The sequence below is a fragment of the Catenulispora pinisilvae genome (genome assembly GCF_015356865.1).
GTDB lineage: Bacteria > Actinomycetota > Actinomycetes > Streptomycetales > Catenulisporaceae > Catenulispora > Catenulispora pinisilvae.
In genome coordinates, this window is record NZ_JAAFZA010000003.1 from 1 (window position 1) to 56,809 (window position 56,809).

Genomic DNA, 56,809 nt, shown 5'->3' on the forward strand with positions numbered 1-56,809 from the left:
GAATCCCGCCCCACCCCGGAATCAATCGGCGGACACGACCGCCAGAGACGGATGACGCATCATGATCTCGACTCGACGTTCGGTACTCAAGCTGGGACTGGCCGGTGGACTGGCCGGTGTCTTCCTCGCCCAGGGCTCCGTGGCATTCGCCGGCACGGGCCAGAGCCAGACGTTCGATCAGTGGCTGTCCGAGTTCGAGGCGGGTATGCCGGCGCGGCTGGCGGCCGCGCACGTCGCGGGAGTCGAAGTCGCGATCGTGTCCAAGAACGCCGCGACACCGTACGCGGGGGCCTTCGGCTACGCCGACATCGCCGCGAACCGCGTGCTCACCCCGGCCACGCCCATGCACCTGGCGTCGGTCAGCAAGCTGTTCACCGCCTCGGCCCTGGTCCAGCTGTTCGAGCGCTGCGGCCTCGATCTGCACGGCGACGTCAACGATTTCATCGACTTCCCGGTGCGCAATCCTGCTTACCCGGACGTGCCGATCACCCCGCAGCAGTTGGTCACTCACACCTCCAGCGTCTCCGACGACAACTACGAGGGCTTCGACACCGTCGGGGATCCGAAGGAGACCCTGTCGGACTTCCTGCGCAACTACCTGGTTCCCGGCGGAGATCACTATTCGCCGAAGAAGTCGTATCTCCCCAAGCACAAGCCGGCCACGTATTTCAGCTACTCCGACGTGGGCATGGCCCTGGTCGGCTATGTCGTCGAGTGCGTCAGCGGACAGGACTTCGCCGCCTACACGAAGGCGAATCTGTTTGAGCCGCTCGGTATCACCGACGCGCACTGGTACCTGCGGGAGTTCGCGCCGGGCGTACTGGCCGTGCCGTATGAGTTCAAGAACGGCGCTTTGGCCGCGCTGCCCCAGATGAGCTATCCGGACGTCCCCGCCGGTGCCCTGCGCTGTTCGGTGACCGATCTGGCGACAAGCCTGCGCGCCATGATCGGCGGGGCGATCGGCACGCCGCCGATCCTGTCGGCGGCCGAGGTCGCCGAGATGCTGCGTCCCCAGGTCAGCCCGAAGATCGTGCCCTACCAGGGGCTCGGCTGGGTCCAAGAGGTCGTCGACGGGCACCCGTACGTCGGCCACTCCGGCTCTGACATCGGGTTCGCCAACATGGTGGTCCTGACGGAAGACCAGAACCACGCCGTCGCCGTGCTGATCAACACCGACGAGGGCGACGGGTCGGCGGTCACCGACTTCAGGGCCTCGGTCACGACGGATCTCGTCCATGGGGCGCAACTCCTGGGATGAAGGCCCGTGCGTCGCGGAAGGACTCCCCGCTGGCCACTTTGAGGAAGCGACACGATGACGACGATTCTGGAACCGGGCTCGGCGCCGGCGGCCGAGCCGGAAGCCGCGGCGCCGCCCGGCGAAGCCATCGAGGGCCGCTCCCCGGGCCGGATCGCCCTGGGCCGGCTGAAGAAGGACAAGGTCGCGATGGCCGGCGGGGTGACCGTCGTCCTGCTCATCCTGATAGCGATATTCGCGCCACAGCTGTGCTCGCTCACCGGTAACGATCCGTACACCACGCACACGAAGCTGATCGATCCGAACCTGCAGATCCCCAGCGGCGGCTTCGGCGGGATGAGTTCGCGGCACATCCTCGGCGTGGACGTGCCGACCGGCCGCGACCTGTTCGCCCGGGTCGTCTACGGCGCCCGGACCTCGCTGGGCATCGCCGGACTGGCCACCGTCATCGCCATCCTGATCGGGGTCGGCCTCGGGATGGTCGCCGGCTATTTCGGCGGCCTGATCGACTCGGTGATCAGCCGGACCATGGACGTGATGCTCGCGTTCCCGCTGTTCCTGTTCGCGATCTCGCTGTCCGGAGTGCTCGGCTACTCGGCCTTCGGGCTGACCGGCAACGCGCTGCGGATCGTGCTGCTGATCTTCATCATCGGCTTCTTCTCCTGGCCGTATATCGGCCGCATCGTGCGCGGGCAGACCATGGCGCTGCGCGAACGCGAGTTCGTGGAGGCGGCGCGCGCCCTGGGCGCCACCGACACGCGGATCATCCTCCGGGAGATCCTGCCCAACCTGACGGCGCCGATCCTGGTCTACGCGACGCTGCTCATCCCGTCGAACATCCTGTTCGAGGCGTCACTGTCCTACCTGGGGGTCGGCATCCGCTCGCCCATGCCGTCCTGGGGCGAGATGGTCAACGAGGCGATCGCCCTGTACCAGGTCGACCCGGAGTTCCTGATCGTCCCCGGCTCGGCCATCTTCCTCACCGTGCTCGCCTTCAACCTGCTCGGCGACGGACTGCGCGACGCCTTCGATCCCAAGGCCGGTCGCTGATCGGGCCAGACCCGAACGACAAGACAAGGGGTTCACCCAGACCATGCACAAGCCACGAATCGCCGCCTACGCGGCGGCCGCAGCGTTGGCGCTCGGCGCCGCGGCCTGCGGCGGCGGGTCCAGCGGCAACACCGGAGCCCATGGCTCGGCGGCATACAACGTCGGCCTGAGCGGGATCGTGAACAAATCCCCGGCCACCGGCCACGGAACGCTCCGGCTGGAGCAGTCCTCGGACCTGCAATCCACCGACCCCGGCAACAGTTACTTCGGGGCCGACTGGGACGTGATGCGGCTCTACACCCGCTCGCTGGTCACCTTCGCCGAGAGTCCGGGCCCGGTGAAGCTGGTCCCGGACCTGGCCACCGATCTGGGCACCATGAGCGCGGACGGCCTGACCTGGACCTTCCACCTGGTCAAGGGTGCGACGTACACGGACGGCTCCCCGATCACCGCGCAGGACGTCGCCTACGGCATCGAGCGCTCGAACTGGGGCCAGGAGGTCCTGCCGAACGGCCCGACCTACTTCAAGCAGCTGCTCACGGACACCACGAACTATCAGGGCCCGTACACGGACAAGAACCCGGCCGACCATCCCTCGGGCATCGAGACGCCGGACAGCGACACCATCGTCTTCCATCTGGTCAAGCCGTTCGCGGACTTCGACGACGTGCTGACGCTGCCGTCGACCGTGCCGGTCCCGCGAGCCAAGGACACCGGCGCCACCTACTACGAGCACGTACTGTCCTCCGGGGCGTACACGTTCGACTCCTACGCCGTGGGCAAGGAACTCGACCTGTCGGCGTCCCCGAACTTCAACGCCGCCTCGGACCCGCTGCGCCTGCACGTCGCGCACGCCGCCAGGATCGTCGACAAGGTCGACGTCAGTGCGCAGACGGTGGATCAGGATCTGCTGCACGGCACCACCGACGTGGACCAGAGCGGCGCCGGCGTCCAGACCGCGACGCAGTCGCAGGTGCTGGGCAACCCCAGGCTCAAGGCCGAGGCCGACGACCCGATCACCGGGTTGCTGACCTACCTGACGATCAACACGACGATCAAGCCCTTCGACAACATCGACTGTCGCAAGGCCGTGGAATGGGCGATCGACAAGTCCGCGGTGCAGACCGCGTTCGGCGGCGGCATCGGCGGCGGCGACATCGCCACAACAGTGCTGCCCCCGACCGTCCCGGGCTACGTCCAGCAGGACCTGTACCAAACGCCGGGCCACACCGGCGACTTAGCCAAGGCCAAAGCCGAGATCGCGACGTGCAAGGCCGCCGAGCACATCACCGACATCACCACCCAGGTGGGCTACTACATCGATCAGCCGAAGGACAAGCCGGTCGCCGACGTCGTCCAGCAGAACCTGGCCGCCATCGGCATCACAGCGACCGAGGACGGCTTCAAGTACAGCCAGCTCTCGATAAAGGCCGGCAGCCAGTCCTACGTCAAGCAGAACAACGAGGCGCTGTTCATCACCGCGTGGGCCGCCGACTTCCCGTCAGGGTACGGATTCCTGGACCAGATCCTCACCCCGGACGGCATCAAGCCGACCGGGGAGAGCAACTACTCCGAACTCGACGACCCGGCCGTCGATTCCCTGATGGCCACCGCGCTCAAGACCACCGACCCGGACGCCCGCAACGCGCTGTACGCCCAGATCGACCAGCAGGCGCTGAAGGACGCGGCCCTGGTGCCGATGATCGACTCCCGGGCCCTGATGCTGCGCCCGTCGAACGTCACGAACGCCTACATCGAGCAGGCGTACGGCATGTACGACTACCAGGCCCTCGGCGTCCAGTGAGGGTCCTGACACCATGCTGACTTTCATCGTTCGGCGCTTGTTCGCCGTGGTCGGGCTGCTGCTCGTCGTCGCGCTCGTGACGATGGTCATCTTCTACGAGATGCCGCAGTGGGGAGGGCAGACACCGGCCACCATGGCCGTCCAGTACGTGGGCAAACAGCCCTCGCCCGCGGCGATCCAGGGGGTGATCCACCGTTTCGGCTTCGACCGGTCGTTCCCGGTTCAGTACATCGACTACATACGCACCATCGTCACCGGCACCACTTTCAGCGACGGCACCCAGGACATCGCCTGCCACGCCCCATGCCTGGGCTACTCGTTCCGGAACTACCAGCAGGTCTGGCCCACGATTCTGAGCGACCTGCCGGTCACCCTCTCCATCGCGGTGGGGGCCGGCGTCCTGTGGCTGTTCTTCGGCGTCGCCTCGGGGCTGGCCTCGGCCGTGCGCAAGGGATCGCTGCTGGATCGGGCGTCGATGGTCACCGCCCTGCTCGGCATCTCGCTGCCGGTCTACTTCCTCGCGCCGCTGCTGTCCTTGCCGCTGGCCTACCGGTGGTCGATCCTGCCGGCCCCGGGCAGCTACGTCGGCATCCTGTCCGACCCCGGCCAGTGGTTCCTGGACATGATCCTGCCCTGGACCTGTCTGGCCTTCGGCCTGGCCGCCCTCTACACCCGTCTGACCCGGGCCGGAATGCTCGACGTACTGAGCGAGGATTTCGTGCGCACCGCGCGGGCGAAGGGCCTGTCCGAGCGCCGGGTGATCTTCAAGCACGCGCTGCGGGCCGCGCTCACCCCGATCATCACGATCTTCGGCATGGACTTCGCCACCGTGCTCGGCGGCGCGGTGCTGGTCGAGATCACCTTCTCCATGAAGGGGATCGGCTTCCTGGCCATCACCTCGATCCAGAACGGCGACTTCCCGATGATGATGGGAGTCACCTTGTTCGCCGCCGCGTTCATCGTGCTGGCCAACCTGTTGGTCGACGTCCTGTACGCGGTGGCGGACCCGCGGGTGCGGCTGTGACGGCCGATCGGCGCGGCCCGACGTCCGCGAACGGCTCGGGCGAGCGTCCGTTCCTGGACGTGAGCGACCTGCGGGTGCAGTTCCCGACCGACGACGGCGTGGTGAAGTCGGTGGACGGGATCAGCTTCGCGCTGGAGCGCGGCAAGACGCTGGGGATCGTCGGCGAGTCCGGCTCCGGCAAGTCGGTCACCTCGCTGTCCCTGCTCGGCCTGCACCGCAGAGCTGACCGCAAGGGCCGTGGCGGGGCCCGGATCTCCGGTGAGATCTGGTTGGACGGCCAGGACCTGGTGACCGCCTCCCCGGAGGAGGTCCGGCGGCTGCGCGGCGAGAAGATGGCGATGATCTTCCAGGATCCGCTGTCCGCGATGCACCCCTTCTACACGGTCGGCGCGCAGATCATCGAGGCCTACCGGGTGCACAACAAGGTCTCCAAGTCGGTCGCCCGCAAGCGCGCGATCGAGTTGCTGGAACTGGTCGGCATCCCGCAGCCGAACACCCGGGTGGACGACTTCCCGCACCAGTTCTCCGGCGGTATGCGCCAGCGCGCGATGATCGCCATGGCGCTGGTGTGCAACCCCCGGCTGCTGATCGCGGACGAGCCGACCACGGCTTTGGACGTGACCGTGCAGGCCCAGATCCTGGACCTGATGCGGGATCTTCAGCGCGAGTTCGACAGTGCCCTGATCCTCATCACCCACGACCTCGGCGTGGTGGCCGAACTCGCCGACGACATCATGGTGATGTACGGCGGCAAGGCGGTCGAGTACGGCACCGCCGAGACCGTCTTCCGTCAGCCGGAACACCCCTACACCTGGGGCCTGCTCGGGTCGATGCCGCGGATCGACCGGGAGGTCCAGGAGCGGCTCTCGCCCATCCGGGGCAACCCGCCGTCGCTGATCAACGTGCCCTCCGGCTGCGCCTTCCACCCGCGCTGCCCGTATACGGCCGAGACCGGCGGGCGCAGCGATACCGAGATCCCGCTGCTGGCCGCGACCTCACCGGGGCATCTGGTGCGCTGCCACCTGGGCCCGGCCCGGCGGCAGGAGATCTTCGCCGAGCAGATTCGGGAGACCCTGTGAGCGCCGAGACCATTCGCGAGAACCAGGCAGTGGCCGACACCGAGGCGCTGCTGACCGTCACCGGTCTACAGAAGCACTTCCCCATCCGGCGCGGGCTGCTCCAGCGCACGGTCGGCGCGGTCAAGGCCGTGGACGGCATCGACCTGTCCATCAAGCCGGGGGAGACCCTGGGGCTGGTGGGGGAGTCCGGCTGTGGCAAGTCCACCGCAGGCCGGGTGCTGACCAAGTTGCAGGAGCCGACCGGCGGGCAGATGGTCTTCGAGGGCCGGGACATCACCAGTCTGTCCCAGGGCGCCTTCCGCCCGCTGCGCAGCGACATCCAGATGGTGTTCCAGGACCCGCAGTCTTCGCTCAACCCGCGGCATACCGTCGGCACGATCGTCGGTGCGCCGTTCCGCATCCAGGACCTCAACCCGCCGCAGGGCGTCAAGCGCGCGGTACAGGATCTGCTGGAGCTGGTCGGCCTGTCACCCGAGCACTACAACCGCTACCCGCACGAGTTCTCCGGCGGCCAGCGCCAGCGCATCGGCATCGCCCGCGCACTGGCCCTCAAGCCCAAGCTGATCGTCGCCGACGAACCGGTCTCCGCCCTGGACGTGTCCATCCAGGCGCAAGTGGTGAACCTGTTCGAGGACCTGCAAGCCGAACTCGGCCTGGCCTACGTGTTCATCGCGCACGACCTGTCCGTGGTCCGGCACATCTCCGATCGGGTCGCGGTGATGTACCTGGGGAAGATCGTCGAGATCGCCCCACGGGACGACCTTTACGGGCGCCCGCTACACCCGTATACCAATGCACTGATGTCCGCCGTGCCGATCCCCGACCCGGGCCGCAGGAACGTCGAAAGCCGCATGGGCCGCGAGCGCATCCGCCTGACCGGCGACGTGCCCTCGCCGATCGACCCGCCGTCCGGCTGCCGGTTCCGTACCCGCTGCTGGAAGGCACAGGACATTTGCACCACCCAGGAGCCGCCGCTGCTGCGGATCGCGACGGCCGGACCGGGACACCAGGTGGCCTGCCACTTCCCGGTAGAGCGATGAGCGCCGATGGCAGGGGGCTGTGGTGGCGGCTGCGGCGACGACCGTGGCGGCGATCGTGGTGGCGGCCTCAGCGACCCTGTGTCACTTCATCCGACTCGACGAGAGCCACGCTCGGAATTGATCCGTCCGCACCAAGACGGCTACCGGCGTGCGCGGGCAAGCTGATCGGCATGGCAACGAACCCGTGGGCGGATCACTTCTGCCGCAGGTCCCGCACGTTCCCTATGCGTTATGGGGCTTCACAATGACCATGCCCGCGTTCGGCACACCCGATCACCTCGATCCGGCGACGCTGGAGCTGCACCAGCGCGCGGTGGTCGCCGACACCCACAACGACCTGCTCTGCTCGGTCGTCCTGCGGCCGGTTTCGCAGTGGCCTGACTACTTCCGCGCGCAGTGGCTGCCGCAGCTGCGCGCCGGCGGCGTGGACATCCAAGTGCTTCCGGTCTACATCGACGACGCCTACCGGCCCGAAGGCGCGCTGCGCGAGACGCTGCGCATGATCGAGGCCGCGCACCGGATCGCCGAGGGCAACGCCGAGGAGGTCAGCCTGTGCCTGGACGGCGCCGACATCGACCGCGCGCTGGCCGCCGGCCGGATCGCGCTGGTCCTGGCGCTGGAAGGCGCCCCGGGTATCGACGCCGACACCGAACTGTTCGCCACGCTGTACCGGCTCGGCGTGCGCATCGCGTCGCTGACCCACCTCGGCCGCACGGCGCTCGCCGACGGCTCGGCGCAGGACGCCGCGGGCAGCAGGCTGACCGCCGCCGGGATCGAGGCGCTGGCGGAGATGGAGTGCCTGGGCATGCTGTTCGACGTCTCCCACCTCGGCGCGGCCGGCGTCGACCACGTGCTCGAACTCGCGACCCGGCCGGTGCTGGCCACCCACTCTTCCGCCCGGGCGCTGTGCGATCACCATCGCAACCTCACCGACGCGCGCCTGGCGGCCATCGGCGCCGGCGGCGGCGTGGTGTGCGTGAACTTCTTCCCCGGGTTCGTGGACGCGCACGAGCCCTCGATCTCCCGGCTCGTCGACCACATCGAGCACATCGGGAAGGTCGCCGGCCCGGCCCAGGTCGGTATCGGACCGGACTTCGTGCTCGAAGTGCTGCGCGACGTGGTGCCCGCCGGGGTCGAGGTCGGGCCGGTGGCCGGCTGCGATCCGTTCGCCACGCTGCCGGGTCTGGCCGGGCCCGCCGGTCTGCCGCTGCTCACCGCCGAACTGCTGGCGCGCGGACTGGATGAGGCAGCCGTGGCCGCGACGCTGGGCGGCAACGTGTTGCGCCTGTTCCGCGCCGAGCTGGGCGTGCCCGCCGACCGCCGTGGGGCCGCCGCGTGACCATCGACACCGCACCGCTGATCGCCAAGGCGCACGCCCAAGCCGAGGCGGCGGCCCGCGCGGCGGCGGTCACCATCAGGGAACTGACGGAACCGAAAGACCACGCTGCGGCCGCTGAGATCTTCACCCGGGTCTGGGCACTTGAGCCGGGTCAGAGCCTGATGCCCACGGGCCTGATGCGGGTGATGGCATACGAAGGCTGCTACATCGCCGGTGTCTACGACGACACATGCGGCGACCGGCTGATCGGTGCCGCCACAGCGTTTCTCGCCTCGGACGTGGAACCACGAGGCGGCATCCATCTGCACTCGCACATCACCGGGATGCTGCCCGAGGCCAACGGCCGGCACGCCGGCTTCGCGCTCAAACTGCACCAGCGCGCCTGGGCCCTGAGCCGCGGCCTGCGCCGCGTCACCTGGACGTTCGACCCGCTGGTGCGGGCCAACGCCTACTTCAACATGGCCAAACTCGGTGCGGACGCGACCGCCTATCTCGTCGACTTCTACGGCGATATGCCGGACGGGGTCAACGTGGGACAGGGTAGCGATCGACTCCTGATGAGCTGGGCCCTCGACTCGGCGCGTACGGACGTCGCGGCGAACGGCACTCGCATTGAGCCGCAGATCGAGCCACAGAACGAAGAATCCTTGCTCAGCGCGAACAAGGTACTGCTCTCCGGGATCGCGCCAGGCGTGATGCCCGACTCCGGCCCGCCGCCGGACTTCGGTGGCCCCCTGCTGTGCGCGACGCCCGCGGCGATCCAGACCCTGCGGCGTGACGCACCCGAGCTGGCGCGTAGCTGGCGGTTCGCTCTGCGCGGCGCGCTGACGGGTGCCATGGGACGCGGGTACCGCATCACCGGCTTCACCCGATCGGGCTGGTACCTGCTGGAACAACACGAGGAGAACGAACGCCGATGAAGATATCCGGAGTCGAACTGCGGCGCCTGACCATGCCGCTGCGCAGTCCGTTCGAGACGTCTTTCGGCGTGGTGACCGAACGCGACATCCTGCTGATCCGCGTCGCCGCCGAGCAGGCCGACGGCTGGGGCGAATGCGCCGCGATGAGCGAGCCGGTGTACTCCTCGGAGCACATCCACGGCGCGCACGACGTCATCCGCCGCTTCCTTCTCCCCAGGCTCGCCGCCGCACCGCTTGTCACCTCGGCGCTGGTGGCGCAGATCCTGGCGCCGTTCAAGGGCCACCCGATCGCCAAGGCGGCGGTGGAAGCCGCCGTCCTGGACGCCGAACTGCGGGCCGCCGGCACCTCCTTCGGCGACCATCTCGGCGCCGTGCGCTCCTCGGTACCGGTCGGCGTCTCGGTCGGGATCATGCCGAGCGTCGCAGAGCTCGTCGACACCGTCGGCGGCTACCTCGACCAGGGCTACCGACGGATCAAGCTGAAGATCAAGCCGGGCTGGGACGTGGAGCCGGTGCGAGCCGTCCGCGAGCGATTCGGTGACGCGCTGCTATTGCAGGTCGACGCCAACACCGCCTACACCCTCGGCGACGCGCAGCGCCTGGCCGCCCTGGACCCCTTCGACCTGCTGCTGATCGAACAGCCGCTACCGGAGGACGACATCCGCGGGCACGCAGCCCTGGCCCGCCTGCTCCACACCCCGATCTGCCTGGACGAGTCCATCGTCTCGGCGCGCTCGGCCGCCGAAGCGATCGCCCTCGGCGCCTGCCGCATCGTCAACATCAAGCCCGCCCGCGTCGGCGGCTACCTGGAAGCGCGCCGCGTACACGACGTCTGCGCCGCGAACGGGATCCCGGTGTGGTGCGGCGGGATGCTGGAGACCGGCGTCGGCCGCGCGGCCAACGTCGCCCTGGCGGCACTGCCGAACTTCACCCTCCCCGGCGACATCAGCGCCTCCGAGCGCTATTTCGAGCGCGACATCACCGAACCCTTCGTCCTGCGCGACGGGTGCCTGGACGTACCGCAGGGCCCCGGCCTCGGGGTCACGCCCGACCCGGTGCTCCTCGATGAGCTCACCACGGCCAGAGAGTGGATCGATTTTCGGTGACCCGTCGTCGTGCGTGCCGCTCTCGCAACGGCAACGGCAACGGGACGTGGACGCTCAGCTCGGTTCCAGACTCATACCTGGTAGCGGTCAGGTGCGAACAGGCGCAGGTTGTCCTGTATCCACGCCGAGGTCCGCTCCAGCCCCACGGTCAGCGGGACCTGCGGCGCCCAGCCGGTGAGCTCGCGCATCAGTGAGTTGTCGGAGACGAGCCTGAGTACCTCGCTGTCGGCTGGGCGGAGCCTGGCCGGGTCCTGTACCACCACAGCCTCGCGTCCGCTCGCATCGATCAGCGCTGCGGCGAGGTCTGCGATGGAGATCTCGCGGCCGACGCCGAGGTTGACGGTGCGGCCCAGGGTGCGGGGCGAGTCCGCCGCGGCGAGGAAGCCGCTGACGGTGTCGTCGACGTAGGTGAAGTCGCGGGTCGGCCGGAGTGAGCCGAGCTTGATTTCGCGCGCTCCGTGGTGCAGCTGGGCTAGTACGGTCGGAATGACCGCGCGGGCGGACTGGCGCGGGCCGTAGGTGTTGAACGGTCTGACGACCGTCACCGGCAGGTTGAACGCGTGGTGGTAGGCCAGGGCGGTCATGTCCGCGGCGATCTTCGAGGCCGAGTACGGTGATTGCGGCTGGAGCGGGTGCGTCTCGTCGATCGGGACGCGGACCGCGGAGCCGTAGACCTCGCTGGTCGAGGTCTGGATCAGCCGTGCGCCGTGTCGCAGGCAGGCTGCCGCGACGTGCTCGGTGCCCAGTACGTTCGTCTGGGTGTACGACTCGGGCGCCTGGTAGCTGTACGGGATGCCGATCAGCGCGGCGAGATGGAACACCGTGTCGCAGCCTTCGACCGCCTGGTGTATCCGGCCCGCATCCCGGACGTCGCCGGGGAACGGCTCGATCGCGCCGCTGCGCAGGAGCGGCGCGAGGTGGCCGTTCTCCGCGTACGGCTTGTAGTGCAGCAGTGCCCGGACCGAGGCGCCGAGGCCCACCAGAGTGTCGCTCAGCGCGCTGCCGATGAACCCCTCCGCTCCGGTCACCAGCACTCGGCGACCGGCCCAGCCGGCCCCGGACCGGCCAGACCCGGCCCGGCCAGCCCCGGTCTCGTTGCTCGTCTCGTTGCTCGTGTCCCTGCTCGTCGCGCTGCTCATGCGTTCGTGCGCTCCAATTCGTCGGCGGCCACCGGCTCGCGGTCATGCGGGGTGGGAGTGATCGGGTACGTCAGCCCTCCGGCGAGTTCAAGCACGCGCTCCGCGAGCCGGAGCGAGGCCGTGCCATGGCTGCCGGGGTCTGCGGCGGCGGACATCGTGCCGAGTCGGTAGGGGTCGGCCAACAGCGGTTCGAGAGCCCCGGCGAGAGAGCCGGCGTCGAGTTGTCCGTCTGGCAGGAGCACCGCTGCACCGGTCCGCGTGAGAACTCGGGCGTTGTGGGTCTGATGGTCGCCGGGCGCGTGCGGGTAGGGCACCAGGACGGAGGGCAGCCCGCAACTGGCGAGTTCGGCGACCGTGGCCGACCCGGCCCGGCATACGGCTACGTCGGCCGCGGCGTATGCCAGGTCCATGCGGTCCAGGTAGGCATGCGCCTCGGCCACGGCGCAGCCGCCGTTCTCCGCCAGGACGGCGCGTGCGCGCTCCAGGTCCTGCGGTCCGGTCTTGATCAGGAGGCGCACGTCGGGCCGGGACCGCCAGCGCCCGGCCAGCTCCGTGGCCGCCTCGGTGAGCCGGCGGGCGCCGAGGCTGCCGCCGTTGACCAGCACCAGGCGTACCGAGCGCCGCAGGCCGTGGTGGGCGCGTGCGCTCTCCCCGAGTCGTAGGCGCTCGGCCCTGGTCAGCGGGGCGTACAGCGGCATCCCGACCAGTTCGGCGTCCGCCCGGGCGCGCCGCGGAAGATGCCCGCGGGCCGCCTCGAATCCGAGGCAGACCGCTGAGCCGAGGCGCGCGTTGAACCGGTTGGCGCGTCCGGGAATCGCGTTCGACTCGTGGATCAGGGCCGGGATCCGCAGCATGCGCGCCCCGAGTATCACCGGCGCGCTCGGATAGCCGCCCATGCCCACCGCCACGAGGGCGCCCTGCCGCTTCATGACCGAGCGCGCTTGGCCGGCGGACTTGAGCAGGTGCGCGGGCAGCAGGAAGCGGCGCGCGCCGAGCTGCCGGTCGAAGGGGATCATGTCGACGGTGTGCAGCCGGTATCCGGCGCCGGGGATGAGCGTGCGTTCCAGGCCCCGCTCGGTACCGACGAAGCTGATGCGGGCTCTGGGCTCCAGGGAGCGGATGGCGTCGGCCAGCGCCAGTCCCGGATAGATGTGCCCGCCGGTCCCGCCCGCGCCGATGACCACGGACAGGGCGGACGGCTGTGCTCTTCTCGTCATGTCGGGCAGCCTGGCCTGGCGTGGTAAGAAGCTTCTAAGACCCTGGTCGGCGAGGATTGGGGCATGGCGAACAGCGAGCGGCCCGGCTCCGCGCGGATCCTGGTGGTCGACGACGACCCCGAGGTCCGCGAGGCGGTGTGCGAGGCGATGCGGGTCGAAGGACACGAGGTGGCCGGCGCCGCGGACGGGGTGCAGGCAATGGCCGCCGTCTCCGCGTGGTCACCGGACGCGCTGGTGCTGGACGTGCTGATGCCGGGGCTCGACGGTCTGGCGGTGTGCCGACAGCTGCGCGCCCTGGGCGACCGGGTGCCGATCCTGGTGCTGACCGCGCGCGGTTCGGTCAGCGACCGGGTGGACGGTCTCGATGCCGGGGCCGACGACTATCTGGCCAAGCCCTTCGCGCTGCGCGAGTTGCAGGCGAGGGTCAGAGCCCTGTTGCGGCGCTCGTCGCCGGAGCAGCCGGAACCCGACCAGGCCGGGCTGCGCTACGCCGATCTGAGGTTCGACCCGGTGACCCGCACGGGCGAGCGGGCCGGGCGCTTCCTGGAGTTCACCCACACCGAGGCGGCCTTGCTGGAGTTGCTGCTGCGCAATCCGGAGCAGGTGCTCACCCGCGAGCTGCTGATGGACCGGGTGTGGGGAGAGGTGTTCGGCCCGGAATCCAACTCGCTGACTGTGTACATCGGCTACCTGCGCCGCAAACTCGAGGCGGAGGGCAGCTCACGACTGGTGCAGACGGTGCACGGGGTCGGCTACCGGCTGGCGTCGTCGTGAACGCCTCGGCTGAGTCCGCGCCTGAGTCCGCGCCGGAGTCCGCACCCCGCGACCGCGGCCTGCGCCGGCTGCTCTCGCCCCCGGCGCGCTGGCTGCGCCTGCTCCCGCTACGTACGCGGCTGGCTGTGGCCAGCGGGCTGGCCGTCGCCATCGTCGCACTGGCATGCAGCACTGCCGCGTTCGTGGTGGTGCGCCATGAGCTTGAGCGACAGTTCGACATCCAGCTCGGGCAGGACGCCACGTTCGCGGCCCAGCAGTCGAAGAACCAACCGCCTCAAGTGATCTCCGGCGAATGCAGATATCTGGCGGCACCGGCCTGCTCCCAAGTCGTCTCCGCCTCCCCAGCCCACGACCCGGCGGGGGGATACGTCCTTCCGGTCGGGCCGCGCACCCGCGAGGTTGCGGCGGGCGAACACCGCGCGTACTACAGCGACATCACCCTGGACGGGTTCCCCGTCAGGATGTACACGGTCTCCTTTACCCCTGGCACCGCCGTACAGGTGGCGGCCAGGTCGGACACCGTGCAGACGGGGGTGCGACAGGCGGCCTGGCTGATGACCGCGGTCTGCGCGGGTGGCATGCTGCTGGCCGCGCTGCTGGGATACCTGGTCGCCCGCGGCTCGTTGCGCCCGGTGGCCAGGCTGACCGCCGTGGCCGAACGCATCACCGCGACCGGCGACGCGAGCCTGCGCATCCAGACGCCGCCCGGTGGCGCCGCCGGGGCCCAGGGGCGCCGCTGGCGGCCGGACGAGCCGGCGCGGCTGGCCGCGAGCTTCAACACCATGCTCGCGGAGCTGGAGGAATCGGTCGACGCGCGCCGTAGGCTCGTCGCCGACGCGTCTCACGAACTGCGGACACCGCTCACGGCCCTGCGCACCAACGCGGAGCTACTGATCGATGCGGAACGCCTGACGCCGCGGCAGACGGCCCGGGCGGCCCGGGCCGTCGACCGGCAGGCCAGGGAGATCACCGGCCTCGTCAACGATCTGATCGAACTGGCCCGCACCGAGGAGCCCGACGCCCTGGTCGAGGTCTTCGCGCTGGACCGGCTGGTACACGGCCGGGTGGAGGCGGCCCGGGACCACTGGCCCGAGTTGGCGTTCACGGACGCGCTTACGGACACCCTCACAGATGTGGCTGCGGATCCTGCCGCGGGCGGCGTGCACGGCGTCCTGGTACGCGGGGTGCCTCAGCGGCTCGCGCGGCTGGTCGACAACCTCCTCGACAACGCCGCGAAGTACAGCCCACGGGCCGGCCGGGTCGAGGTGACACTTGGTGTCGTGGCTGGGGCCGACGGCGAGACGGCGGAGCTGACCGTGCGCGATCACGGCCCCGGTATCGCCCCGGAGGACCTTCCTCACGTATTCGACCGCTTCTATCGATCCGCGTCGGCTCGGGCGCTGCCCGGCTCTGGGCTGGGCTTGGCGATGGCGCAGCAGATCGCGCGCTCGCACGGGGCCGAGCTGACCGTGGCCGATGCCCCCGGAGGCGGTGCGTCCTTCCAACTGCGCATCCCGATCACCCGAGTACCCCTGTAGCGGCGCTTGCCAGGACCCAACCGTCACCAGGATCCGATTCGCGGTAGCGCCAACAGTTGACCGCTGATGCGCGATCCTGTCAACGCTGCGCATCAAGCGCGCACACCCGATCGCATAAGTTGAACGACTAGTCGTGCTTTGTGGCCAGGATCAAGCGATCTGGTGCAGGCGGCTACTGCGCGGCGTCGTACGAGGCCTTTGCTAAGCCTTTACCGACGCACAGGCTGACGCGGGTCACAGCAGCTTGCTACGTTTCCTCTCTAGTACGAGCCCCCGTAGTCGATCGATGCCGGACCGCAGCCGGCCGCCGATGCGAACCAGGGGGCACCGGGTCGCGCCGTGCTGGCGTTGCTGTCATCACCTGGATTTTTCTGCTCGTGGCTCTGCCTCGCGCCGTCACGCTTCTAGAACGCCGTGTGCCGCGTGGGTCATCGTGTCAAGAGCTGATCAAAATCATGATGGCGGGAACCTGCGGGCCGCGCTGCCGACTCCGGCGTATCAGAGTCACGCCACCGTCTCGCAACGCAAGGAGTCCCCTCATGCACCACGCAAAGACCGCCGGCATAGCCGCGGCGTTCATCGCGGCCGCCGCGCTGACCGCCGTCGCGGCCGCACCGGCCTCGGCCGCCTCCGCTCAGCCGAACGCGCTGCGCCACCACCACTACGCCACCGGGCTGAACATCGGCCAGGCCCGGGCCGCCGAGCGCGCGGGCCTGGCCACGCGCGCCACCTACTCCACGTCCCTGCGCGGCCTGCGCGCGGCCGACGGCCTGTCGGCCGACGTCCCGGACAGCGCCAGCCTTCAGCAGTACGCGTTGTCCCCGGGCGACCAGGGCCAGGTCGGTTCCTGCGTCACCTGGGCCACTGGCTACAGCGCCTACGGGATTTTGATGAACGAGCAGGGCATCTCCGGTGACCCGATGGCGCCGATGTACATCTACGCCCAGATAGCCCAGGGCAACGACCAGGGCACCACCGGCGATGTCGCGCTCGGCATGGAGCAGCAGCAGGGCATCGACACCAAGGCCGACTACCACCAGGGCGACTTCGACTACACCACCCAGCCCGACGCCAGCGAGATCGCCAACGCCGCGCACTACAAGCTGTCCGGCTACCAGACGCTGGCGCTCGGCGACGGCGCCGAGCAGGCCATCAAGGACTCGATCTCCCAGGGCCTGCCGGTCTCGGTCGGGTTCAACGTCCGGCAGAGCTTCATGGACCTCAGCGGCCAGGCCGCCTCGGACTACAGCTACACCCCCGGCAACGACAGCACCGACCCGGTGGTCGGCGGCCACGAGGTCGCGGTGATCGGCTACACCGACCAGGGCGTCACCATCGAGAACAGCTGGGGCGCCAGCTGGGGCGACAACGGCTACGTCAACGTCCCGTGGAGCTTCTTCACCACCGGCGACGTCGACGAACTCTACTCAGTCGGCAAACTGGCCCAGAACTAACACCACCCGGAAACAGGCAGCACCAGCACCTTGACCCTGGTGTGGCCGGCGCTCGTCACGCGGGCGCCGGCCACACCAGGCCCTCGGCGTTCCCGGCCACAGCAGCGGCGGTGTGCCGAACAATCATGGTCGCCGCGGGGTCGCCCATGCTCGCCGCCAGTGCGGCCGACTCCGTCTCAAGGAGGAGGTTTTCGCCTTCCAGCCGCCGGATTCCACCCTCCGGACGACGTGGCGGCGATGGTCGTGTCCCTAGCGTCGAGGTCATGAGCAGCGGGAGGCCCTCATGATCGAGGCGAAGGCATTGACCAAGCGCTACGGCGGCAAGACCGCGGTGGACGGTATCGACTTCCAGGTCCGTCCCGGGCTGGTGACCGGCTTCCTGGGGCCCAACGGGGCCGGCAAGTCCACCACCATGCGGATGATCCTCGGTCTGGATCTGCCCACGGCCGGGACCGTCACCGTCGACGGTCGGGACTACCGGGGCAAGGTGTGGCCGTTGCACGATGTCGGCGCTTTGCTGGACGCGCGTGCGGTGCATCCAGGCCGCTCGGCGTACAACCATCTGCACAGTCTGGCCGCCGCCAATGACATCGGCCGGGCGCGCGTGGACGCGGTGTTGGAGCAGGTGGGGCTGACATCGGTGGCGCACAAGCGGGCCGGCGGGTTCTCGCTGGGGATGGCGCAGCGGCTGGGGATCGCCGGTGTGCTCCTGGGGGATCCGGGGACGATGTTGTTCGATGGGCAAGCGGTGCTCGCGCGGCAGTAAATCACAGCGTTGGATCCGGACGGCATCCTGTGGATCCGTACCCTGATGCGGTCGCTGGCCGCCGAGGGCCGCACCGTGCTGGTCTCCAGCCACCTGATGAGCGAGATGGCGCTGACCGCCGACCACCTGCTGGTCATCGGACGCGGCAGACTGCTCGCCGACACCCCGCTGTCCGAGCTGATCGCGCGGCATTCCGCTGAGCGGGTCGAGGTGCGGGCCGCCGATCCGCGGCGGCTGGCCTCGGATCTGCGCGCGGTCGGTGCGCGGGTCGCGGTGGAACCGGACGGCACGCTGGCGGTCACCGCGATGGGCTCGGTCGGGATCGGCGAGCTGGCCGCCGCGCGGGGGCACGTGCTGCACCAGCTGCATGACGTGACCGCGTCGCTGGAGCAGGCGTACTTCCGGCTCACCGGCGAGAGCGTCGAGTACCGGGCCCTGGAGCCGAGGGCCTCGGAGCCGAGGCCGGAAGCGGTGCCGGCGTGAACGGCCGCGCGAGCACAGCCGCAACAGCAGCGGCGGCCGTAGCCGCGACAGCAGCGGCGGCCGTAGCCGCGACAGAAGCCGCAGCCGCAGCCGGAACAACACAATCAGCCGCAGCCGCAACAACACCACCATCATCATCAGCAGCCGCCGTCCGCCTGTCTGGCGCGGGGCCAGATGCCGTATCCACTGCCTCCGCCGCCACCAGGTTCCGCGCCACCGCCCGCAGCGAATGGATCAAGTTCCGCTCGGTCCGGTCGGGGCCCGTGGTCCTGGCCGCGACCCTGCTGGCCATGGTGCTGGGCGCCTGGCTGGTGAGTGCCGGCTTTCACAGCGGCTACACCGCCGCCGACCGGGCGTCCTTCGATCCCGGGGACGTCACCCTGCGGGGCGTCATCGCGGCACAGCTGCTCGTCGGCGCACTCGGCGTCGTCACCGTGACCGGCGAATACACCAGCGGCCTGATCCGCGCCACCTTCATCGCGACCCCGCAGCGCCGTCAGGTGCTGGCGATGAAGGCCCTGATCTTCACCACTGTCGTGGGGGTGTGGTGCACGGGGCTGTCCTTCGTCGCATTCTTCGTCGGCCGGAGCTTCCTCACCGCGCCGGTGCCGCCTGTCGGCCTCGGCGATCCGGGCGTACCGACCGCGGTCCTCGGCGGCGGCCTGTATCTCACCGGGGTCGGGCTGTTCGGGGTGTTCCTCGGGGCGCTGCTGCGCCGCACGGCTGCCGCACTGGCCGCGTTGGTCGGCGTCATGATGGTGCTGCCGGTGGTCCTCGCCCTGCTTCCCGGCAACGCCGGGGCGCTCGTCAGCGAGTACTCGCCGGCCGGAGCCGGCTTCCAGATCTGGCACCTCGTCCACAGCGGCCACAGTCTCGGCGCCTGGCCGGGTTTCGCCCTCTTCACCGCCTACGCGGCAGCCACCGCGGCGGCGGCGTTCGTCACGATCCGAAGGAGGGACGTCTGATGTCCTCGTCCGCCTCCCTCGCGGTTCTGCCGCCTCCGGCCCGGACCGCCTCGCGCACGCGCCGGGCCCGGGCCGTGCTCACCGCCGAGTGGATCAAGCTGCGCTCGCTGCGGTCCCTGCCCGTCACGCTGGTCGTCGCGGCCGTGTTCGGTATCGGCCTGGCCGCCTTGGTCTGCGCCAACTACGCCGCGCACTGGAAGGACGTCAGCGCCGCCGATCGGAACACGTTCGACCCGCTGACGGTCAACTTCGGCTTCCTGCGGATCGGCGTGCTCTTCTTCGGCGTGCTCGGCGCCCTGGTCGTCACCAGCGAGTACGGCAATGGCCTGATCCGCACCACCTTCGCCGCGACGCCGCAGCGCGGCCTGGTCCTCGCGGCCAAGGCCGCCCTGCTGGGAGCGCTCGCCCTGGCGGCGTCATCAGTGGTCTGCTTCGCGGCGTTCTTCGTCGGACAGGGTCTGCTCAGCGGGCACGTGCCCACGGCGCACCTCGGCGGCCCCGGCGTGCTCGGGCACATCCTCGGCGCGGTGGCCTACCTGACGGCCGCCGGGCTGTGCGGCGTCTTCCTCGGCGTCCTGGCTCGCGGCACGGCCGTGGCCATGACCAGCGTCTTCGCCCTGTTCCTGATGCTGCCGGTGACGGTCGACGAACTGCCGCACACGGCCCTGTGGCGGCACACCGTGCCGTACCTGCCGTCCAACCTCGGCGAGGCCATCTGGCACTCCCACACCGACGGCCTGCTCACCGCCGGCCCGGCCTGGGCCCTGCTGGCACTCTGGATCGTCGGCCTCGGGACGCTCGCAGCGCTGTGGCTGCGGCACCACGACGCCTGACAAGCCCTGACAAGCCGACCGGAGGCGACGCGGGCATGATGGACTTCGTGACCACGGGCACAGGACGCCAGGCCGGCATGGACTGGCTGGTCTGCGTCCTGGCGGCGGCGGCCACCGGCCTGGGCGCGACCGACACACTGGCCTCCTGGCTACCGCACCCGGCGATCCCGGCGCTGGCGGTACTGCAAGGTGTGATCCTGCTGGCCAGGCGGCGCGCGTCCGTGCTGACGCTGGCCGGGACGACGGCGGTCGCCCTGCTGTTGACGGTCGGCGGGTACCCGGCCGGCGGCGCGGCTGTGGGCACGTTCTTCGCAGCCTACGCCGTGGCGATGTACTGGAGCGGCGGGCCTGGTCGCGGCGACGTCGAGCGCGCAGAACACACGGGGCGTGCGCGGTTCCCGGTGGGGAGCGCAGCCATGGTGGCAGCCGCCGCGTTGGCGCTCTCCGCGGCGAACCTGGCGCCGGATGCGCGTGGTAACGGGCTCAACAGCGTCGGACTGGCCGTGCTGTCGGCGTGGATCCTTGGTTATGCACTGCGTACTCGGCGTGCCTATGTCGCCGAACTGGTGGAGCGGGCGGCCCGGCTGGAGGCGGAGGAGGGCGAGCGGGCGGCGCGGGCTGTGGCCGAGGAACGGTTGCGGATCGCCCGGGAGCTGCACGATGTCGTCGGGCATTCGATCAGCCTGATCACCGTGCAGGCCGAGGCGGCGACGCGGTCGGTGCGGACCAACCCGGACGCGGTGCCGCCCTTCCTGGCGACGATCTCGGCGACGGGTCGCGAGGCGTTGGCGGAGATGCGGCGCGTGCTGGCCGTCCTGCGCCCGGACGCCGAGCCCGAGATGAGTCCGCAGCCGGGGCTGGACGACCTGGGGGAGTTGGTGGCGCGGTTCGAGGACGGCGGGCTGCGGGTCCGCTTGGACGCCCCGTTAGCCGAGTTGCTGCCCGAGTTGCCGCCCGGGGTCGGGCTGGCGGTGTACCGGATCGTCCAGGAATCGCTGACCAATGTGCTCAAGCACGCGGGCCCCGGCGCGACGGCCGTGGTCGCCGTCGAGCCCGGCGCCGGATCGGTGCTGGTGTCAGTGCTCGACGACGGCCGGGGGCCGACCGTGCCCGCATCCGGTGCCGCCCACGGCATCGTCGGGATGCGCGAGCGGGTCGCGGTCTACGGCGGCACCCTGCGCGTCGGCCCCGGCCCCAGTCCCAGTCCCAGTCCCGGCACCGGCACCGGCCCGCGCCGCGGATTCCAGGTGCGGGCGGTCATCCCGCTGCCCGAGGAGGAATCCCGATGATTATCAGTGTCCTGATCGCCGACGACCAGCGCCTGATCCGCTCCGGGCTGCGCGCCATCATCGAGTCCGAGCCCGGTATGGAGGTCGTGGGCGAGGCCGCCGACGGCGCCGAGGCGGTCGAGGCGGTCCGCCGCCTGCGCCCGGACGTCGCGCTGATGGACATCCGCATGCCCCGCTTGGACGGCGTCGCCGCGGCCCGCTCCCTGAGCTCGGGCCCCGGACCGCACCCGACCAGGATCCTGATGCTCACCACTTTCCACCTCGACGACTACGTCGCACAGGCCCTGCGCGCCGGAGCTTCGGGGTTCCTGCTCAAAGACGCCACCGCCGACCAACTCCTGGAGGCGGTCCGCGTGGTCGCCGCGGGCGAGGCCATCCTGGCGCCCGCGGTCACCCGGCGCATGCTGGAGCGAATCGCAGCCGGCCGCGCGGACGCCGCCGCCGACGGTGCCGACTTGCGAGAGCGGCTGTCCGTGCGCGAAGTGGACGTGCTGCTGCTGGTCGCCCGGGGCCTGTCGAACGCCGAGATCGGCGCCGCGCTGCACCTGGCCGAATCCACCGTGAAGTCCCATGTGCAGAACATCCTGGCCAAGCTGGGCCTCCGGGACCGGCTGCAGGCCGCGGTCGCCGCGTACGAGTCGGGGCTGGTTCATCCGCGAGGAGGGTAGCGGGCAGCCGTGGGAGCCCGTTCGGCCGAGGGGAGCAGGGTGCTGATCCTGGCCACGCTCGACGGTCGAAGGCGGCGGTGAACCGCGGGCGGTAGATCAGCCCTGCCCGGCGGCTCCCTGCTTCGTCAGGGCCAGCGCCTCGGCGCGGGCGTCTGCGGCCTCGCGCTCCTGCGCGTCGCCGCCGAGCCCGTCGGCGATGGTCGCGAGCCGTTCGAGGTTCTCGATCAAGCCGGGACGGCTCGCGATGGTCCGCATCACTGCGACCGCTTCGCGTGCGTACTGTGCGGCTTGGGGGAAGTCGCCGAGGCCGCTGTGTGCGTCGGCCAGGGTCCCCAGGACGGTCCCGAGGTCGATGTCCGGCTCCGGCCGAAGCCGACAGAGCTCTACTGAGGACAGGCCGTATGTGATCGAGTCCTCGTATTGGCCCAGTAGCAGGTGGAAGTTGCTGAGGTTGGCGCGGGCGGTGGCTTGGGACTCCACCGACCTGGACAGCGTGAGCACCTCCTGGAAGTACGCCTGCGCCTGGTCGGGCCGACCGGCCTGCATCGAGGCGATCCCCAGGTTGGACAGGATCCCGCCGAGGCGTTCCACGTCGCCCTGCTCCCTGCGGATCTCGGCACTGCGTTCGAGGTGTGTGAGGGCCTCGTCGGGCCGGCCGGACGAGGCGAGTGCGGTGGCCAGGTTGTTGCGGACGACAGCCTCGGCGTCCTCGTCGCCGTGCTCGCGGGCCGCCGCGAGGGCGAGTTCGTTGATGGTGATCCAGCTTTCCAAGTGCTGCTGCTGGTTGAAGAACGTCCAGGTCGAGCTGGACAGCCGCCGGATCGGTTCCAGGAGCGCGTACTGCGCGGCCAGTCGTGCCACCTCGATGAGGTTCGCATGCTCCCGCTCACCCCAGTCCACCGCGTCGGCCTGGTCTTTCGGGACGTGGATCGGGGCGATGCCCTCGTGCGGCGGCTCGTCGATGTTCCAGCTCGCCGCGCGAAGCACCCGCTCCATCGCCGCGCTGGACCCGGCGTACCAGGACACGATGCGGGCGACAGCCGCGCGGCGCTCCTCTTGGCCGACCACGTCACGGGCACGGTCGGCGGCGAACTCGCGAAGCAGGTCGTGCAGGACGTACCGCCCACTCTGCGGTGAGAGCACCATGTTGACGTCGAGCAGGTGTTCCATGAGGTACTCGGCTCGCTCCGGCGTCCGCCCCACGAGGGAGGCGATCGCGCCGAGGCCGAGGTCGGCACCGTTCCACAGGCCGAGCAGACGGAAGGCCGCGGCCGCCTCGGCGCCGACGTCCCCGCTCTCGGTGAGGCCGGCCAGACCGATCTCGAAGCTGGCCGCCACGCTGTGCCCGCCGAATTCGAGCTCTGCCAGGCGGCGGTTCGCCAGTTCGAGGCGGGCGGCGAGGTCCTCGACCCGCCAGTGCGGCCGGGCGGCGAGCCGCCCGCCGGCCACCCGGATCGCCAGCGGGAGGTCCGCGCAGGCCTCGAGGACGGAGTCCGCGGCTTCAGGCTCGGCCGGCACGCGCTCGCCGCCGGCGATCTGGTCCAGGAACTCGCGCGACGCCGCGCGGCTGAGGCCGCCGAGCGAGATCCGCCGGCTGCCGGGCGGGCCGAGCAGCTTGTGCCGCACGGTGACCACGACCGCGCAGCCCGGGGAGGCGGGCAGTAGCGGGTCGATCTGCGCGGCATCGCCGGCATCGTCGAGCAGGATCAGCACCCGCTGATCGGCCAACAGGGCGCGGAAGAGCGCGGCGCGCGCCGCCGCGCCGGCCGGCATCTCCGCCGAGGGCACACCGAGTAGGTGCAGAAACGACCCGAGAACGGTGCTGGGCTCGACCGGATGCGGGGAGGTGCCGCGCAGGTCTGCGAAGAGTTGGCCGTCGCCGTACGCCGCGGCGGCCAGGTGCGCGGCGTGCAACGCGAGCGCGCTCTTGCCGACGCCCCCCATGCCGTCGATCACGACCGCCCTTGCCGCGCCGTCCGTGGGCTCGGTCCGCAGAACCGCGAGCAGTTCGGACAGCTCTGCATCCCGGCCGGTGAAGTCCGTGGTGTCTCTGGGCAGCGACTGTGGTCTGGGCCGAGCCGGCCCCGGGGTTTTCGCCTTGGTCCGGCCCGCGGCCGGCTTCGGGCTGGTTTCGACGCGCAGGATCTCCTGCTGTAGCTCTCTGAGTTCGGCGCCCGGCTCGATGCCCAGATCGCCTACGAGAACGCCGCGCAGGCGTTGGTAGACCTCGAGCGCCTCGGCGCGGCGGCCGTTCGCCACGAGCGCCGACATGAGCAGTGCGTGGGTGTGCTCCCGATGAGGGTTCTCGACCGCTGCGCTGCGCAGAGCCGAGATCGCCTCGTCCCCGTGGCCCTGCGCGAGCCCGGCGCGAGCGAGCAGTTCGACCGCCGCGACGCGGGCCTCGGCCATGGCGGGCCGCTCGTCTCTGCGCAGCCGTTCGGAATCCACGTCGGACAGCGGAGTGCCGCGCCACAGGGCCAGCGCTTCGGAGACGTTCTGCGTCACGGTCGGCCACTCGCCGCGTCGAGCGGCCGCGCGCCCGCTCCGGCACAGTTCCTCGAAGATCGCCCAGTCGAGCTCGGTGGAGCGGTCCACGTGGATGCGGTAGCCCGCCGCCGCGTGTTCGACGCGGTCCGCGGCCCGGTCCAGGAGACGGCGCAGTCGCATCACGTGGCTACGCAGGGTGATGGCCGCTCCGGACGGCGCTTGCTCTCCCCACACCAGGTCGATGAGCTCGTCGGCACTCAGGAGGGTGTTCGGCCGGCACAGCAGCGCGGCCAGCAGGGACCTGGCGCGGGCCGAGTGGATCGGCACCGGGGTCCGCGCGATCCGTATCTCGACCGGTCCGAGCAGACCGAACCACAGCCCGTCATCCGTCATGGCGCTCCCCTTTCCACGCAGGCTCAACCGAGGCTCAACCGGCACCCTAGAGGATCTTCGCCACGGGAGCACCGGGTCCAGACCATGTCCGAGTCGCGGTTGCACTCCCGCCAGATCCGTATTTCCACAGCTCCGAGGGGGTGACAGAAGATGCAGAAGATCACGATTCGCAAGCTGGACAAGCTTGAGGCGACCGTGCACCCGACCGCGGTCGGCGGCGGCGGCTGATCCACTCTCCGCCTGCGCCGTCCCCGAGGGGCGGGTCCGCCGAGACCCACGGGACCCGGGGACGGCACAGGCAGAGCACCTCCAGGTCCGCACCCGCCCGAGGAGTCAGCATGATCCGTCCCCGCATAAAGCCCGGACACGCACCCCAGTCGCGGGCGAACGGCGCCCTCTGGTTCGGGCCCTGGGTCCACGGCATGGCCACCGAGCTGAACGATTCCAGCGGTGTGCTCGCGGCACTGTGTGCCCGGCTCGACGGCAGTCGTACCCGGGAAGAGCTCGTCGACGACGTCGTCGCGGCCGTCGGGGCACAGGCCGACCGGCACGACGTCGCCGAGGTGCTCGACTTCCTGATCGGCTCCGGGTGGATCCTGGACGCGGACGCGCCGATCCCGCCCGAGCTCACACCCCGCGACCTCGACCGCTACCGGCGCGGCATCGAGTATCTGGAAACAGTCAACTTGCGGCCCGGCACCGACGGATACCGCATGCAGGCCCGCCTGAAAGCCAGCTGTGTCACGGTGCTGGGCGTCGGCGGGGTCGGCAGCGCCGTCGCCGCGAACCTCGCCGCCTCGGGCATCGGTCGCCTGCGATGTGTGGACCAGGACGTCGTCGAACTGTCGAACCTGAGCAGGCAACTGCTCTACACCGAAGCCGATATCGGCCGGCCCAAGGTCGAAGTCGCCGCGCGGCGGTTGCGTGCGGCGAACAGCGACATCGAGGTCACCGCCGTGAACCTGGCGTTGGACGGACCCGAGACCATCGCGAAGGCGGTCGCCGGTTCCGACGCCTTCGTGCTCTGCGCGGACCAGCCGCGCGGCACGATCAGGATGTGGGCCAACGATGCCGCGTACCGGACAGGCATCCCATTCCTGAACGCGGGCTACACCGGTCCGGAATTCACCATGTCGACCTTCATCCCGGGTACCACGCCGTGCGCCTCCTGCCATCTCGCGCAGGTCCATGAGCAGGCCCGGGCGCTCGGCCTGCGGGTCGAGGAGCTCGACGCGGGGGACAACAGGGTGATCGCCTCCTCGGCCCAGATCTCGGGGCACTACCTGGCTTTGGAGACGATCCATCTGCTCACGGGCCTGCCGGTGCAGACCGCCGGCCGGCAGTTGCAGCGGTATCTCATCGACTACGACCAGCACCGCTACACGGACGCGGTGGCCCGCCCGGACTGCCCGGTCGGTTGCGGCGACCTGATCCGCGGATGAGCGCGCAGACCGACGGCTCCGCGCAGATCGGCGATTCGGCGCAGACCGGCGACTCAGCGCAGACCGGCGACCCGGCGCTCACCGGGCAGTCCGTCGTCCGCCTCCACGAGCTCGTATTCAGACCGGAGGGCGCGGGATGGATCGTCGGGCGCGCGGCCACCGGTGAGTTCGTGGAACTGCCGGACGAGGCGAAGACGGTGCTCGATGTGCTCATCGCGGGCGGGACCATCGGCGCGGCGAAGAGCGCGGCGGACGCGCGGCACGGCACGGACCTCGACGTACTCGAATTCACCGAAGCGCTTGTCGAGCTCGGATTCGTGGCCGGTGTAGACGACCGGACGGTGCGGGAGCAGGATCAACGTCCGCCGAGTCTGCCCTTCCTGCGTCCCGGGCACGTGCGGTTCGTCTTCACCAGACCGGTCGCGGCCGTGGTCGCGGTCTTCGTGGTGTTCGGCCTCGTGATCGGCGTCCGGCACGACGCGCTTCCCACCTACCGGGCGTTCTTCGCGCTGCCCGAGCCGGGGCTCAACGATCTGATCGGGCTCGCTCTGGTGGCCGCGGCGGTGGCGATGCACGAGTTCTGGCACCTGGCGGCCGCGCGGGCCGCCGGCGTGAACGCGTGGCTCGGCTGGAGCACGCGGCTGGTGTTCCTGGTCGCGCAGACCACGGTGCCCGGGCTCTGGGGCGCCGATCGGCGCATCCGGCTGCGCGTGTTCTTCGCCGGCCTGGTATCGGACGCGGTGGTCGTCTCGGCCTGCCTGCTCACCGCGGCGTACACCGGCGGGAACGGTCTCGTGCACCGCTTGGCCGAACTGCTCTGCCTCAGCGTCCTGTTCTCGATCTTCGCTCAGTGCTACGTCTTCATGCGCACCGATCTCTATCTCGTCGTGCAGGAACTGACGAGGTGCAAGAACCTTTATGCCGATGCGCTCGAACATCTGCGGTGGCTCGGCAGACGTTGGCGCGAGCGCACGCGCGGCGGCACGGCGGCGGGCCCCGATCCCGTGGACGCGCTCCCGGTCCCCGAACGGCGCTCCGTCCGCGTCTACTCGGCCTTCATGGCCCTGGGCACCGCGGCCGCTCTCGCAGTCTTCGGCTGCTATCAGCTGCCGATCGTCATCTCGACGATCGTGCGCGCCGTCGTGGAGATCGACCACGCGACCCGGGCGGACGCCCCGGCGCGCGTCCTGGACGGCGTGGTCGCCCTGTCCGTCGTGGCCGGCATGCAGGCCTTCACCATCCGTACCCTTCTGCGCCGCCGCGTGTCGCGCCGGTGAGCGCGGGCGAGGCACGGATCCCAGTGATGTTCGCCGGCTTGGATCCGCGCCTCGCCCGGCCTCTAGCAGAGGTCGCAGTGCGTACGGTCCGGCCGCACCGTTGCCGCGGACGCCGTCGCGGCGCCGGCCGCGCTGGTGAGTACCAGTGCGCAGACGGCGACGGCGACCCTGCGGAACACCTTGCTCTTCAAAGTGGCCTCCTCGATCTACGTGTCGTTCATTGTCTGGGTGCTGATTTCCTGCTCATCGTGACAAATGCCTGCCACAGCGCTGCAACGGCTCGTGCAACAGAGGCAACATACGTTGACGGCGGGTGGGCCATATCAAGTGAAGGGGGCCACGATGTGGTTCGGCGTGCTCGGGCCGACGACCGTCCTCGACGACGATGGTGCGGAGGTGGCGCTCGGGCGGGGGATACCGCGGACCGTGCTGACGACGTTGCTTGCCAGTGCCAACCGGGCCGTGTCCGCGGATCGCCTCGCGTCAGCAGTGTGGGGCGATGAGCGCCCGCGATCGGCGGAGGCGTCTTTGCGCAACCACATGGCGCGGCTGCGCCAGTGGCTGGGCGCGGCGGTCGGCGGGCGGATCCGGACGGCATACCCGGGCTACCGCATCGATGTGCGCGATGGTGAGCTGGATGAACAGGTATTCGACGTCCGCAGCCGACTCGGACATCGGGCGCTGGCGTCCGGCGATTGGGCCACTGCCGCCGCGGAACTGGCCGGAGCACTCACACTGTGGCGCGGCGATCCCTACGCCGATCTGGCGGCCGGCGCGTGGAGTCGGCCGTACATCCAGCAACTCGAGGAATCCCGGATGCTGGCGTGGCAGGCTCGCATCGACGCCGACCTGCATCTCGGCCGGCACCGGGGGGTGGTGCCCGAGCTGTTCGCCCTCACCGCCGAACATCCCGTGCGCGAGGCGCTGCACGCCCAATTGATGCTCGCCCTGTATAGGTCGGGCCGCCAGGGTGAGGCACAGGACGTCTTTCTCGCTCTGCGGCGCAGTCTGGTCGACGAACTGGCCGTGGAGCCGTCTGCCGAGGTGTGCGACCTGCACCGCCGCATCATCTCCAATGATCCCGCGTTGGAGGCCGAGGCAGGCCCAGACGTGATCGGAACCGTGGAGCCGTCGGCGCCGAGCTGGTCGCCACCGGCACCGCCTCCGCGCACGAGCCACTTCGGCGGACGCGGTCCTGGTGACGTGAGGAGGTTCAACATACTCGGGCCGCTGCTCATCGAAGACGGGGCTCGCGAAGTCCGGCTCGACGGCCCGCGGCATTCGAAGGTGCTCGCCGCGTTGCTGCTGGAGCCGAACCGCGTCGTCGAGCTGCGCCGGCTGACTGAGGCCATGTGGGACGGCGAGCAGCCGGCCACCGCGGTGCGCCAAGTACGCGACGCCGTTTCCGCGCTGCGCCGCGCTCTCGGCGCACAAGCCAGCGCGGCGGGCCTGATCAGTACGCACGAGCAGGGATATCGGATCAACCTGCGCACCGACGAGCTCGACCTGCTCGAATTCGAACACCACATGCACGACGCGCAGCGGTCGTCCGCCGACGGCGGCGAGGGTGCCGGGCAGGAGAGGATCGCCGCTCTGCGCGCCGCCCTGGGCTGCTGGCGGGCACCGGCACTGGCCGGGATCGCCAGTGCCGCGCTGGCAAACTCGGCCGCGCTTCTCGACGAGCGCAGGCTGTGGGCCCAGCACGAGGTGATCGATCTCGAACTCGGCCGGCGCCGGCACCGCGAGGTCGTCAGCGAGCTGCGCGGGCTGATCCGCCTGCATCCCTTCGACGAGTGGCTCGTCCGGCAGGGCATGCTCGCCCTCTATCGATGTAGTCGGCGCGCTGAGGCCCTGACCCTCTACCGCGAGCTGCGTACGCGCCTGGTCCAGGAGCTCGGTGTCGAGCCCGGGCATGAAGTCAGGGAGCTGCGACAGCGGATCCTGGGCGACGACGAAGGGCTCATGGTGCCCGATGCGTCCGGCCCGGCCGCCGACACCGGACCCGCGGCGGACGCGCCCGATCGGGAACAATCCCGCACCCGGGAGCGCCGCGAGTCGGACCCGCCCGCCACCGGCCCCCTGGCGCAGCTGCCGGCGGACGTCGCGGACTTCTGCGGGCGCGAGCGTGAGACCGTCGAAGTGCTGCGGGTCCTGCGCGATGAGTACGGGGGACCAGGCCGGGTCCCGGTGGCCGTGGTCATCGGCGGCGGAGGATTGGGAAAGACCGCGTTGGCGGTGCACGCGGCCCATCTTGCCGCGCGGGACTTTCCCGACGGCCAGCTCTTCGTCGACCTGCGCGGCGCCGGATCCGCCGCCGGACGCGACCCCGGCGACGTGCTCGCGTCCTTCCTCGGTGCCTTCGGCGTGCCGTCCGGCGAGCTGCCCCCGGACGTCGAAGAACGGGCAGCCCGCTTCCGAGCCGTGCTGGGCGGGCGCCGCGTGCTGATCGTGCTCGACAACGCCCTTGATCCGGCTCAGGTGCGGCCCCTGATTCCGCCGGCCGGCTGCGCGGTGTTGGTGACCAGCCGTGGCCAACTCTCCGGCCTGGCCGGGGGACACCGGCTGGACTTGGAGCTGCTGCCGTCGCCGGACGCGCTGAGCCTGCTGGAGCGCATCGTCGGCACCGACCGAACCGGTTCCGAGCCCGTCGCCGTCGCCTCGATCCTCGACAGCTGTGCGGGGCTGCCCCTGGCCCTGCGCATCGCCGGAGCGCGCTTGGCCGAGCGGCCCTCGCGCACGCTGGCGTGGTTCGCGCAGCTGTTGGCGGATCGGCGGCGGCGCCTGGACGAGCTGTCCGTGTCCGACCTGGCGGTGCGGGCCTGCTTCGAACTCAGCTATGCCCAGCTGCCCGGTTCGGCTCCGCCGGCGGGCGACCGTCTCGGCGTCGACGTCGCCCGCGTGTTCCGCGTCGCGGCCTTGACTCCGGCCGTGATATTCGATGTCGCGGAGGTGGCCGCGCTGCTGGGCGAGGGGTATGCGAGCGCGGATGTGGAAGCCGCGCTGGAGCGCCTGGTCGACGTCCATCTGATCGCCGATCACGGCGACGGCCGTTACGCGTTCCACGATCTGGTCCGGTCCTACGCGCTGCGACTGCTGGAGGAGGCCGACGTAGGCGACGAGTCGGGTGCGGCGTCGCGTCGGCTGTTCAGCTGGTACGCCATCGGTCTGGATGAGGTGACGGAGGCCTTAGAGGGCAGACGCTCGGTGCTCGACATCGGGCCCGAACCCGGCACGCCGCCGCTCCCCGGCTTCTCCGACCGCCACGCGGCGGTGGCCTGGTGCGCCCGGTATGCCCAGGCTCTGTCCGGCGCCATCGACAAGGCACCGGCGGTCGGTAGGCCGGACCTCGCGGGCTTCATCGCGGTCGAGGCGATGGCGTACGTCCTGGCGGACATGACCGTCGACTGGCGCGACTGGCTGCAACGCGCGCTGCGCGCCCAGCTCGGCCGCGAGGACAAGCGGATGGAGGCCTGGCTCCGGCATCGCTTGGGAGTGTGCCATGGCATGTGGGAACGTGCCGAACAGTGCGTGACCGAACTCGAACGCGCCCTGGATCTGCATCGGGTGTGCGGGGATCGCCTGGGGGAAACGATCGTGCTGCACAACCTCTCGAACGGCTATGCGCTGCTCAAACAGTTCGACAAGGCTTTGGAACACGGCCGCCTCGCCTTGGCGTACCTCGCGGAGCAGCCGGAACTAGGCGCGAACACGGCCCGGAAGGCGCGGATCCACACCGCCGTGGCGGACGCGTACCTCAACCTTCACGACTACGAGGGCGCGATCAGGCACTACCAGCGGGCCATCGAGCTGCTACCGCCTGGCTCCCGCGACGTCGTGATCAGCCTGAACAACCTCGGCGACACCTATCGGGCGCTCGGGCGGTTCCGGGAGGCGGTGGCCTCCATCACGGACTCGCTGCGCCTGGCCACCGTTCTCGGCGACCGGTATCTGCAGGCTGACGCGCAGCACACCCTCGGCAGGGCCTTCGCCCACTTCGACCGCCCGGCCGGCGCGCGCACGTGCTGGCAGCAGTCGCTCGCCGTCTTCCAGGAGATCGACTTCGCCCCCGGTATCGAACGCGTTCTGGCGAGCCTTTCCGGACTGGAGCAGTGACAGCGGATCGGAGGTCGCCGGTGGTGTCCGGCCCGCGCGGGTGTCCAACTTCAGGGATCGAGCATCGCGTAGGACTGAAGTAGATTGCGGCGGTCGGCAGGTGGACCGCGGGGAGAGCTGCGAAGCATCGACTCGTCGGGCACGATGCCGGAATCCCATTCCCCTGCGCTCATGAGGTGGTTGACATGTCCAAGCTCCGCAAGGCGTTCCGTATCGTCGCCGTCGCCGGCGTGCTCACCTGGACCGGCGCCGCCGTTCTGGTACCCGCCTCCGCGTCGACGACGCCCGCAGTCGTACCGTGCGGCCTGTGCGCCTGAGCAAAGCGCGCCTTCCGCTCCAGGGCTGGGTGTCCGGCCCTGGAGCGGGCAAGAGCGCCGGGTAGTCGCGTGGCCCGTTGTCGCCAGAGCGGCCGACCCGTGTCCGGCATCGGAGATTCCGGACTTGGACGCCTTGTGCGATGCACCCTCGGTCCTGAACTCAGGCTGCGGACGTGTCCTCGCCAGTGGCCGCGTCGGCCCCGCTTTCCGCTTCTCGCAGGGCCGCCTGGGAAGCGAGCGCCTGCCACCTTTCCGAGGCGGCCAGCGCCAGGTGCCGGAACAGGGTCAGGTCGTGTACCGGCACACATTCCACCAGCGTCTCAGGCTGCTGTTCCAGCAGCGGGTAACTCCCGAGCACGCGCAGCAGGAGTCGGCCACGATCGGTGAATCGGAGCGCGGGGTCGGCCACCAGCCTTCGATGACACAGACGTGGGTCGGGGCCGGACGCGTTGCTCTCGCGCGGCTCCGCGCCTGACGGCTCAGCCGGCGTCCCTGCGCGACGTACCGCACGGACGGTCTCCGGTGAGACACCGGCGAGCGCGGCGATCGCGCGCAGCGAGGCGCCGGGGTTCTGGGCGATCAGCCGCGCCACCTCCAGGCGGCGCGCTGGCGCGTCCACAGGACGCACCCTCCCATCCAGTCCGATGCGCCCGTCATACGGGTAGCCGCCGATTTCCCCGAGTGTGTCACCGAGCCCCACGCGCACCGCGGCGACGGTTTTGTCCGACAGGCCGGTGATCTTCGCGATGCGGCTGTTCGACCACTGAATCCGCAACCGGATGATCCGGGCAGCCGCCACCTTGCGCTCACGCAGGGACAGCGGGATACCGTGCCTGACGTTCGCTCGCACGGCCAGGATGAATGCCTCGGCGTTGTCACACTCGTAGTAGCGGACTGCGATGCTCACGTCGCCGCGCAGCCTCGCCGCACGCAGTCGGTGCGCTCCATCGATCACCCGGCGCGACGGCCACTGGACCATCAGCGGCGGGAAGGCCTCCTCCTGCTCCGCGAGCAGGCGCACCATCTGCTCGTCGTGACCGGTCAACCGCGCGCTCAGACCGTCGGATAGCGAGTCGAGCCGAACCCGCAGAGTCGGACCGCCCTCGGGCACCGTCTCGTCCGCCGACATCAGCCGCCCCCTCAGGCCGGAACCACTGGGCCTCCCGCTATGCGGAAGGCCGTGCCAGCGTAGGGATGCGAGATCTAGAACCGTCCTAGAACGCTCCTAGGCGCCAGGAAGGACAAGGGCTGTCAGGAAGGACAAGGGCTGTCAGGCCGGGACCGTGATCGTCTTGTGCTCGACGTACTCAGCCAGGCCGACGGCTCCGTATTCGCGGCCGATGCCGCTGGTCTTGTAGCCGCCGAACGGGCCGTCGAAGCCGATGGGCGCGGTGTTGACGGTGAAGGTGCCGGTGCGGATTCGGCGGGCGATTGCTAGGCCGTGCTCTGCGTCGGCGGTCCATACGCCGCCGCTGAGGCCGTATTCGGAGTCGTTGGCGATGCGGACGGCGTCGTCTTCGTCGTCGAAGGGGATGACCACCAGGACCGGGCCGAAGATCTCTTCGCGGGCGATCCGCATGCTGTTGTCGACGTCGGCGAACAGAGTCGGCTTGATGTAGTTGCCCTGTTCCAGGCCGGCGGGGGACTCGGGCCCGCCGGTGACCAGGCGGGCGCCTTCCTCGATGCCGAGGCGGATGTAGGACCGTACGCGTTCTTGCTGTTCGGCGCGGACCAGCGGGCCGATGAAGGTGTCGTCCTCGGACGGGTCGCCGACTTTCAGGCCTTCCAGCAGGTCTTTGAGGGCGGCGACCACCTCGTTGTAGCGGCTGCGCGGTGCCAGTACACGGGTCTGTGCGATGCACGCCTCGCCGTTGTTCGCCAGCGCGGAGTACCGCAGCGCGGGGACGGCCTCGTTCAGGTCCGCGTCGGGCAGGATGATCGCCGCGGACTTGCCGCCGAGTTCCAGGCTGACCCGCTTGAGCTGCCGGCCGGCGACGGCGGCGATGGAACGGCCCGCGCCGGTCGAGCCGGTGAACGACACTTTGTCGACGCCGGGATGCGCGACCAGGTATTCGCTGGTCTCCTTGCCGGCCGGCAGAATGCTGACGACCCCCTCGGGCAGTCCCACCTGGTCGAAGATGTCTGCCAGCAGCATGATGCTCAGGGAGTTCTCCGGCGAAGCCTTCAGGACCACGGTGTTGCCGGCCAGCAGCGCCGGGATCATCTTCGCCAGCGCCGCCGAGAACGGCGAGTTCCACGGAATGACCGCGGCCACGACGCCGATGGCCTCGCGGCGTACCACGCTGCGGAAGGCGGCGTCGGGCACGGAGGACAGGAGCGTCTCCTCCCAGCCGAACTCCCGGGCCCCCTTGAGGTAGCCCAGGGCCTGCCGCGTCAGTCCGCCCTGGCCGGCCCGGTTGAACCACAGCGGATTGCCGCGCTCCCGGGTGATCAGTGCCGCGATCTCATCGGCGCGTGCCTCGCGGAGTTGGTTGAGGCGCACGATGAGGTCTTGGCGCTGCTGGGGGGTCGTGTGTGGCCAGGGGCCCTGGTCGAAGGCCCTGCGGGCCGCCGCGACCGCGCGGTCGACGTCGGCTGGCTGGCCCTGGACGGACTGGCCGACCAGGGACTGGTCGTGGGGGGAGCGGATGTCGAGCGGGGTGGGGTCGCTCGGGTCGGTCCACAGACCGCCGAGGTAGAGCTTGTCTCGGAGTATCACGATGCTGTCTTCTTCCTGTCTTGTGGCGTGAGGGCTGTGGTCGGCTGTGCGTGGGGGCTGTGGCCGACTGTCGTGGGGGGTTGTAGTCGGCAGCGAGTGCGGGCTGTAGCCGGTCATGGCTGGTCCGGCCGGACCATGCGGGCGACCTCCGTACTGGTGAAGTCGGGCAGGCCGTCTCGGTCCGTGGACAGACTCAGGTCGCGCCACGCGGCGTCCTGGGCCGCTCGTGCCGCCGCGATCCGCGGTGCCAGCCACACCGCGTCCGATCCGAGCAGCAGCCGGGTCGGCGGGTCGGGCTCGGCGGTCAGGCGCAGGACGACTTCGGCGATCCTCGCCGGGTCGCCGCGCTGCACATCCGGGTTGCGCTGGTAGGTCCGGGCGAAGCGCCCGACGGTCGGCTCGTACTCGGGGTGCCAGCCGCGGGTCGGCAGCGGCTCGTCCGCCCTCGCGGTGCGGATACCTCCCGGCTCCAGCACGGTCGCGTGAATCCCGATCGGAGCGAGTTCGCGGGCGAGGATCTCGAAGAACCCGCCGACCGCCCAGGCTGCCGTCTGGTACGCGGCCAGCCCGGGCTGCGCCCGGCGGCCCCCGATCGTGGAGATCTGCACGAAGTGTCCACGGCGGCGCGGACGAAGAATCGGCAATGCCGCGCGGACCAAGTGGATGCTGCCGTACAGGTTGGTCTCGATCGTGCGGCGCCATTCCCGCTCAGCCATGTCCTCGACGGATCCGACTCCGCGGTAGCCGGCACTGTTGACCACCACGTCGAGCCCGCCGAACGCGGTGACGGCTCGCCGCACCGCCTGATCGACGGCAGGGCGGTCGGTCAGGTCGAGCTCAGTGGTGATCAGGCGTCCAGTGGGGCTGCCGGTGGCCGCGACCGCCGCAACCGCCGCGACCGCATCGAGCTCGCAGAGTCCGTCGGCGTCGATATCGGCGGCCAGGACGTCATGCCCGGCCGCCAAGGCGGCACCGACCAGGTGCCGTCCGAGCCCGCCGGCGGCGCCGGCGACGAACCATGTCTTACTCATGCCGTGTCTCGCTCATGCCATAAACGCTACGTCGGTGTGACACTTAGTGCAACAAGCGCGATGCTAGTGTGTCGTTATGAGAGCCGACGCAGCCCAGAACCTGGACGCGGTCCTGCAGACCGGGGCGCGGCTGCTCGCGCAGAACCCGGCGACGACCATGGCCGCGATCGCCGCGGCGGCCGGAGTCGACCGACGCACCGTCTATCGCCGGTTCGCGAACCGGGAAGCGCTGCTGTCCGCCGTCTACACGGCGAAGCTCGACGCCTCCCAGGCGGTCCTGGACGCGGCGCGCCTGACGGAGGCGCCGGTGGCGATCGCGCTGCACGGTTACGTCGAGGCGATCATCCCGGTCAGTCGGCGCTGGCCGTTGGACATCCGGCGGATGATGAAGGACGACCCCGAGGCCGAGCGCCGGGCCGAGGAGCAGCGCGGTCGGCTGGCGGCGTTTCTGCGCCGAGCTTGCGACGAAGGGTTGATCAGGCCGGGCCTGCCCCCCGGGTGGGCGATGGCGCTGTTGGGCGGCATGGTCGACGACATGGCCCACGTGTTCGTCGACATCGAGCCGGGGCCGGCTGCCGATCTCGTGGTGGCTTCGTTGCTTCGTGGTGTCGGATAGGGCCCCGAGGCCGAGCTGACCGAGTGCGCCATGACACCGTGACTCGCCGAGGGCCTGCGGCTCCAGAGGACCGGTCCTGACAACGGGGCTCTAACCTTCGTCGTGGCCGTTGGCCCCAGGCCGCCGACAAGGTACTAGGGGCGATGTTTCTCGTCGCATCAGGGAGTTGACCCATGTCCATTCGTTCTCGCATTCCCGCGCTGGCCGGCGTCGCGTGCGCCGCGCTGCTCCTCGCCGGCTGTTCGAGCTCGGGCTCGATCGGCGGATCCGCGCAAGGCGGTACGGCCGGCCTGGTCGGCGGCACCACCGGCGGCACAACGGGCGGCACCACCGGCGGTTCTGGTGGCACGTCGGGCGGTACGGGCGGCACCGACGCCGGTTGCACCCAGGCGCAGAGCGCCATCGAGAACGCGGAGCAGGCCCAGTCCGAGATCTCCACCAACCCGCAGGATGTCGTGACCAAGGTCACCACGGACATGGGCCAGCTCCGGACCGCGGCGACCATGACTCAGAAGCCTGATGCCGCGTCGGCCATGAACAAGGTCGCCGACGACATGCAGAGCATCCTGACCCAGGCGCAGAGCGGGCAGAACCCGGACCCGTCGACCGCGCTGCACGACGCCCAGGCGGTCCTCACCGCCTGCGGAAGCTGAGCCGGAAACGTCCTGGCGTATCAGGGCTCGAACTCGCCGGCGGCACGGGCACTCCAGCTACACCTGGCCACAGTACGGGCCGTGGTTTCAGCGGGGCGGCATGTACTCCGGCAGGGGGCGGGCGTTCCTGGCTTGGGTGCGGCGCTCCATCGTGGCGGCGGCCTTCAGTAGCGGGAGGTGAGTCAGAGCATTGCGGAGGTGTTGGCCGGTCCTGGTTCTGGGGATCATGAGGCGCAGGTTCGGGCCGATCTGCTGCTTGGCGGTGACCAGGGGGCGTAGCGCGGCGTCGTAGCGGGCGAAGGCGCGGTGGTGGTGGCCTTCGGCGGCGGCGAGTTCGCCGGCCAGGCGGTAGGCCCCGACCATGGCCAATTCGGCGCCCGCGCCGGAGGCTGGGGAGGGGCACCAGGCTGCGTCGCCTACCAGGGCGACACGGTTGGTGGACCAGGACGGCATGTGTACCTGGGCGCAGGCGTCGAAGTAGAAGTCGGGGTCGGCCAGGGCCGAGTCGAGGAGTTCTTTGGTGTGCCAGGAGCTCTGGTCTTTGAACGCGTCGCTCAGCAGTTGCTTGTGAACGGACGGGTTTCGGTGGTCGTAGTCGAGCGGCGCCGAGCGGAAGGCGAAGTAGGCCTTGGCTTGAGCGTGGTTGCCTGAGCGGTAGATGCCGGCCATGCGACCCGGGGTGTTGAACATCGTGACGCAGCGGTCTTCGCCGAGGGCGGCGTCGGTGTTGGCGAAGGCGAAGTAGTGGTCCTTGTGCCGGATGAACCGCGCCGGCGGGCCGAAGGCCAGGCGGCGTACCTGGGAGTGCATGCCATCGGCGCCGACGACCAGGTCGAAGCGGTCCGCGGGGGCGTTGTCGAAGGTGACGGTCACGCCGTCCTCATCCTGTTCCAGTCGCTGAATGGAGTCGCCGAACAGGATCTGGGCGTCAGTCGCGTCGGTCGCGTCGCGGAGCAGGGCCACCAGATCGCCGCGCATGATCTCCACCGATTCCGGGTCCAGCGTCCGCATGTCGATGCGGGTGACGGCTCGGTCGGCGGCGTCCACGAACTTGATGCCGCGGACGTCCGCCGCCAGTTCGCGGATCCGCGGCATGAGGCCCATCCGTGCGGCCACTTCGCCGGCGTGTCCTCGGACGTCCACTCCGTTTCCGCCGGTGCGCAGGGTGGCGGCGCGTTCGACGACGGTGGGCCGGAAGCCGTCGCGGGCGAGCCAGTGGGCCAGGGTGAGGCCGGCGATGCTCGCCCCGGAGATCAGGACGCGTCGGTTCCGCTCGTTCACTGGGGGTCCTCGCGCTAGGCTATGTGGAACGTCCGTTCCAGTTGATTATCTGAAATGAGCATTCCACTTGTCAACGCCCGCCGAACCCAGAAGCCGGGCCGACGCCGTGCGCAACCGGCGCCTGGCCCTGGACGCGGCCACGGCGCTGCTGGCCGAACCGGATGCGACCCTCACCGTCGAGGCCATCGCCAAAGAAGCCGGCCTGGGCGCCGCGACCGTCGTGCGCGCCTTCGGCGGCAAGGACGCCCTGCTGGACGCCGCCGTCTCCGGCCTGCTCGAACCGGTCGTCCAGCGTGCCCGCGACCTGCTCGCCCAGACCACGCCGCACCAGGCGCTGCTCACCTTCCTGCACGAACTGATCGCCTTCCAGTCCGCGCACCACGCGATCAGCGAGCAGTTGGGCGGGCTGCGCCTGCCCGCCACCACCGCCCTGCGCGCCGACCTGGTCGCGGCTGTGGACGCGATGGTCGACGGCGCGCGGCGGGACGGCGCGATCCGCACCGATCTGGACCCCGCCGTCCTCAAGATCCTCATCGCCGAGACCACCCACGCCATCGCGCGCATCCGGCCCCCGTCGCAGGACCTCGCCGAGGCTTACCTCACCGTCCTGCTCGACGGGCTGCGCCCCGCGACCTGACGCCTGGGGCACGTTGACCTCACCGGGCGGCGCAGTTCTTCGGTGTGGCTAGGGCCGCGCTGAAGGCGCCGGAATCTCGCCGGACCCCCGAGCGATGTAGCGCGTCGGCACCACGCAATGCCGCGCCGGCCCCTCATCGCCGTCCAGCCGCGCGAACAGCAATCGCGCGGCCTCCAGCCCCAGGCGCGCCGGGTCCTGAGCGATCACCGAGACGCCCGGCGTCAGCAGATCGGCCAGGGGGAAGTCGTCGAAGCCGACCAGCGCGATGCGGTGTTCCAGCCCTGCTTCCTGGAGTGCGCGGCGGATGCCGATGGTGATCAGGTTCTGGCCGGAGACGAACGCGGTCGGCGGCTCCGGGCTGGCCAGCGCCTCGTGCGCGGCGTGCTCGGCGGCCTGGACGCTGCTCAGGCCGCGGCGGACCGGGGTGGCCGGGCCGACGGGGAAGATGTCCGAGAACCCGGCCAGGCGCTCGTCGGCGGTCCAGATCGTCGGCTGGTCGCCGAAGTAGGCGACCCGGCGGTGCCCGGCGGCGTGCAGTCTCGCGGCCGCCGCCGCGGTGCCCTCGCGGTTGTCGACGGTGACGGTGTCCACGCCTTCCAGGTCGACCATGCGGTCCACCGCGACCAGCGGTGTGCCGAAGATCCGCGCGGCGCGCAGTGCGTCGTCGGCTCGGCCGGTCGGGACCACGATCAGGCCGTCGGCGCGGCGGGCGGTGAAGGTCTCGACCAGGTCCCGCTCGCGGCTGGGGTTCTCGTCGCTGCTGCCGGAGAGCACCATGATCCCGCGCTCGGCGGCGGCGTCGGTGATCGCGCGCTGGAGTGCCGAGGAGAAGGGGTTCGCGACGTCCTCCAGGACCAGCGCGACCGTGTCGGTCCGGCGGTCGGCGCGGCGCAGGCTGCTGGCCGTGGCGTCGTGGCGGTAGCCGAGGTCCCGGGCGGCCTCGCGCACCTTCTCGGCCAACTCCGGGGCGACCCCCGAGACGCCGTTGACCACCCGCGAGACGGTGGCCAGGCCCACGCCGGCGCGGTCGGCCACGTCGCGCATGGTGACCCCGCGCCCGGCCCCGGTCTGCCGACGGCCCTGCGCCACGGTTCCCCCTGCCTCGCCGGACGGCGGTGTCGGTGTGGATGTCGATATCGGTGTCGGCGTGAGTGTCGGAAACGGAACAGTCACGATCAACATCGATTCTCGCCTACCTCTGGACAGCGCGGCACAGCGCCCCTACCGTACCAGGAAACGTTTCCAAGGAAACGTTTCCAGAGCTCTCTGGAAACGTTTCCCGCCCGCGCGCCAGACTTCCGAAACCACACCGAAAAGGGGACACCTCCCATGTCATCGCGGTTCACTTCCGGGGCGATAGCCGTGCTCGCCCTGTCAGCGACTCTCACCGCCTGCGGCTCCGGCGGCTCGGCGGGCTCCGGCTCCGGCTCCGGCGGCTCCGGCTCGATCACCGTCGGCCTGATCACCAAGACCGAGACCAACCCCTACTTCGTCACCATGAAGAAGGGCGCGCAGGCCGAGGCCGCCAAGGACGGCGTCAAGCTCCTGACCGCGGCCGGGGCCTACGACGGCGACAACGCCGGCCAGGTCACCGCCATCGAGAACATGATCGCCGCCGGCGTGAAGGGCATCCTGATCACCCCCAGCGACCCCAAGGCGATCGCGCCGACCCTGGACCGGGCCCGGCAACAGGGCATCGTCGTGATCGCCCTGGACACGCCGCCGGACCCGCAGAACTCCGCCGACGCGCTGTTCGCCACCGACAACCTGGCCGCCGGCAAGCTGATCGGCCAGTATGCGAAGGTGCGGATGGCCGGTAAGACCACGAAGATCGCCACCTTGGACCTGACGCCCGGGGTGGACGTCGGCGTGCAGCGGCACAACGGCTTCCTGGCCGGGTTCGGGATCGCCGAGGGCGACCCGTCGATCGTCTGCGAGGCGGACACCGGCGGGGACCAGGCCAAGGGGCAGACCGCGATGGAGAACTGCCTCCAGAAGGCCCCTGACATCAACCTCGTCTACGCCATCAACGAGCCCGCCGCGATGGGTGCCTACCAGGCGCTCAAGGCCGCCGGGAAGGACAAGACGGTCACGATCGTGACCATCGACGGCTCCTGCACCGGCGTCAGTGCCCTGAGTCAGGGCCAGTTCGCCGCCGATTCTCAGCAGTACCCGCTGAAGATGGCCTCGCTCGGCGTGGACGCGGTCATGAACTTCGCCAAGACCGGCAAGAAGCCCAGCGGCTACACCGACACCGGCGTGAGCCTCATCGCCGCCACCCCGGCCGCCGGCGTCGACTCCAAGGACGCCGCCTATGGCCAGTCCAACTGCTGGGGATCGTGAGCCCGGCGATGGACACCGTGAACACAGTGAGCACCGAAGGCCCCACGGGCGCCGCGGGCAGTACGACCGCCGAGCCCGCCGCCGCCTCCCCGCCGCGGACGGTCTCCGGCCGGATCAGTGCCCTGCTCCGCGTCCCGACCCTCGGGCCGCTCGGCGCGCTGCTGCTGGCCTGCCTCTACTTCTCCTTCGCCTCCGGCCGCTTCCTGACCGGCGGCAACATGTCCCTGATCTTGCAGCAGGTGATGGTGGTCGGCACCCTGGCCGTGGGCCAGTCCGCGATCATCATGACCGCCGGGATCGACCTGTCCAACGGCGCCGTGATGGCGTTCGGCTCGATCGTCATGACCAAGCTCGCGGTGGCCGGCGGGTTGCCGGTGTGGCTGGCGATCGCCGCCGGGATCGGGGTCTGCGCGCTGTTCGGCGCGGTCAACGGATCGCTGGTGACGCTGGTCAAGCTGCCGCCGTTCATCGTCACGCTCGGGACGCTGAACATCGCCATGGCGCTGACCCACATCACGTCCAAGGAGCAGACCGTCACCGGCCTGCCGACCGCGCTGACCAAGCTCGGCGACACCTTCCCGCTCGGGCAGACCCGCGTCACCTACGGCTCGGTGCTGATGCTCGTGCTGTTCGCGGTGGCCTGGTACGTGCTGCGCCACACCGCCGCCGGGCGCCACCTGTACGCGGTCGGCGACAACCCGGACGCGGTGCGGCTGGCCGGCGTCGATGTGCGCCGTCAGCTGATCACGGTCTACACGATCGCCGGCGCGCTCTACGGCATCGCGGCGCTGCTGTTGGTGGCCCGCACCGGCGTCGGCGACCCGCAGGCCGGCCAGACCGAGAACCTCGACTCGATCACCGCGGTGGTCCTCGGCGGCATCAGCCTGTTCGGCGGACGCGGCTCGATCGTCGGCCCCCTGTACGGCGCGCTGCTGGTCGGGGTGATCCGCAACGGCCTACAGCTGTCCGGGGTCGACTCGGTCTACCAGATCCTCATCACCGGCATCCTGGTCATCGCGGCCGTGGCGGTGGACCAGCTCGCTCGCAGGAGGCGCAAGTGACCGCCGAGAACGGCACCGAGACCAGCACCGAGACCAGCACCGAGACCAGCACTGAGAACGGGCGTGCCGCGCCGGCCGGCGCCCAACCCGTGTTCCAAGCCCGCGCTCTGGTGAAGCGCTACGGGCACGTCACGGCCCTGGACGGCTGCGACTTCGACCTGCTGCCGGGGGAGATCCTGGCGGTGATCGGCGACAACGGCGCCGGCAAGTCCAGCCTCATCAAGGCCCTGTCGGGCGCGCTGACCCCGGATTCCGGCGAGTTGCTGCTCGACGGCAAGCAGGTGCGCTTCCACGGCCCCGCCGACGCGCGCCGCGCCGGGATCGAGACCGTGTACCAGGACCTGGCCGTCGCCCCCGCGCTGGACATCGCCTCGAATCTGTTCCTGGGCCGCGAGATGCGCCGCGGGGGTGTGCTCGGCTCGGTGTTCCGGATGCTCGACCGCGATCGGATGCAGCGCGAGGCCGCCGGGCACATGGCCGCGCTGAAGATCGGCATCCGCTCGATGAAGCAGACCGTGGAGACGCTGTCAGGCGGGCAGCGGCAGGGCGTCGCGGTGGCGCGCAGCGCGGCGTTCGCGCGGCATGTGGTGATCATGGACGAGCCGACCGCCGCGCTGGGCGTCAAGGAGACCGGGATGGTCCTGGACCTGATCCGGCAGGTGCGCGAACGCGGTCTGCCGGTGGTCCTGATCAGCCACGACATGCCGGCGGTCTTCGACGTCGCCGACCGGGTCCACGTCCAGCGCCTCGGACGGCGGGTGGCGGTGGTGCGGCCGGGGGACATCGAGATGTCCGACGCGGTCGCGATCATGACCGGTGCGGCGCCCGGCAACCTGGCAGTCGGCAACCCGGCGCCCGGCAATCTGGTTCCTGGCAACCCGGCAGCCGGCAACCTGGCGGCCGGCTGATGGTCCAGGCACAGGGCGCTGCCGCCGCCGCTAACGCCAACGCCACCGCAACCGCCGTGGCCGTGGTCGGCGAGGCGCTGATCGACCTCATCCCGGTCGGGGGATCGGGTGGGCGCACCGATGTTCAAGATCTGTACCAAGGAGTGCCGGGAGGCTCGCCGGCGAACGTCGCGGTGGGTTTGGCGCGCCTGGGCGTGCCGACGCGGATGGCGGCGCGAGTCTCCGGCGACCCGCCGGGGCGGATCACGCGCCGCCGGCTCGCCGATGCCGGAGTCGATCTGCGCGGGGTCGTCGCGGCGGCCGAGGCGTCGTCGGTGGCGCTGGTCTCGCACGGCGACGCAGGCCCGCACTACGATCTGCGGCTCCACGGCACCGCCGACTGGCAGTGGACCGAGGCGGAGTTGCAGCGGCTCGACCCGGGTTCGCTCGCGGCTTTGCACGTCGGGTCGCTCGCCGCGGTCCTGCCGCCCGGTGCGCACGAGATCGCGGCGCTGGTCCGGCGGGTCCGCCGGACCGCGACGATCACCTACGACCCGAACGTGCGTCCGGAACACATGACCGCGGTGCCCGACGCGCGCGGCCGGATCAGTGCCCTGATGGGGCTGGCCGACGTGGTCAAACTCAGCGATGCCGATCTCGCGTGGCTGGCCCCGGGCACCGGCCCGGTCGCCTTCGCGCGACACCAGGTCTCGGCCGGGGCGGCGATCTGCGTCGTGACGTTGGGCGCGGCCGGAGCTGTGGCGGCGTGTGCGGCCGGAGCGATCGAGGTCCCGGCCGTTCCGGTCGAGGTGGTCGACACCGTCGGCGCCGGCGACGCCTATATGAGTGCCCTGCTGGCCGGTCTGCACGACCATCGCCTGCTCGGCGCCGCAGCCCGCGCCGACTTGCGCACCCTCGCGCCCGACACCCTCGCGACCGTCCTCGCCGACGCCGCCCTCGCCGCAGCCGTCACCTGCGGCCGCCGCGGTTCCGACCCTCCCACGCGAGCCGAACTCACCGCTCCAGCAGCAGTCCGCTGATACGCAAGCAGATACGCAAGGGGGTACCACCATGTCCAGACACCGGTTCAAAGCTCTGTGGGCCGGCGTGGCCTTGTTCGCCGCGGCTTCCGTCGTAGGCCCGCCGGCCTCAGCCGGCACCGTCTATCACGAGTCCTACCGTCCCCAGTTCCACTTCTCGCCACAGCAGAACTGGATGAACGATCCCAATGGCCTGATCTACTACAAGGGCCAGTACAACCTGTTCTTCCAGTACAACCCGAGCGGCGACACCTGGGGCAACATGTCGTGGGGCCACGCCGTGAGTACCGACCTCGTGCACTGGAAGCAGCTGCCCATCGCCATCCCGCAGGACGCGAACGAGATGGTCTTCTCCGGCAGCGTGGTGTTCGACCGCACCGACTCCTCGGGCCTGGGTACCGCCGCGAACCCGCCGCTGGTCGCGATCTACACCAGCGCGTACAAGACCGGCGGCAAGCAGGCGCAGTCGCTGGCGTACAGCCTGGACGGCGGCACGACCTGGACCAAGTACAGCGGCAACCCGGTCCTGGACATCGGGTCGCAGAACTTCCGCGACCCGAAGGTGTTCTGGTATCAGCCCACGCACTCCTGGCTGATGACGGTCGCCCTCTCCGACCAGCACAAGGTGTCCTTCTACAGCTCCAAGGACCTGAAGTCCTGGACCCACCTGTCCGACTTCGGCCCGGCCGGGGCGGTCGGCGGCGCGTGGGAGTGCCCGGACCTGTTCCCGCTGCCGGTCGACGGTGATCCGGCGCGCACCGAGTGGGTCCTGGTCGTCGGCACCAATCCCGGCGCGATCGCCGGGGGTTCCGGGGTGCAGTACTTCGTCGGCGCCTTCAACGGCACCACCTTCAGCAGCGACGACCCGCCCTACACCCCGCCGTCCGGCGACACCCTGCAAGACTTCGACTCCTCGGCCGGCTACGGCTCGTGGACCGCGACCGGCACGGCGTTCGGCACCGGTCCCGCAGCCGGCACGCTCCCGGGCCAACAGCAGGTCACCGGCTTCACCCCGCCTGGCCTGGCCAACTCCTTCAACGGCGGCGACGCCTCGACCGGGGAACTGAGCTCCCCGGCCTTCACCGTCACCAAGCCCTATCTCAACTTCCTGATCGGCGGCGGCGACCATCCCTACGTCCCGGGTGCCGGCGACGGCTCGCCACCGCCCGGAACCCTGTTCCAGGACTGGTCCGCCGGCACGACCTACGCCGACGAAGGCTGGAGCGCCACCGGCTCGTTCGCGGGCTCGGGGCCGTCGACCGAACAGCTGCCCAATCAGCTGACGCCGCGGGTCCTGGACACCTTCTCGCCGTCCGGGGACGGCGGCACCGGGACGGTCACGTCCCCGGCGTTCACGGTCTCCTCGCACTACATCGCGCTCCAGGTCGGCGGCGGCGACCACCCCTGGGGTTCGGCAGGTTCGGCGGGTGCCGCGGGTTCGGCGGGTGCCGCAGCGCCGACGGCTGTCAACCTACTGATCGGCGGCAAAGTCGTCGCGACCGCCACCGGGACGAACAGCGGCGAGCTCGACTGGACCAACTGGGACGTCAGTGCGTACGCCGGTCAGCAGGCGCAGATCCAGGTCGTGGACTCCGCGACCGGCGGCTGGGGGCACCTGATGGTCGGCGACATCGTGTTCTCCGATACCAAGGCCGCGCCCAAGGACGACCAGACCTCGGTGAATCTCGTCGTCAACGGCTCCGTGGTCCGCTCGGCCACCGGCTCCGACAGCGAGAACCTCGACTGGGCCTCCTGGGACCTGCACGACCTGATCGGCGAGCAGGCGCGGATCCAGATCGTCGACCACGACACCGGCGGCTGGGGCCACATCCTCGCCGACGACTTCACGGCCGCCGATGCCCCGGCGGCATCCACGATCCAGCGCGCGCACTGGATCGACTACGGACCCGACTTCTACGCCAGCGCCACCTTCAACGACACCCCCGACGGCAGCCGCGTCATGGTGGGCTGGATGAACAACTGGCAGTACGGCCAGAACATCCCGACCTCGCCGTGGCGCAGCGCCGACAGCTTCCCGCGCCGGCTCAGCCTGGCGACCGTGGACGGCCAGGTCCAGCTCACCCAGCAGCCGATATCGCTGGCCTCGTTGCGGCAGTCGGGGTATTCGGCCCCCGCGCTCCAGCTCGATTCCGCGACCGTCCCGATCCCGGCCGACGCCGGCCAGGAGTACGAGGCGCAAGTCAGCCTCACCCCGCACGGCGCGCGCCAGGTCGGCCTGGACGTGCGTACCGGGCCCGGCGGGCAGCGCACGCGCATCGGCTACGACGCCACGACCGGCCGCCTGTTCGTGGACCGCACCGCCTCCGGCGACGTCGGCTTCGACCCCACGTTCCCGTCGGTCGAGTCGGCCCCGGTGTCGCTGACCAACGGCGCGCTGGCCCTGCACATCCTCGTCGACGCCTCCTCGGTCGAGGTCTACACCGCCGACGGCACCCGCGTGCTGACCACACAGATCTTCCCGGATCCGTCGAGCACCGGCCTGGACGCCTTCGCCGACGGCGGCCGGGCGACCGTCGCGGGGCTGCGTGTGTGGAAGCTGGCTTCGATCTGGCCCTAAGTCTCCTCCGGTCCAGGCCGGGAGAAACCGTGAGTCAGCCACGGATTCTCGGGGGATTCTCGGGGCATTCTCGGGGGAGTGCCAACGCCGGCGTCGCGACTCATGCCATTGACCCTCCGAGTCTGCACTGCTACGTTCCGCTGTAAATACGAACCCTGTGACGCTCGCCGGCTGGGCGCCGGCTCCGGTGACGACCGGAGCGGGCCCGGCCGTTCCCCGTCGGGGTGGCGTATCCCCACATCACCGTCGGTCCGCTGACGGTTCCCTCCGGTTCGCCCGGAAAGCATCGCGAGTCCGCCGGCCCACCGGCGTGCCGGAAAACGGCGAGCGATGCCGAAGGTGCGGCCCCCGACCTCGCCGCCGGACAGCCGACACCGGTGTCGGACTCCCCGCCGGAGCGCTCCGGCGGCTCCGCGGTCCGTCCACGGCTCGCTTCGAACTCGTCACACTGCACCGCGGCCCGGCCACCAGCCCGGTCTCTCCCCACAGGTCCGCCTCTCGGAGGATTTCAGTGACAGCTCGTATCAGGCTCCTGCTCTCCATGCTCGCCGCGCTTCTCCTGGCCATGGCCGTGCCGACGTTCGCCGCCGCGAACGCTTCACTGGCGGCCACCACCTACGCGCACCCGATGTTCGTGGTCGGGCACGCCGCGCCAGGTGTGCACCCGAACGTGCCGTCCGGCTACGGACCGTCCGATCTACAGTCCGCGTACAAGCTGCCCTCCAGCACCAAGGGCGCGGGCCAGACCGTGGCGATCGTCGACTCCAACAACGACCCGACGGCCGAGGCCGACCTCGGGGTGTACCGGGCGCAGTACGGCCTGGCGGCGTGCACCACGGCCAACGGCTGCTTCAAGAAGGTGAACCAGACCGGAGGCACGAGCTACCCGCCGACCGACGCCGGCTGGGCCACGGAGATCTCGCTGGACCTGGACATGGTCTCGGCGACCTGTCCCAAGTGCCACATCCTGCTGGTCGAGGCCACCTCGGCCTCGTACGCCAACCTGGGCGCGGCAGTGAACGAGGCCGCGGCGCTGCACGCCACCACGATCTCCAACAGCTACGGCGGCGGCGACATGTCCGACAGCTCGGCCCCGTACTACAACCACCCCGGCATCATGATCACGGCCAGCTCCGGTGACGGCGGCTACGGCGTGGAGTTCCCGGCGTCCTCGCGCTACGTCACCGCGGTCGGCGGCACCTCGCTGACCCACGCCTCGAACGCGCGTGGCTGGAGCGAGACCGCTTGGTCCGGTGCCGGCTCCGGCTGCTCGGCCTACAACCCGGCGCTGAGCGGCCAGGCCAGCTACAGCACCGGCTGCGCCCGGCGCGCCGTGGCCGACGTCTCGGCCGTGGCCGACCCGTCGACCGGCGTCGCGGTCTACGACACCACCCCGTACAACGGCAGCAGCGGCTGGCAGGTCTACGGCGGCACCTCGGTGGCCTCGCCGATCATCGCCTCCGTGTACGCGCTGGCCGGTAACGCCGCCGGCATCAACAACAACTACCCCTACACCCACCACTCCGCGAGCACCTTCTTCGACGTCACGACCGGCTCCAACGGCTCGTGCTCGCCGACCCAGCTGTGCCACGCGCGCGTGGGCTGGGACGGCCCGACCGGCCTGGGCACGCCGAACGGTGTCGGCGGGTTCTGATCCGCACGGTAGCCGTTGACGAACGGTGACCGGCGTGGTGGCGGCATCTCTGTCGCCACCACGCCGCTTGGCTTCTCCGCGCGGGGTTCACCGATCATGACGTGCGGGTCGGTGTGCGTGAACTCGGTGGGGGAGCCCAGTTGCCTCGCGGTCGGGTTGCCGCTGCGCGAGATCATCAAAGGTCACACCCGGACCCGCCGACACCAAGTGCGACGCACACCGCGTGGTATTCGTCACCTGGAGCAGGTTGGCGCTGGTCGGTTCGTGGTTTACGTGCTGTTGAGCACCCGGATGTCTAGTTATCCGCGCCGGCGGTCAGGGCTTGGTGACCGTTTCGGCATGGCTCGCGAGGCCGTCAGCCATCTTCTGCATGTACCGCTGAAGGTAGGGCCGCATGTGCCAGCCCAGCCCCCAGCGGGTCGAGTAGGCGCCGTACCAATGGATGGACGTGCCTTCCCCCGGGGCCGGTTCGATCTCGATCGCGGCCTGGTAGTCGCGCATCATCGGGTTGAAGGCGTCTTCGTACGCCAGCCGCTTCTCGGGTTCCACCATCGTCAGGCGCTCCCCGGTGACCATCCGCCCAGTGCGGAACGCGCGAACCGCGCCCACGCCGTCCCGGCCCTCGGGGTCGAGCCCGACGGACCGCTCGCGCTCCAAGCTGTCGACGCACGACCAGACCGGCCAGCTCGCCGCGTCCAGCAGCAAGGCCCAGATGACGGACGCGGGGGCCTTCGACCTGGCCGTCACGTCATAACGCTGTCGGTTGTTCATGATCCGTCCAGGGACGAGATGAGGAGCGAGGCGACCTGGCTGCTTGCTTCGAGCGGAATCCAGTGGCCGATGCCGGGTATGACGACCACTTGCCTGCCCTCATGCCCGGCGGCGATGCGAACAGACAGCTCCGGCGGGCTCAATCTGTCTTGCTCGCCGGCGACCAACGTCATCGGCAAGCCCGCGGGGATCTCTCCCGGCTCGGTCGCTTCGGCGAGGGCTTCGTTGTTGGCCGCGTAGCCCGCGGCGTCCTGGCCGCAGATGAGGTGGCGGATGAACGCCGTGACTTCTGGGCGGAGCCGACGGGTCTCAGCGCTCACGGAGGCCTCGAGTATCTCGTCTGCGACGACGGCACTGCCCAGCTCCCGGATCCGGCCGGCACGGTTCCGAATCGACTGTGCGGCCGCGGGCGTCGGAGGCGAGACCGCCCCGAGCAGAACCAGCCTGGATACGAGGTCCGGGCGTGTCGCCGCGATGGTGCGGGCCACGAGCCCGCCCATCGAGTGGCCGACCATCAGCACCTGGTCGATGTTCAGTCCGGCCAGGATCTCGATGGCGTCGGCGGCGTGCGAGTCAACGGTGATCCGGCTCCGTCCCAGCGGGGACCGGCCGGCGCCGGCGAAGTCAGGGCGTATGACGCGAGCCCTGGCCGCGGCCAGGGCAGCGGCCTGCCCCTGGTAGACGGCGGACGTGCCGCCGATGCCGTGCAGGAGCATCACCGCGGGGCCGGTCCCGTCCAGGGCGACGGAAAGTTCATGGTCGCCTGCGGCCATCATGGCGATCTCGGTCATCGCCGGGTTTCCTTTGCCTCAGCAGTTTTGAGCGGTTCATCGGGGTCTGCCGGCGCACCGGATTTCGTCACACCGGACAGCGAGCGCAGGGCGCTCAGCCCGGCGGCCGCCGCGCTGTCCGGCGCCGCGGAGTAGACGAACAACCGCTGCCCGGGTGCGCCGACCACAGTGAAGGCCTGGTAGTGCAGGTCGAGACGTCCGATGCGGGGATGGCAGATGCGTTTCACCTCGGCCCCGCGAGGCCGCACCTCTTGACGCGCCCAGATCTGGGCGAACAACGCGCTGCGAACGCTGAGTTCGCCGATGATCTCCTCGATTCCGGGGTCGTCCGGAAACTGCCCGGTCTGGGCCCGCAGGTTGGCCACGGCGTTCGCGGCCACCTCGTCCCAGTCGACGTAGAACCCGTGGGCGAACGGATCGAGGAAGATCATGTGCAGCAGGTTCCCGAACCGGGTGAACCCGCTGTACAGGGCCTTGGCCAAGCTGTTCGCCGCCAGGATGTCGCTCGCCGGTCCGACCACACACGCGGGCATGTCCAGGAAGTGCTCCATCAGCTGCCGCAGCCGCTCGTCCACCTCGGGCCGCGCGACGCTCCGCGCCCTCCGCGCCGCCGGCGTCGCCACTCGGAACAGATACGCGGTGGTGGGCTCGTCCAGGAGCAGGGCGCGCGCGATCGCGTTGAGGACCTGCTCGGAAGGCCTTCGCTCGCGTCCCTGCTCCAGCCGCACGTAGTAGTCCGTGCTCACTTCGGCAAGCAGCGCGACCTCCTCACGGCGCAGCCCGCTGACCCGACGAGAGGCATCGTCCTGAAGTCCGACTCGGCTCGGGCTGACCAAGCCGCGACGCGCCCGCAGGAAGGCGCCGAGTTCGTTGCCCACATCCACGGCCACAACGCTAGGCCGAAACCGGCTCGGCTGGCAGGGCGTGGTACACCCACCCGCCGGCGGTGGTGCGCTTCCGATCAGCCGGGATGTGCCAGCCGCAATGCGGCCGCGGCCTGGTCGACCAAGCCTTCAGTCCTGCAAACGCATGCCGTCCAGCCCGCTCGGGCGGGTCATCGGCCGCGAGCGCCAGGCCCAGCGCAGCAGGATCAGGCTCGCCACCGCCGCGAGCGCGCACCAGGTCGAGGCGAAGGCCAGGCGCCAGATCAGGAAGCAGGCGACGCTGCCGATCGTGCAGACGACGCCGAGCGTCCGGATGGTGCGGTCCTCCGCCACGAGCAGGGCGCCGAGGGTTGCGACCAGGTATCCCGCGACGACCAGAGGCGCGGCCGGTATTCCGACGGTGTAGGCGAGGGTGTGACCGTGGACGTGCGCCTTCACCGGTCCGCGGGCCAGGGCGAAGGCCAGGGTGATGGAGGTGGCCGTGCCGAGGCCGGTCAGGAAGACGAGCTGTCGCCGGACCGTGGCGGCCGCGGACGACGAGGCCAGCAGGACCGCGACTGGAACCAGCAGGGGGAGTAGGGGCAGCGCGATGACGGCCCAGACGACCCGGGCCGACGAGGCCACCGAGGGCGACACGGTGCCCTCCTGCCCCCGCCACACCACCGACTCGACCATTTGGTGGGTCCCGAGCAGCAACGGGAGCGCGGCCAGGGGGAGGTCGGTCCGGCGGCGGACCCCGGCCAGAGCGCCGACGCCGAGGGCGGCGATCACACCCCCGGCGATGAGGTCGGCGTCCGGACTCCAGCACATGGCTCCACCTCGGATCCGGTGAGGCGTTGTATCTCCTCCAGTAGAACGGCAGAAGCTCCGGAGCGATAGCCAAAGCCCTGGGCGATAGCCCGGCCGGGATCACCGGTGCGGCTGCGGCAGCGAACCGCATAGGCACGGTCACATAGGTACGGTCACATAGGTACGTCACCCAGGCGCCGCCGCATAAGCGCGACTAACTAAGCATGACCAGTACACGCAGCCCGTATTCGACATCGGGTCTTGCAGAACGCTGTCCATCGGTGCAGACTGGGGTGCGCAACGCAGGGTACGTATACGGTCTCGAACTGTGATCGTGCGTACTGGGCGCTGTCCGGGCCTGGCCCCCGCCCGACGGTGAACACCCTCCCCAGGACTGGTCCGCCCGAAGTGCTGATCGCCGCGGTGATCCGTCTTCCCGCAGTCTGCGATCCCCTGCGCCCCGCGCTCCATCACGTGCCGAGATGTGCGCCGCCGACGGTGCCCACGCCACCAAGGAGAAGAAGAAGGTCCTGGAGGCAGCCAAGGCCTTCGGGCATCCGGCGACACCATCTTGACCATCCATGCCCTGGCGGACATGGAGATGACCACTGCCAAGTTGCGCAGGGCTCTGTTTCAGGTCGACACCCTGTAACACCCCTGGGCTGAGCAAGCTGGGTGCCGGGGGGCCTCTGGCGGCTCAGTGCGGTGCCGGCTCGCCGTAGGCGGGCGCTGGCGGGGCCGGCACCGGCGGGGTGCAGCGCGAAGCCGCACCCCGTACATAACCGAAGGCCGGGACCTCTGGTCCCGGCCTTCGGTAGTGCTGTGCGGGGTGGGCGGTGTCCATCCGCGTGTCCATCCGACATCGCGGAGATCAGCCGATCGGCGGTGCGAGGTACTCCAACGCATAGCCGTCGCCGGCGGCGGTCACGCGGGCGATGCCGGGCGAATCTAGGTGGGCGCCGGCTACGAAACACTGCGGCTGGGCCAGCTGCTTGAGCAGGGCCGCCCGCGCGGCGCGGGCCTGGGACTGGTTGCCGTCGAGCTCCCAGGACACGTTCGGCTGCTCGAATTGGAGCGTGGGAACGTGGACGGTGTCGCCCCAGACGAGAAGGCGGCCGGTGGTGCTCCTGACGTCGTAGACGGTGTGGCCGGGCGTGTGGCCCGGTGTGGGGATCGCGGTGGTCCAGTCGTTGATCGCGACCTGTTCCGACACGGGTACCACCCGGTCGCGGATCGGTGCGAGCCGTCCGGTGAACACCGAGGTGTCGCCCGCGCCGATCCACACGCGCTCGAGTTCGGGGAACGCCTCTGAGCCGTCCGGCGCGATCAGGCCGCTTACGTGGTCTTCGTGCCGGTGGGTGATGGCGACGTCGGTGACTTGCGCGCGGTCGATTCCCGCTTCGTCGAGCGCGTCGTAGATCAAGCCCATGGTGGGGTCGTGCCAGGCGTTGGATGCTCCGGTGTCGATGAGGACCGATCGCGTGCCGTCGGTGACGAAGAAGGCGTTGACCGACAGCCGCAGGTTGTCGTCGGCCAGTGGGACGGCGGCCGGCAGCTCGTCGAGCGGGCGCCCGTCCTCGTCGCGGAGTCGGGTCGCCGGTGAGGAGCCGTAGCCCTGCTCCCGAAGAACCTCCCGCACTGTTCACCGCGGTCAAACTCGGCACCCTGGAGTCGCCCAACCGCATCGTCATGTCGGGGATGACGCGCAGCCGGGCGCCCGAGGCCGGCATCCCCACAGAGCTCACCGCCACCTATTTCAGCCAGCGCGCGAGCGCCGGACTGGTCGTGACCGGGTCGGTGGCCGTCTCCCCGGAGGCGTCGGGCTACCTGTGGACCGAGGGCATCCACAGCGCCCGGCAGATCGCCGGGTGGCGACGGGTGACCGAGGCCGTGCACAGCGCGGGCGGACGTATCGCCGTCCAGCTGATCCATCGCGGCAGGGTGTCCCACAGTTAGCTGCAACCTGATCGTTCCGCGCCGCCCGGCGTTCGACAGGATGCTGATACTGGGCGGGGGGTACACGGCGGAGACGGCGACAGCCGCCATCGACGAGCGCCGCGCGGACCTCATCGCGTTCGGCCGCCGCTTCCTGGCCAATCCCGACCTTCCCGCGCGACTGCGGGCTCGGCGCCCGCTTGCCGATGCCGACCCCGCCACCTTCTACGGCGGAGGCGCTGAAGGCTACACCGACTACCCGACCGACTCCGACGCTTGAGTCTTCGGCGCTTTCGGTGCTGACCACGCCGGGTTTCTCCGGACACTGATCTGTTCCAGTTCGACCGCGTCCCCGGTTTCACTGCGCACTTCGACGTGGACCGGGACGCCTGCTTCGTGGTCGAGGTAGTGCAGCGGCCCCGTGCCGTCCTGGAGGTATTTGTCGCCCCACTGCATCAGGGCCACGATCACCGGGAACAGGCCGCGGCCCATGTCGGTGAGCACGTATTCGTCGCGGGTGCGGCCGCCGTCCTCGCGGTAGGGGCGCTTATCGGCGCCGGGATCGGCCTGGCCATGCCGGTCATGCTGACCCAGGCCACCGCCCACCTGCCCGGGGCGCAGGCCGCCTCCGGCAGCGCCGTGGTCAACACCAGCCGCCAGCTCGGCTACGTCCTGGGCGTCGCCATCCTCATCGCCATCCTCAGCGCGGCAGACTCCGCACACCATCCGGCGCGCGCCTTCGGACAGGTCTGGTGGTTCATCGCCATCACCGCAGCCGTATCCGCCGTCACCGCCTGGGGCATCACCAGCCGCCGCCAGAGGTGATCGCGGACTGGGAACAGCGTCGGCGGCTGGGCGCCTCCGAGCGCCGGGGCAGAGTGTGACGAGGCTGTTTACTCTCGGGCGGGCAGGGCAGCAGGAGGCTCGCGGTTCTATCCCGCGACCCGCGCACAGTCGCATTGGAGTCGCCATGTCAATAACCGAGGACACCCCTGACAGCCCTGGCACCCCCGATAGCCCCGATAACCTCGACAACCCCGACGTCATCGCGGTGCTCAGGGGCGACCACCAGCATGTCGAGGAGTTGTTCAACAAGGTCCAGGACCATGCCCGCTACCGCAATCGCCGCAAGGAGCTCGCGGACCAGGTCATCATCGAATTGGTCCGGCACATGGTGGCTGAGGAGCAGTACGTCTACCCGATCGTCCGCGAGGCCGTTGGGGGACAAGCGGTGGCCGACCACGCGGTGAGTGCGAACGCCGCGGCCGAGGCGCTCATGAAGCAGCTTGAACCTCTCGAAGCGACCGACGAGGTCTTCGATCGGGTGCTCATCAAGCTGATGGCCGTGACCCGCTCCCATGCCGAGGACGAGGAGGCGCAGCTGTTCCCGTGTCTGGCCGCGGCGTGTCCTGCGACGGAGTTGCGCGAACTCGGCGGGAAGGTTCAAGCCGACAAGGCGGTCAGACCGACCCGCCCGCACCCGGCGGCCGTCACGACGCCGCCAGACAACGTGCCCGTCGGATCCGAGCCGGGTCTGGTCGACCGGCTCCGCGACGCATTGGCGCACCCCACCGAAGGAGGGTACTGATGACTTACGCCACCGAGACGCTCAGCCACGCGAGGATCGTCGGCACCCGACCGCGCGCCGGGGGCGCCGGCACGCCCAAACGCCGGAGGGGTGCCCGCCCGGTGAGTCCGCAGCGTTTGCGGACGCCGGGGGACGACATGGCCGACTGGGTCCAACAGGGCGCCTGCCGGACCAGCGAGCCGGAGCTGTTCTTCCCGATCACCCCGCCCGGCTACACCCGGCCCAAGCAGCAGCTCACCGAGGCGAAAGCGGTGTGCCACCGGTGTCCGGTGATCGAGTCCTGCCGCAAGTGGGCACTGGCCCATCCGCGGATGGCCCAGTACGGGGTGTGGGGCGCGATGTCCGAGGAGGAGCGCCGTACGGTCCGTCGCCATGGTGATCGGTCGGGACCCCGGTCTTGACGAGCCAAGCGCACACCGGGGACCGGAATCAGAGTGCTGCGACCGGCCGGCCCTTCAGCTCGGCCCGGACGAAGCTGCTGGTTTCCGTCGCCGCGGCGTTCGTGGCGGGCGTGGCCACGGCGCTGCTGGGCGCCGGCCGGGCCGCGCCGTTGATCGGCTGGGACGTGCTGGCGATCGTCTTCTGCGCGTGGGTGTGGTCCGCTGTGTGGAGCCTGGACGCGGAGGCCACGGCCGGGCATGCCAAGCGGGAGAACCCCAGCCGCGATCTGGCCGATCTGGTCCTGCTCGGGGCGGCGGTCGCGAGCCTGGTCGCCGTCGGGGTAGTGCTGTTCGGAGCCGGCCACGCCGGCGGGAACGCCGAGTACGCGCAGGCGGCGCTGGCGTTGGTCTCGGTCTTCGCGTCCTGGACGCTCGTCCACACGGTGTTCACGTTGAAGTACGCGCGGCTCTACTACTCCGGCGAAGTCGGCGGGATCGACTTCAACGAGTCTGACGCTCCGCAGTACAGCGACTTCGCCTATCTGGCGTTCACGATCGGTATGACGTTCCAGGTCTCCGACACGAACATCGGGTCCAAGGAGATCCGGCGCACGGCGCTGCGGCACGCGTGGCTGTCGTTCCCGCTGGGGGCCGTGATCATCGCGACGTCGATCAACCTCGTGTCCGGGCTGGCCAAGTGAGAGGCGTGGTCCGGCCCGGGCACCGCGCCTCGCTGATTCCGCAGATCGCGCTATATCGGGAGTTGGTGGGCGTATGCTGGCAAAAAGGCTAGTTGTGGCTATTTTCCCCCGAGCGCCGGAGGAGGCACGATGATCCAGGCAGCGGACCTGCGGGAGTGGCGTACTTACGATGTGGTCGACTCCGGCGGGCACAAGATCGGCTCCTTGGAGGCGGTCTACGTGGACACCAGCACCGACGAACCCGCGATGGCGACCGTCCGGGTCGGCCTTCCCACCAGGCACCGCCTGGTGTTCGTCCCGCTGGACGACGTGGTCGTGGGACCCGACTACGTCCGGGTCAACTACGCGAAGTCGCTGGTGAAGCGCAGCCCGGCGATCGGTACCGACGACGTTCTCCCCTTCGAGGACGAGGAGGCCGTCTTCCAGCATTACGAGCTGCCGTACGAGGCGGGTGCTTCCGGAGAGCGGCAACTCGCCCGCCGCTGACCACCGGCGCGCAAGCTGACCACCTGCTCGCAACCTGATCACCTGCCCGCAAGCTGAGCATCTGCCTGCAACAGGAAGAAGCGCCATGGTTGTGTTCCTGCTCCTCATCCTGGCCGCGGTCGTGCTGGGCGTCATCGGCGCCGTCGTCAAAGGGCTGTTCTACCTGCTGCTCATCGGCTGCGTGCTGGTCGCCGCGGCTGTCGTCTACGGGG

The 56,809-nt window shown here is 70.2% G+C and carries 52 protein-coding genes and 1 pseudogene (1 of these 53 cut by a window edge); 38 read left to right on the forward strand and 15 right to left on the reverse strand.

Translation table 11 applies throughout. The features are described 5' to 3' along the window. Positions 1–61 precede the first annotated feature (61 nt). The 9 genes from IZR01_RS01405 to menC all read left to right on the forward strand — a co-directional run bounded on the left by IZR01_RS01405 (position 62) and on the right by menC (position 10,617). Positions 62–1,258: a serine hydrolase domain-containing protein gene (locus IZR01_RS01405; RefSeq protein ID WP_228558780.1), complete on the forward strand. Its 1,197-nt coding sequence runs from the start codon at positions 62–64 to the stop codon at positions 1,256–1,258. A 54-nt stretch (positions 1,259–1,312) separates the two neighbouring features. Further along, positions 1,313–2,305, forward strand: a complete 993-nt coding sequence (locus IZR01_RS01410) for an ABC transporter permease (RefSeq protein WP_194897584.1) — start codon at positions 1,313–1,315, stop codon at positions 2,303–2,305. A gap of 43 nt (positions 2,306–2,348) precedes the next feature. Beyond that, entirely contained in the window at positions 2,349–4,109 is a 1,761-nt protein-coding gene (locus IZR01_RS01415) for an ABC transporter substrate-binding protein (protein ID WP_194922577.1), read from the forward strand. A gap of 13 nt (positions 4,110–4,122) precedes the next feature. Further along, a complete protein-coding gene (locus IZR01_RS01420) occupies positions 4,123–5,133 on the forward strand; it encodes an ABC transporter permease (protein ID WP_194897586.1) in 1,011 nt (336 codons plus the stop codon). After that, positions 5,130–6,212, forward strand: coding sequence for an ABC transporter ATP-binding protein (locus IZR01_RS01425; protein ID WP_194922578.1), 1,083 nt, complete (start codon positions 5,130–5,132; stop codon positions 6,210–6,212). Before IZR01_RS01420 ends, IZR01_RS01425 begins: the two co-directional genes overlap by 4 nt. Continuing rightward, on the forward strand, positions 6,209–7,252 hold the full coding sequence (locus IZR01_RS01430) for an ABC transporter ATP-binding protein (RefSeq protein ID WP_194922579.1): 1,044 nt from the start codon (positions 6,209–6,211) through the stop codon (positions 7,250–7,252). The genes IZR01_RS01425 and IZR01_RS01430 overlap by 4 nt, the downstream gene beginning before the upstream one ends. 244 nt (positions 7,253–7,496) lie before the next feature. After that, complete coding sequence (locus IZR01_RS01435; protein ID WP_228555545.1) at positions 7,497–8,591, forward strand: dipeptidase; 1,095 nt, start codon at positions 7,497–7,499, stop codon at positions 8,589–8,591. Then, complete coding sequence (locus IZR01_RS01440) at positions 8,588–9,511, forward strand: GNAT family N-acetyltransferase (RefSeq protein ID WP_194922580.1); 924 nt, start codon at positions 8,588–8,590, stop codon at positions 9,509–9,511. Before IZR01_RS01435 ends, IZR01_RS01440 begins: the two co-directional genes overlap by 4 nt. Continuing rightward, entirely contained in the window at positions 9,508–10,617 is a 1,110-nt protein-coding gene (gene menC / locus IZR01_RS01445; RefSeq protein WP_194922581.1) for an o-succinylbenzoate synthase, read from the forward strand. Before IZR01_RS01440 ends, menC begins: the two co-directional genes overlap by 4 nt. A gap of 71 nt (positions 10,618–10,688) precedes the next feature. Here the strand turns inward: menC and IZR01_RS01450 are convergent, their stop codons facing one another. Continuing rightward, a complete protein-coding gene (locus IZR01_RS01450; protein ID WP_194922582.1) occupies positions 10,689–11,756 on the reverse strand; it encodes an SDR family NAD(P)-dependent oxidoreductase in 1,068 nt (355 codons plus the stop codon). Then, a complete protein-coding gene (locus tag IZR01_RS01455) occupies positions 11,753–12,973 on the reverse strand; it encodes a UDP-N-acetylglucosamine--N-acetylmuramyl-(pentapeptide) pyrophosphoryl-undecaprenol N-acetylglucosamine transferase (protein WP_194922583.1) in 1,221 nt (406 codons plus the stop codon). Before IZR01_RS01455 ends, IZR01_RS01450 begins: the two co-directional genes overlap by 4 nt. Positions 12,974–13,036: 63 nt before the next feature. Here IZR01_RS01455 and IZR01_RS01460 point away from each other — a divergent pair, with 63 nt between their 5' ends. The 8 genes and pseudogenes from IZR01_RS01460 to IZR01_RS01495 all read left to right on the forward strand — a co-directional run bounded on the left by IZR01_RS01460 (position 13,037) and on the right by IZR01_RS01495 (position 21,743). Further along, positions 13,037–13,747 carry a response regulator transcription factor gene (locus IZR01_RS01460; RefSeq protein WP_194897593.1) on the forward strand — a complete coding sequence of 237 codons (711 nt, stop codon included), beginning with the start codon at positions 13,037–13,039 and terminating at the stop codon, positions 13,745–13,747. A gap of 59 nt (positions 13,748–13,806) precedes the next feature. Next, positions 13,807–15,285: a sensor histidine kinase gene (locus IZR01_RS52920; protein ID WP_194922641.1), complete on the forward strand. Its 1,479-nt coding sequence runs from the start codon at positions 13,807–13,809 to the stop codon at positions 15,283–15,285. Between the two features lie 539 nt (positions 15,286–15,824). Continuing rightward, on the forward strand, positions 15,825–16,739 hold the full coding sequence (locus IZR01_RS01470; protein ID WP_194922584.1) for a C1 family peptidase: 915 nt from the start codon (positions 15,825–15,827) through the stop codon (positions 16,737–16,739). 283 nt (positions 16,740–17,022) lie between these two features. Then, positions 17,023–17,988: pseudogene (locus IZR01_RS54030) on the forward strand (ABC transporter ATP-binding protein). Between the two features lie 263 nt (positions 17,989–18,251). Next, positions 18,252–18,953, forward strand: coding sequence for an ABC transporter permease (locus IZR01_RS01480; protein WP_194922585.1), 702 nt, complete (start codon positions 18,252–18,254; stop codon positions 18,951–18,953). After that, entirely contained in the window at positions 18,953–19,786 is an 834-nt protein-coding gene (locus IZR01_RS01485) for an ABC transporter permease (RefSeq protein ID WP_194922586.1), read from the forward strand. Before IZR01_RS01480 ends, IZR01_RS01485 begins: the two co-directional genes overlap by 1 nt. Before the next feature lie 47 nt (positions 19,787–19,833). After that, positions 19,834–21,075, forward strand: coding sequence for a sensor histidine kinase (locus IZR01_RS01490; RefSeq protein ID WP_194922587.1), 1,242 nt, complete (start codon positions 19,834–19,836; stop codon positions 21,073–21,075). Further along, positions 21,072–21,743, forward strand: coding sequence for a response regulator (locus IZR01_RS01495; protein WP_194922588.1), 672 nt, complete (start codon positions 21,072–21,074; stop codon positions 21,741–21,743). Before IZR01_RS01490 ends, IZR01_RS01495 begins: the two co-directional genes overlap by 4 nt. 96 nt (positions 21,744–21,839) lie before the next feature. Here the strand turns inward: IZR01_RS01495 and IZR01_RS01500 are convergent, their stop codons facing one another. Beyond that, positions 21,840–24,623: an AfsR/SARP family transcriptional regulator gene (locus tag IZR01_RS01500; protein ID WP_194922589.1), complete on the reverse strand. Its 2,784-nt coding sequence runs from the start codon at positions 24,621–24,623 to the stop codon at positions 21,840–21,842. A gap of 338 nt (positions 24,624–24,961) precedes the next feature. Between IZR01_RS01500 and IZR01_RS01505 the strand changes: the two genes are divergently transcribed. Both IZR01_RS01505 and IZR01_RS01510 read left to right on the forward strand, forming a co-directional pair. After that, positions 24,962–26,065 (forward strand): ThiF family adenylyltransferase, encoded by a 1,104-nt coding sequence (locus tag IZR01_RS01505; protein WP_194922590.1) that lies wholly within the window; start codon positions 24,962–24,964, stop codon positions 26,063–26,065. Beyond that, positions 26,062–27,342, forward strand: coding sequence for a hypothetical protein (locus IZR01_RS01510; protein WP_194922591.1), 1,281 nt, complete (start codon positions 26,062–26,064; stop codon positions 27,340–27,342). Before IZR01_RS01505 ends, IZR01_RS01510 begins: the two co-directional genes overlap by 4 nt. 62 nt (positions 27,343–27,404) lie before the next feature. Here the strand turns inward: IZR01_RS01510 and IZR01_RS52050 are convergent, their stop codons facing one another. Beyond that, positions 27,405–27,533, reverse strand: a complete 129-nt coding sequence (locus IZR01_RS52050; RefSeq protein WP_267254737.1) for a hypothetical protein — start codon at positions 27,531–27,533, stop codon at positions 27,405–27,407. A 151-nt stretch (positions 27,534–27,684) separates the two neighbouring features. Here IZR01_RS52050 and IZR01_RS01515 point away from each other — a divergent pair, with 151 nt between their 5' ends. Together IZR01_RS01515 and IZR01_RS52055 are read left to right on the forward strand one after the other, a co-directional pair. Continuing rightward, positions 27,685–31,455, forward strand: coding sequence for an AfsR/SARP family transcriptional regulator (locus tag IZR01_RS01515; RefSeq protein ID WP_194922592.1), 3,771 nt, complete (start codon positions 27,685–27,687; stop codon positions 31,453–31,455). 185 nt (positions 31,456–31,640) lie between these two features. Next, the gene (locus IZR01_RS52055; RefSeq protein ID WP_267254738.1) at positions 31,641–31,772 is read left to right on the forward strand and encodes a hypothetical protein; all 132 of its coding nucleotides are present in this window, start codon (positions 31,641–31,643) and stop codon (positions 31,770–31,772) included. 160 nt (positions 31,773–31,932) lie between these two features. Here the strand turns inward: IZR01_RS52055 and IZR01_RS01520 are convergent, their stop codons facing one another. The 3 genes from IZR01_RS01520 to IZR01_RS01530 all read right to left on the reverse strand — a co-directional run bounded on the left by IZR01_RS01520 (position 31,933) and on the right by IZR01_RS01530 (position 35,522). Next, the gene (locus tag IZR01_RS01520; RefSeq protein WP_194922593.1) at positions 31,933–32,901 is read right to left on the reverse strand and encodes a helix-turn-helix domain-containing protein; all 969 of its coding nucleotides are present in this window, start codon (positions 32,899–32,901) and stop codon (positions 31,933–31,935) included. A gap of 141 nt (positions 32,902–33,042) precedes the next feature. Beyond that, positions 33,043–34,491, reverse strand: coding sequence for an aldehyde dehydrogenase (locus tag IZR01_RS01525; protein ID WP_194922594.1), 1,449 nt, complete (start codon positions 34,489–34,491; stop codon positions 33,043–33,045). Positions 34,492–34,604: 113 nt separating this feature from the next. After that, on the reverse strand, positions 34,605–35,522 hold the full coding sequence (locus IZR01_RS01530) for an SDR family NAD(P)-dependent oxidoreductase (protein WP_194922595.1): 918 nt from the start codon (positions 35,520–35,522) through the stop codon (positions 34,605–34,607). Between the two features lie 76 nt (positions 35,523–35,598). Here IZR01_RS01530 and IZR01_RS01535 point away from each other — a divergent pair, with 76 nt between their 5' ends. Both IZR01_RS01535 and IZR01_RS01540 read left to right on the forward strand, forming a co-directional pair. Then, positions 35,599–36,138: a TetR/AcrR family transcriptional regulator gene (locus tag IZR01_RS01535; RefSeq protein ID WP_194892530.1), complete on the forward strand. Its 540-nt coding sequence runs from the start codon at positions 35,599–35,601 to the stop codon at positions 36,136–36,138. A gap of 173 nt (positions 36,139–36,311) precedes the next feature. Further along, a complete protein-coding gene (locus tag IZR01_RS01540; RefSeq protein WP_194892529.1) occupies positions 36,312–36,791 on the forward strand; it encodes a hypothetical protein in 480 nt (159 codons plus the stop codon). An 87-nt stretch (positions 36,792–36,878) separates the two neighbouring features. On the opposite strand, the gene IZR01_RS01545 is transcribed toward IZR01_RS01540, so the two are convergent. Then, positions 36,879–38,072, reverse strand: coding sequence for an FAD-dependent monooxygenase (locus tag IZR01_RS01545; protein ID WP_194922596.1), 1,194 nt, complete (start codon positions 38,070–38,072; stop codon positions 36,879–36,881). Between the two features lie 67 nt (positions 38,073–38,139). Between IZR01_RS01545 and IZR01_RS01550 the strand changes: the two genes are divergently transcribed. Beyond that, complete coding sequence (locus IZR01_RS01550) at positions 38,140–38,709, forward strand: TetR/AcrR family transcriptional regulator (protein ID WP_194892527.1); 570 nt, start codon at positions 38,140–38,142, stop codon at positions 38,707–38,709. 48 nt (positions 38,710–38,757) lie between these two features. On the opposite strand, the gene IZR01_RS01555 is transcribed toward IZR01_RS01550, so the two are convergent. Beyond that, positions 38,758–39,798, reverse strand: coding sequence for a LacI family DNA-binding transcriptional regulator (locus IZR01_RS01555; protein WP_323746872.1), 1,041 nt, complete (start codon positions 39,796–39,798; stop codon positions 38,758–38,760). Between the two features lie 240 nt (positions 39,799–40,038). Here IZR01_RS01555 and IZR01_RS01560 point away from each other — a divergent pair, with 240 nt between their 5' ends. From IZR01_RS01560 to IZR01_RS01585, 6 genes are all read left to right on the forward strand, one after another. Next, positions 40,039–41,052: a substrate-binding domain-containing protein gene (locus IZR01_RS01560; RefSeq protein ID WP_194922597.1), complete on the forward strand. Its 1,014-nt coding sequence runs from the start codon at positions 40,039–40,041 to the stop codon at positions 41,050–41,052. An 8-nt stretch (positions 41,053–41,060) separates the two neighbouring features. Then, positions 41,061–42,113 carry an ABC transporter permease gene (locus IZR01_RS01565; protein WP_194922598.1) on the forward strand — a complete coding sequence of 351 codons (1,053 nt, stop codon included), beginning with the start codon at positions 41,061–41,063 and terminating at the stop codon, positions 42,111–42,113. Positions 42,114–42,202: 89 nt separating this feature from the next. Continuing rightward, on the forward strand, positions 42,203–43,021 hold the full coding sequence (locus IZR01_RS01570; protein WP_369125356.1) for an ATP-binding cassette domain-containing protein: 819 nt from the start codon (positions 42,203–42,205) through the stop codon (positions 43,019–43,021). Then, complete coding sequence (locus IZR01_RS01575) at positions 43,021–44,040, forward strand: PfkB family carbohydrate kinase (protein WP_194922600.1); 1,020 nt, start codon at positions 43,021–43,023, stop codon at positions 44,038–44,040. Before IZR01_RS01570 ends, IZR01_RS01575 begins: the two co-directional genes overlap by 1 nt. Positions 44,041–44,071: 31 nt before the next feature. Continuing rightward, on the forward strand, positions 44,072–46,618 hold the full coding sequence (locus tag IZR01_RS01580) for a glycoside hydrolase family 32 protein (protein WP_194922601.1): 2,547 nt from the start codon (positions 44,072–44,074) through the stop codon (positions 46,616–46,618). Positions 46,619–47,129: 511 nt separating this feature from the next. Then, a complete protein-coding gene (locus IZR01_RS01585; RefSeq protein WP_194892522.1) occupies positions 47,130–48,272 on the forward strand; it encodes a S53 family peptidase in 1,143 nt (380 codons plus the stop codon). Between the two features lie 315 nt (positions 48,273–48,587). On the opposite strand, the gene IZR01_RS01590 is transcribed toward IZR01_RS01585, so the two are convergent. From IZR01_RS01590 to IZR01_RS01610, 5 genes are all read right to left on the reverse strand, one after another. After that, complete coding sequence (locus tag IZR01_RS01590; RefSeq protein WP_194922602.1) at positions 48,588–49,043, reverse strand: SRPBCC family protein; 456 nt, start codon at positions 49,041–49,043, stop codon at positions 48,588–48,590. Next, positions 49,040–49,834, reverse strand: a complete 795-nt coding sequence (locus IZR01_RS01595) for an alpha/beta fold hydrolase (protein WP_194922603.1) — start codon at positions 49,832–49,834, stop codon at positions 49,040–49,042. The genes IZR01_RS01590 and IZR01_RS01595 overlap by 4 nt, the downstream gene beginning before the upstream one ends. Beyond that, the gene (locus tag IZR01_RS01600; protein WP_194892519.1) at positions 49,831–50,718 is read right to left on the reverse strand and encodes a helix-turn-helix transcriptional regulator; all 888 of its coding nucleotides are present in this window, start codon (positions 50,716–50,718) and stop codon (positions 49,831–49,833) included. Before IZR01_RS01600 ends, IZR01_RS01595 begins: the two co-directional genes overlap by 4 nt. A 129-nt stretch (positions 50,719–50,847) precedes the next feature. Beyond that, positions 50,848–51,528 carry a DUF6629 family protein gene (locus IZR01_RS01605; protein WP_194892518.1) on the reverse strand — a complete coding sequence of 227 codons (681 nt, stop codon included), beginning with the start codon at positions 51,526–51,528 and terminating at the stop codon, positions 50,848–50,850. A gap of 850 nt (positions 51,529–52,378) precedes the next feature. Next, positions 52,379–53,146, reverse strand: coding sequence for an MBL fold metallo-hydrolase (locus tag IZR01_RS01610; RefSeq protein WP_323746874.1), 768 nt, complete (start codon positions 53,144–53,146; stop codon positions 52,379–52,381). A gap of 59 nt (positions 53,147–53,205) precedes the next feature. On the opposite strand from IZR01_RS01610, the gene IZR01_RS54735 reads away from it, so the two are divergent. Together IZR01_RS54735 and IZR01_RS54740 are read left to right on the forward strand one after the other, a co-directional pair. Further along, on the forward strand, positions 53,206–53,463 hold the full coding sequence (locus IZR01_RS54735; protein WP_267254739.1) for an oxidoreductase: 258 nt from the start codon (positions 53,206–53,208) through the stop codon (positions 53,461–53,463). Between the two features lie 40 nt (positions 53,464–53,503). Continuing rightward, positions 53,504–53,722, forward strand: a complete 219-nt coding sequence (locus tag IZR01_RS54740) for an oxidoreductase (protein ID WP_228558783.1) — start codon at positions 53,504–53,506, stop codon at positions 53,720–53,722. Here the strand turns inward: IZR01_RS54740 and IZR01_RS01620 are convergent. Next, positions 53,698–54,048 (reverse strand): winged helix-turn-helix transcriptional regulator, encoded by a 351-nt coding sequence (locus IZR01_RS01620; RefSeq protein ID WP_323746875.1) that lies wholly within the window; start codon positions 54,046–54,048, stop codon positions 53,698–53,700. The genes IZR01_RS54740 and IZR01_RS01620 overlap by 25 nt on opposite strands. On the opposite strand from IZR01_RS01620, the gene IZR01_RS01625 reads away from it, so the two are divergent. The 6 genes from IZR01_RS01625 to IZR01_RS01650 form a co-directional block, all read left to right on the forward strand. Further along, on the forward strand, positions 54,025–54,267 hold the full coding sequence (locus IZR01_RS01625) for a hypothetical protein (RefSeq protein WP_194892517.1): 243 nt from the start codon (positions 54,025–54,027) through the stop codon (positions 54,265–54,267). The two genes, IZR01_RS01620 and IZR01_RS01625, sit on opposite strands and share 24 nt — an antisense overlap. Before the next feature lie 145 nt (positions 54,268–54,412). Next, entirely contained in the window at positions 54,413–55,030 is a 618-nt protein-coding gene (locus IZR01_RS01630; RefSeq protein WP_194922604.1) for a hemerythrin domain-containing protein, read from the forward strand. Then, a complete protein-coding gene (locus IZR01_RS01635) occupies positions 55,030–55,431 on the forward strand; it encodes a WhiB family transcriptional regulator (RefSeq protein WP_438939684.1) in 402 nt (133 codons plus the stop codon). The genes IZR01_RS01630 and IZR01_RS01635 overlap by 1 nt, the downstream gene beginning before the upstream one ends. Further along, positions 55,428–56,111, forward strand: coding sequence for a DUF1345 domain-containing protein (locus IZR01_RS01640; RefSeq protein WP_228554077.1), 684 nt, complete (start codon positions 55,428–55,430; stop codon positions 56,109–56,111). Before IZR01_RS01635 ends, IZR01_RS01640 begins: the two co-directional genes overlap by 4 nt. 129 nt (positions 56,112–56,240) lie before the next feature. Next, positions 56,241–56,597, forward strand: a complete 357-nt coding sequence (locus IZR01_RS01645) for a PRC-barrel domain-containing protein (protein WP_194892515.1) — start codon at positions 56,241–56,243, stop codon at positions 56,595–56,597. Positions 56,598–56,682: 85 nt separating this feature from the next. Next, positions 56,683–56,809, forward strand: partial view of a hypothetical protein gene (locus IZR01_RS01650; protein ID WP_194892514.1) — the 5' portion only. It continues 38 nt past the right edge of the window; the window shows 127 of its 165 coding nt (coding positions 1–127); the start codon lies at positions 56,683–56,685; its stop codon lies beyond the right edge, outside the window.

Excerpts from the sequence above, each read along its gene's own strand:
- IZR01_RS01405 (WP_228558780.1), top strand. The coding sequence starts at position 62 with ATGATCTCGACTCGACGTTCGGTACTCAAGCTGGGACTGGCCGGTGGA.
- IZR01_RS01410 (WP_194897584.1), top strand. The coding sequence starts at position 1,313 with ATGACGACGATTCTGGAACCGGGCTCGGCGCCGGCGGCCGAGCCGGAA.
- IZR01_RS01415 (WP_194922577.1), top strand. The coding sequence starts at position 2,349 with ATGCACAAGCCACGAATCGCCGCCTACGCGGCGGCCGCAGCGTTGGCG.
- IZR01_RS01420 (WP_194897586.1), top strand. The coding sequence starts at position 4,123 with ATGCTGACTTTCATCGTTCGGCGCTTGTTCGCCGTGGTCGGGCTGCTG.
- IZR01_RS01435 (WP_228555545.1), top strand. The coding sequence starts at position 7,497 with ATGACCATGCCCGCGTTCGGCACACCCGATCACCTCGATCCGGCGACG.
- menC (WP_194922581.1), top strand. The coding sequence starts at position 9,508 with ATGAAGATATCCGGAGTCGAACTGCGGCGCCTGACCATGCCGCTGCGC.
- IZR01_RS01450 (WP_194922582.1), bottom strand. The coding sequence starts at position 11,756 with ATGAGCAGCGCGACGAGCAGGGACACGAGCAACGAGACGAGCAACGAG.
- IZR01_RS01455 (WP_194922583.1), bottom strand. The coding sequence starts at position 12,973 with ATGACGAGAAGAGCACAGCCGTCCGCCCTGTCCGTGGTCATCGGCGCG.
- IZR01_RS01460 (WP_194897593.1), top strand. The coding sequence starts at position 13,037 with ATGGCGAACAGCGAGCGGCCCGGCTCCGCGCGGATCCTGGTGGTCGAC.
- IZR01_RS01470 (WP_194922584.1), top strand. The coding sequence starts at position 15,825 with ATGCACCACGCAAAGACCGCCGGCATAGCCGCGGCGTTCATCGCGGCC.
- IZR01_RS01485 (WP_194922586.1), top strand. The coding sequence starts at position 18,953 with ATGTCCTCGTCCGCCTCCCTCGCGGTTCTGCCGCCTCCGGCCCGGACC.
- IZR01_RS01495 (WP_194922588.1), top strand. The coding sequence starts at position 21,072 with ATGATTATCAGTGTCCTGATCGCCGACGACCAGCGCCTGATCCGCTCC.
- IZR01_RS01500 (WP_194922589.1), bottom strand. The coding sequence starts at position 24,623 with ATGACGGATGACGGGCTGTGGTTCGGTCTGCTCGGACCGGTCGAGATA.
- IZR01_RS01505 (WP_194922590.1), top strand. The coding sequence starts at position 24,962 with ATGATCCGTCCCCGCATAAAGCCCGGACACGCACCCCAGTCGCGGGCG.
- IZR01_RS01510 (WP_194922591.1), top strand. The coding sequence starts at position 26,062 with ATGAGCGCGCAGACCGACGGCTCCGCGCAGATCGGCGATTCGGCGCAG.
- IZR01_RS01515 (WP_194922592.1), top strand. The coding sequence starts at position 27,685 with ATGTGGTTCGGCGTGCTCGGGCCGACGACCGTCCTCGACGACGATGGT.
- IZR01_RS52055 (WP_267254738.1), top strand. The coding sequence starts at position 31,641 with ATGTCCAAGCTCCGCAAGGCGTTCCGTATCGTCGCCGTCGCCGGCGTG.
- IZR01_RS01520 (WP_194922593.1), bottom strand. The coding sequence starts at position 32,901 with ATGTCGGCGGACGAGACGGTGCCCGAGGGCGGTCCGACTCTGCGGGTT.
- IZR01_RS01530 (WP_194922595.1), bottom strand. The coding sequence starts at position 35,522 with ATGAGTAAGACATGGTTCGTCGCCGGCGCCGCCGGCGGGCTCGGACGG.
- IZR01_RS01535 (WP_194892530.1), top strand. The coding sequence starts at position 35,599 with ATGAGAGCCGACGCAGCCCAGAACCTGGACGCGGTCCTGCAGACCGGG.
- IZR01_RS01540 (WP_194892529.1), top strand. The coding sequence starts at position 36,312 with ATGTCCATTCGTTCTCGCATTCCCGCGCTGGCCGGCGTCGCGTGCGCC.
- IZR01_RS01560 (WP_194922597.1), top strand. The coding sequence starts at position 40,039 with ATGTCATCGCGGTTCACTTCCGGGGCGATAGCCGTGCTCGCCCTGTCA.
- IZR01_RS01565 (WP_194922598.1), top strand. The coding sequence starts at position 41,061 with ATGGACACCGTGAACACAGTGAGCACCGAAGGCCCCACGGGCGCCGCG.
- IZR01_RS01575 (WP_194922600.1), top strand. The coding sequence starts at position 43,021 with ATGGTCCAGGCACAGGGCGCTGCCGCCGCCGCTAACGCCAACGCCACC.
- IZR01_RS01580 (WP_194922601.1), top strand. The coding sequence starts at position 44,072 with ATGTCCAGACACCGGTTCAAAGCTCTGTGGGCCGGCGTGGCCTTGTTC.
- IZR01_RS01590 (WP_194922602.1), bottom strand. The coding sequence starts at position 49,043 with ATGAACAACCGACAGCGTTATGACGTGACGGCCAGGTCGAAGGCCCCC.
- IZR01_RS01595 (WP_194922603.1), bottom strand. The coding sequence starts at position 49,834 with ATGACCGAGATCGCCATGATGGCCGCAGGCGACCATGAACTTTCCGTC.
- IZR01_RS01605 (WP_194892518.1), bottom strand. The coding sequence starts at position 51,528 with ATGTGCTGGAGTCCGGACGCCGACCTCATCGCCGGGGGTGTGATCGCC.
- IZR01_RS54735 (WP_267254739.1), top strand. The coding sequence starts at position 53,206 with ATGACGCGCAGCCGGGCGCCCGAGGCCGGCATCCCCACAGAGCTCACC.
- IZR01_RS54740 (WP_228558783.1), top strand. The coding sequence starts at position 53,504 with ATGCTGATACTGGGCGGGGGGTACACGGCGGAGACGGCGACAGCCGCC.
- IZR01_RS01625 (WP_194892517.1), top strand. The coding sequence starts at position 54,025 with ATGCTGACCCAGGCCACCGCCCACCTGCCCGGGGCGCAGGCCGCCTCC.
- IZR01_RS01630 (WP_194922604.1), top strand. The coding sequence starts at position 54,413 with ATGTCAATAACCGAGGACACCCCTGACAGCCCTGGCACCCCCGATAGC.
- IZR01_RS01635 (WP_438939684.1), top strand. The coding sequence starts at position 55,030 with ATGACTTACGCCACCGAGACGCTCAGCCACGCGAGGATCGTCGGCACC.
- IZR01_RS01645 (WP_194892515.1), top strand. The coding sequence starts at position 56,241 with ATGATCCAGGCAGCGGACCTGCGGGAGTGGCGTACTTACGATGTGGTC.